Origin of the sequence: Novosphingobium sp., assembly GCF_019748365.1 — a bacterium.
Classification (GTDB): Bacteria; Pseudomonadota; Alphaproteobacteria; order Sphingomonadales; family Sphingomonadaceae; genus Novosphingobium.
On sequence record NZ_JAIEPN010000146.1, the window covers coordinates 1 to 50,651 of the forward strand.

At 66.2% G+C, this 50,651-nt stretch carries 47 protein-coding genes, 1 tRNA gene and 3 pseudogenes; 22 read left to right on the plus strand and 29 right to left on the minus strand.

All coding sequences use genetic code 11. The features are described from left to right. A pseudogene (locus K5Q19_RS16340) lies at positions 1-374 on the plus strand (hypothetical protein); the annotation flags it as partial. Here K5Q19_RS16340 and K5Q19_RS16345 read toward each other — a convergent pair. Next, the gene (locus tag K5Q19_RS16345; protein WP_292947403.1) at positions 371-832 is read right to left on the minus strand and encodes a thermonuclease family protein; all 462 of its coding nucleotides are present in this window, start codon (positions 830-832) and stop codon (positions 371-373) included. The pseudogene K5Q19_RS16340 and the gene K5Q19_RS16345 sit on opposite strands and share 4 nt — an antisense overlap. Before the next feature lie 170 nt (positions 833-1,002). On the opposite strand from K5Q19_RS16345, the gene K5Q19_RS16350 reads away from it, so the two are divergent. Beyond that, positions 1,003-1,344, plus strand: a complete 342-nt coding sequence (locus K5Q19_RS16350) for a hypothetical protein (RefSeq protein ID WP_292947405.1) — start codon at positions 1,003-1,005, stop codon at positions 1,342-1,344. A 1-nt stretch (position 1,345) separates the two neighbouring features. Here K5Q19_RS16350 and K5Q19_RS16355 read toward each other — a convergent pair whose 3' ends face one another. The 4 genes from K5Q19_RS16355 to gluQRS all read right to left on the minus strand — a co-directional run bounded on the left by K5Q19_RS16355 (position 1,346) and on the right by gluQRS (position 3,997). Next, on the minus strand, positions 1,346-2,215 hold the full coding sequence (locus tag K5Q19_RS16355; protein ID WP_292947407.1) for a 3-hydroxyacyl-CoA dehydrogenase NAD-binding domain-containing protein: 870 nt from the start codon (positions 2,213-2,215) through the stop codon (positions 1,346-1,348). Between the two features lie 85 nt (positions 2,216-2,300). Continuing rightward, positions 2,301-2,876: a cob(I)yrinic acid a,c-diamide adenosyltransferase gene (locus K5Q19_RS16360; protein WP_292947409.1), complete on the minus strand. Its 576-nt coding sequence runs from the start codon at positions 2,874-2,876 to the stop codon at positions 2,301-2,303. Between the two features lie 18 nt (positions 2,877-2,894). Beyond that, positions 2,895-3,131, minus strand: a complete 237-nt coding sequence (locus K5Q19_RS16365; RefSeq protein ID WP_292947411.1) for an HIG1 domain-containing protein — start codon at positions 3,129-3,131, stop codon at positions 2,895-2,897. Continuing rightward, positions 3,128-3,997: a tRNA glutamyl-Q(34) synthetase GluQRS gene (gene gluQRS, locus K5Q19_RS16370; RefSeq protein ID WP_292947413.1), complete on the minus strand. Its 870-nt coding sequence runs from the start codon at positions 3,995-3,997 to the stop codon at positions 3,128-3,130. Before gluQRS ends, K5Q19_RS16365 begins: the two co-directional genes overlap by 4 nt. 538 nt (positions 3,998-4,535) lie before the next feature. Here gluQRS and guaA point away from each other — a divergent pair. Then, a complete protein-coding gene (guaA, locus tag K5Q19_RS16375; RefSeq protein ID WP_292947416.1) occupies positions 4,536-6,095 on the plus strand; it encodes a glutamine-hydrolyzing GMP synthase in 1,560 nt (519 codons plus the stop codon). Positions 6,096-6,107: 12 nt separating this feature from the next. Here the strand turns inward: guaA and K5Q19_RS16380 are convergent, their stop codons facing one another. Further along, the gene (locus tag K5Q19_RS16380; RefSeq protein ID WP_292947419.1) at positions 6,108-7,475 is read right to left on the minus strand and encodes a hypothetical protein; all 1,368 of its coding nucleotides are present in this window, start codon (positions 7,473-7,475) and stop codon (positions 6,108-6,110) included. Between the two features lie 93 nt (positions 7,476-7,568). On the opposite strand from K5Q19_RS16380, the gene K5Q19_RS16385 reads away from it, so the two are divergent. Next, positions 7,569-7,964 (plus strand): MerR family DNA-binding protein, encoded by a 396-nt coding sequence (locus K5Q19_RS16385; RefSeq protein WP_292947421.1) that lies wholly within the window; start codon positions 7,569-7,571, stop codon positions 7,962-7,964. A gap of 54 nt (positions 7,965-8,018) precedes the next feature. On the opposite strand, the gene K5Q19_RS16390 is transcribed toward K5Q19_RS16385, so the two are convergent. Beyond that, complete coding sequence (locus K5Q19_RS16390) at positions 8,019-8,915, minus strand: LysR family transcriptional regulator (RefSeq protein ID WP_292947424.1); 897 nt, start codon at positions 8,913-8,915, stop codon at positions 8,019-8,021. Positions 8,916-9,024: 109 nt separating this feature from the next. On the opposite strand from K5Q19_RS16390, the gene K5Q19_RS16395 reads away from it, so the two are divergent. The 3 genes from K5Q19_RS16395 to K5Q19_RS16405 are packed head-to-tail and all read left to right on the plus strand — an operon-like array spanning position 9,025 to position 13,885. Then, a complete protein-coding gene (locus K5Q19_RS16395; protein ID WP_292947426.1) occupies positions 9,025-10,602 on the plus strand; it encodes a proton-conducting transporter membrane subunit in 1,578 nt (525 codons plus the stop codon). Between the two features lie 31 nt (positions 10,603-10,633). After that, the gene (locus tag K5Q19_RS16400) at positions 10,634-13,039 is read left to right on the plus strand and encodes a DUF2309 domain-containing protein (protein WP_292947429.1); all 2,406 of its coding nucleotides are present in this window, start codon (positions 10,634-10,636) and stop codon (positions 13,037-13,039) included. 3 nt (positions 13,040-13,042) lie between these two features. Then, positions 13,043-13,885 (plus strand): DUF6671 family protein, encoded by an 843-nt coding sequence (locus K5Q19_RS16405; protein WP_292947432.1) that lies wholly within the window; start codon positions 13,043-13,045, stop codon positions 13,883-13,885. A gap of 22 nt (positions 13,886-13,907) precedes the next feature. Here the strand turns inward: K5Q19_RS16405 and K5Q19_RS16410 are convergent, their stop codons facing one another. The 7 genes from K5Q19_RS16410 to K5Q19_RS16440 all read right to left on the minus strand — a co-directional run bounded on the left by K5Q19_RS16410 (position 13,908) and on the right by K5Q19_RS16440 (position 21,897). Next, positions 13,908-15,527 (minus strand): FAD-binding oxidoreductase, encoded by a 1,620-nt coding sequence (locus K5Q19_RS16410; protein WP_292947435.1) that lies wholly within the window; start codon positions 15,525-15,527, stop codon positions 13,908-13,910. Further along, positions 15,524-15,856 carry a cytochrome c gene (locus tag K5Q19_RS16415; RefSeq protein ID WP_292947438.1) on the minus strand — a complete coding sequence of 111 codons (333 nt, stop codon included), beginning with the start codon at positions 15,854-15,856 and terminating at the stop codon, positions 15,524-15,526. Before K5Q19_RS16415 ends, K5Q19_RS16410 begins: the two co-directional genes overlap by 4 nt. 106 nt (positions 15,857-15,962) lie before the next feature. Next, a complete protein-coding gene (locus K5Q19_RS16420) occupies positions 15,963-16,595 on the minus strand; it encodes a TetR/AcrR family transcriptional regulator (protein WP_292947441.1) in 633 nt (210 codons plus the stop codon). 116 nt (positions 16,596-16,711) lie between these two features. Further along, positions 16,712-17,548: a class III extradiol ring-cleavage dioxygenase gene (locus tag K5Q19_RS16425; protein WP_292947444.1), complete on the minus strand. Its 837-nt coding sequence runs from the start codon at positions 17,546-17,548 to the stop codon at positions 16,712-16,714. A 76-nt stretch (positions 17,549-17,624) separates the two neighbouring features. Then, a complete protein-coding gene (locus K5Q19_RS16430; RefSeq protein WP_292947447.1) occupies positions 17,625-19,145 on the minus strand; it encodes a cryptochrome/photolyase family protein in 1,521 nt (506 codons plus the stop codon). Then, positions 19,142-20,668 carry a deoxyribodipyrimidine photo-lyase gene (locus K5Q19_RS16435; RefSeq protein WP_292947450.1) on the minus strand — a complete coding sequence of 509 codons (1,527 nt, stop codon included), beginning with the start codon at positions 20,666-20,668 and terminating at the stop codon, positions 19,142-19,144. Before K5Q19_RS16435 ends, K5Q19_RS16430 begins: the two co-directional genes overlap by 4 nt. Continuing rightward, complete coding sequence (locus K5Q19_RS16440; protein WP_292947453.1) at positions 20,665-21,897, minus strand: FAD-binding domain-containing protein; 1,233 nt, start codon at positions 21,895-21,897, stop codon at positions 20,665-20,667. The genes K5Q19_RS16435 and K5Q19_RS16440 overlap by 4 nt, the downstream gene beginning before the upstream one ends. 247 nt (positions 21,898-22,144) lie before the next feature. Here K5Q19_RS16440 and K5Q19_RS16445 point away from each other — a divergent pair, with 247 nt between their 5' ends. The 3 genes and pseudogenes from K5Q19_RS16445 to K5Q19_RS16455 all read left to right on the plus strand — a co-directional run. Then, entirely contained in the window at positions 22,145-22,852 is a 708-nt protein-coding gene (locus tag K5Q19_RS16445) for a hypothetical protein (RefSeq protein ID WP_292947456.1), read from the plus strand. A gap of 280 nt (positions 22,853-23,132) precedes the next feature. After that, a pseudogene (locus K5Q19_RS16450) lies at positions 23,133-24,698 on the plus strand (glycosyltransferase); the annotation flags it as partial. Beyond that, a pseudogene (locus tag K5Q19_RS16455) lies at positions 24,667-25,029 on the plus strand (glycosyltransferase family 2 protein); the annotation flags it as partial. The pseudogenes K5Q19_RS16450 and K5Q19_RS16455, both read left to right, overlap by 32 nt. Positions 25,030-25,490: 461 nt before the next feature. On the opposite strand, the gene K5Q19_RS16460 reads toward K5Q19_RS16455, so the two are convergent. Both K5Q19_RS16460 and K5Q19_RS16465 read right to left on the minus strand, forming a co-directional pair. Continuing rightward, complete coding sequence (locus K5Q19_RS16460) at positions 25,491-26,108, minus strand: hypothetical protein (RefSeq protein ID WP_292947459.1); 618 nt, start codon at positions 26,106-26,108, stop codon at positions 25,491-25,493. 8 nt (positions 26,109-26,116) lie between these two features. Then, positions 26,117-26,668 carry a response regulator transcription factor gene (locus tag K5Q19_RS16465; protein ID WP_292947462.1) on the minus strand — a complete coding sequence of 184 codons (552 nt, stop codon included), beginning with the start codon at positions 26,666-26,668 and terminating at the stop codon, positions 26,117-26,119. Positions 26,669-27,009: 341 nt separating this feature from the next. Here K5Q19_RS16465 and K5Q19_RS16470 point away from each other — a divergent pair, with 341 nt between their 5' ends. Next, the gene (locus tag K5Q19_RS16470) at positions 27,010-30,174 is read left to right on the plus strand and encodes an autotransporter domain-containing protein (RefSeq protein ID WP_292947466.1); all 3,165 of its coding nucleotides are present in this window, start codon (positions 27,010-27,012) and stop codon (positions 30,172-30,174) included. Between the two features lie 60 nt (positions 30,175-30,234). Here K5Q19_RS16470 and K5Q19_RS16475 read toward each other — a convergent pair whose 3' ends face one another. Beyond that, entirely contained in the window at positions 30,235-31,380 is a 1,146-nt protein-coding gene (locus K5Q19_RS16475) for an aminotransferase class I/II-fold pyridoxal phosphate-dependent enzyme (RefSeq protein ID WP_292947469.1), read from the minus strand. A gap of 140 nt (positions 31,381-31,520) precedes the next feature. Between K5Q19_RS16475 and K5Q19_RS16480 the strand changes: the two genes are divergently transcribed. Beyond that, on the plus strand, positions 31,521-32,042 hold the full coding sequence (locus K5Q19_RS16480; RefSeq protein WP_292947472.1) for a hypothetical protein: 522 nt from the start codon (positions 31,521-31,523) through the stop codon (positions 32,040-32,042). A gap of 47 nt (positions 32,043-32,089) precedes the next feature. Here the strand turns inward: K5Q19_RS16480 and K5Q19_RS16485 are convergent, their stop codons facing one another. From K5Q19_RS16485 to K5Q19_RS16510, 6 genes are all read right to left on the minus strand, one after another. Next, the gene (locus K5Q19_RS16485; RefSeq protein WP_292947474.1) at positions 32,090-32,767 is read right to left on the minus strand and encodes a hypothetical protein; all 678 of its coding nucleotides are present in this window, start codon (positions 32,765-32,767) and stop codon (positions 32,090-32,092) included. Beyond that, complete coding sequence (locus K5Q19_RS16490; protein WP_292947477.1) at positions 32,758-33,381, minus strand: TadE/TadG family type IV pilus assembly protein; 624 nt, start codon at positions 33,379-33,381, stop codon at positions 32,758-32,760. Before K5Q19_RS16490 ends, K5Q19_RS16485 begins: the two co-directional genes overlap by 10 nt. Beyond that, the gene (locus tag K5Q19_RS16495) at positions 33,381-35,378 is read right to left on the minus strand and encodes a Tad domain-containing protein (protein ID WP_292947480.1); all 1,998 of its coding nucleotides are present in this window, start codon (positions 35,376-35,378) and stop codon (positions 33,381-33,383) included. The genes K5Q19_RS16490 and K5Q19_RS16495 overlap by 1 nt, the downstream gene beginning before the upstream one ends. A 557-nt stretch (positions 35,379-35,935) precedes the next feature. Beyond that, positions 35,936-36,115 carry a hypothetical protein gene (locus tag K5Q19_RS16500; RefSeq protein ID WP_292947483.1) on the minus strand — a complete coding sequence of 60 codons (180 nt, stop codon included), beginning with the start codon at positions 36,113-36,115 and terminating at the stop codon, positions 35,936-35,938. Between the two features lie 311 nt (positions 36,116-36,426). Then, complete coding sequence (locus tag K5Q19_RS16505) at positions 36,427-37,650, minus strand: integrase arm-type DNA-binding domain-containing protein (protein WP_292947486.1); 1,224 nt, start codon at positions 37,648-37,650, stop codon at positions 36,427-36,429. Between the two features lie 197 nt (positions 37,651-37,847). Then, positions 37,848-37,921, minus strand: a tRNA-Gly gene (locus K5Q19_RS16510). Positions 37,922-38,071: 150 nt separating this feature from the next. Between K5Q19_RS16510 and K5Q19_RS16515 the strand changes: the two genes are divergently transcribed. Beyond that, the gene (locus tag K5Q19_RS16515) at positions 38,072-40,201 is read left to right on the plus strand and encodes an acetate--CoA ligase family protein (protein ID WP_292947489.1); all 2,130 of its coding nucleotides are present in this window, start codon (positions 38,072-38,074) and stop codon (positions 40,199-40,201) included. Between the two features lie 7 nt (positions 40,202-40,208). On the opposite strand, the gene K5Q19_RS16520 is transcribed toward K5Q19_RS16515, so the two are convergent. From K5Q19_RS16520 to K5Q19_RS16535, 4 genes are all read right to left on the minus strand, one after another. After that, positions 40,209-41,006 carry a GDSL-type esterase/lipase family protein gene (locus tag K5Q19_RS16520; protein WP_292947492.1) on the minus strand — a complete coding sequence of 266 codons (798 nt, stop codon included), beginning with the start codon at positions 41,004-41,006 and terminating at the stop codon, positions 40,209-40,211. Next, positions 41,006-42,235, minus strand: coding sequence for an aminotransferase class I/II-fold pyridoxal phosphate-dependent enzyme (locus K5Q19_RS16525; protein ID WP_292947495.1), 1,230 nt, complete (start codon positions 42,233-42,235; stop codon positions 41,006-41,008). Before K5Q19_RS16525 ends, K5Q19_RS16520 begins: the two co-directional genes overlap by 1 nt. Positions 42,236-42,239: 4 nt before the next feature. Then, on the minus strand, positions 42,240-42,479 hold the full coding sequence (locus K5Q19_RS16530) for an acyl carrier protein (RefSeq protein ID WP_292947498.1): 240 nt from the start codon (positions 42,477-42,479) through the stop codon (positions 42,240-42,242). Positions 42,480-42,587: 108 nt separating this feature from the next. Continuing rightward, positions 42,588-42,950: a response regulator gene (locus K5Q19_RS16535; RefSeq protein WP_292947499.1), complete on the minus strand. Its 363-nt coding sequence runs from the start codon at positions 42,948-42,950 to the stop codon at positions 42,588-42,590. Between K5Q19_RS16535 and K5Q19_RS16540 the strand changes: the two genes are divergently transcribed. From K5Q19_RS16540 to K5Q19_RS16560, 5 genes are read left to right on the plus strand one after another with little or no spacing between them, the layout of a single operon-like run. Further along, a complete protein-coding gene (locus K5Q19_RS16540) occupies positions 42,944-43,291 on the plus strand; it encodes a DUF3572 domain-containing protein (RefSeq protein WP_365759932.1) in 348 nt (115 codons plus the stop codon). The genes K5Q19_RS16535 and K5Q19_RS16540 overlap by 7 nt on opposite strands. Continuing rightward, the gene (locus K5Q19_RS16545; RefSeq protein WP_292947500.1) at positions 43,291-43,926 is read left to right on the plus strand and encodes an HAD family hydrolase; all 636 of its coding nucleotides are present in this window, start codon (positions 43,291-43,293) and stop codon (positions 43,924-43,926) included. Before K5Q19_RS16540 ends, K5Q19_RS16545 begins: the two co-directional genes overlap by 1 nt. Then, a complete protein-coding gene (locus K5Q19_RS16550) occupies positions 43,919-44,383 on the plus strand; it encodes a RidA family protein (protein ID WP_292947502.1) in 465 nt (154 codons plus the stop codon). The genes K5Q19_RS16545 and K5Q19_RS16550 overlap by 8 nt, the downstream gene beginning before the upstream one ends. After that, complete coding sequence (locus tag K5Q19_RS16555; RefSeq protein ID WP_292947505.1) at positions 44,355-45,146, plus strand: glycerophosphodiester phosphodiesterase family protein; 792 nt, start codon at positions 44,355-44,357, stop codon at positions 45,144-45,146. Before K5Q19_RS16550 ends, K5Q19_RS16555 begins: the two co-directional genes overlap by 29 nt. After that, complete coding sequence (locus tag K5Q19_RS16560; protein ID WP_292947508.1) at positions 45,143-46,273, plus strand: GNAT family N-acetyltransferase; 1,131 nt, start codon at positions 45,143-45,145, stop codon at positions 46,271-46,273. Before K5Q19_RS16555 ends, K5Q19_RS16560 begins: the two co-directional genes overlap by 4 nt. A gap of 92 nt (positions 46,274-46,365) precedes the next feature. Here the strand turns inward: K5Q19_RS16560 and K5Q19_RS16565 are convergent, their stop codons facing one another. Further along, complete coding sequence (locus K5Q19_RS16565) at positions 46,366-46,716, minus strand: hypothetical protein (RefSeq protein ID WP_292947510.1); 351 nt, start codon at positions 46,714-46,716, stop codon at positions 46,366-46,368. 260 nt (positions 46,717-46,976) lie between these two features. Between K5Q19_RS16565 and dksA the strand changes: the two genes are divergently transcribed. From dksA to K5Q19_RS16580, 3 genes are all read left to right on the plus strand, one after another. Beyond that, positions 46,977-47,435, plus strand: coding sequence for an RNA polymerase-binding protein DksA (gene dksA, locus K5Q19_RS16570; RefSeq protein WP_292947513.1), 459 nt, complete (start codon positions 46,977-46,979; stop codon positions 47,433-47,435). Between the two features lie 211 nt (positions 47,436-47,646). Then, positions 47,647-48,009: a PilZ domain-containing protein gene (locus K5Q19_RS16575; protein WP_292947515.1), complete on the plus strand. Its 363-nt coding sequence runs from the start codon at positions 47,647-47,649 to the stop codon at positions 48,007-48,009. 112 nt (positions 48,010-48,121) lie between these two features. Further along, entirely contained in the window at positions 48,122-49,591 is a 1,470-nt protein-coding gene (locus K5Q19_RS16580) for an ABC transporter substrate-binding protein (protein WP_292947518.1), read from the plus strand. Positions 49,592-49,600: 9 nt separating this feature from the next. Here the strand turns inward: K5Q19_RS16580 and K5Q19_RS16585 are convergent, their stop codons facing one another. Continuing rightward, positions 49,601-49,777, minus strand: a complete 177-nt coding sequence (locus K5Q19_RS16585) for a DUF1674 domain-containing protein (RefSeq protein ID WP_292947521.1) — start codon at positions 49,775-49,777, stop codon at positions 49,601-49,603. Between the two features lie 71 nt (positions 49,778-49,848). Here K5Q19_RS16585 and K5Q19_RS16590 point away from each other — a divergent pair. Continuing rightward, positions 49,849-50,651, plus strand: an 803-nt coding sequence (locus K5Q19_RS16590) for a transcription antitermination factor NusB (RefSeq protein ID WP_365759940.1), incomplete at its 3' end; no start/stop codon positions are given.

The window sequence follows — 50,651 nt, forward strand, 5'->3', positions numbered from 1 at the left end:
ACGAATTCTTCGCACGCCGCTTCGTCATGCTCCGCGATGCCTACCGCGCCGATCCGGTCGCGCACGAGATGTACGTCGAACTCGGCAACGAGTATTTCGAGCAGGTGCGCAGCTACGTCGATCTGGCGGATCACTACCTCAGCATGATCATCGCCGAGGCAATGGGCGAAGGCTTCTTCCCCGGGCTCGAGATCGACATGACGCTGAGCCTGATCAACCAGATGGTCTCGCCCTATTGCAACATCGGCGTGATGGGCATGCTGATGGACCGGCTTACCGAAGAGAAGCTCGCGCGGATCATCGATGCTGCGTTCGACGGCCTTTCGGCACAGGACCGCGGTGCGATGGGTGTCAGCGGCCTCAGAGCGGCCTAGGCCGCGCACCAGTCTCCGCGGCGGCCATGCCAGTGTTCGGCAAGGCCCTCGCGCTGCAGAACTTCACCCAGGCTGCGCCCGCCGCGCAGCACCACGCGCAAGGCCCGGCCATAGCGATCGGTCTCGCGCCCTTCGACCGCCAGCGTAAACGGCCCTGCATTGAGCAGGTCGGTCAACCGCCGCGTTGCCGTCTCCGCCAGCTGCGCCTCGTAAGCGCAGGACGGGTGGCCGAGTTCGGGCGCGTTGATATCGGCGATGCGGATCTTGAGGCCGCGATACCAGAACGTATCCCCATCGACGACACAGGTGATGCGCGCCGCCCCCTCGCACCGGGCGAAGGTGGCCGCCTCGCGGTCGCGGGGGACAATGCCAGCCGCACTCGATAGCGGCAGGGCGAGGGATAGTCCTGCGATCTCGGTGAGCAAGAGCAGGGAACGGGCGGTGAAATGCGTGATCATCGCGCATGGATGATCCACTTTCACTCTTTGTTCCAGTCTGACAAATACCTACAGAACAATAACTTAGGACGACGACCTAAGTGATTTAAGTCCGGTATGGACTGATTTGGGCTTCCTTAACCATGCCGACCGCAAGCTTGCCCGAGCGCATCCAACCGGACCCCCCGATCGTGTACGAACTGCTCTTCCGCAGCCGCTGGTATGCCCTTGCATGGGCGCTGTTCATGGCGGCCAGCGCGGTGATGTTCAGTACCACCGGTGCGGGAGCATGGCTGACCTCGGCAGAGCCCAACCCGCAGGCGAGCGCGCAGGCGCGAGAGAGCGCGTTCCATTCGTGGGCAGAAGACGACAAGCGAAGCACCGGGAATGAAGGCTTCGATCCTTCAAGTCCCGACCACGTCCGCGACGGACAGGCCCCGCGCGATGCGATCAGCGGACCGGAGCGTCGCACGGTGCCGTTCAGCGAGGAAGAGGCTGAAGGCAACATGGCCGACGCTTCGGCCAGCCGGTAAGTCACCGCGTGGGGACGGGCGCCTCGCCGCTGTAGTCATAGAAGCCGCGGCCCGACTTGCGGCCCAGCCAGCCGGCTTCGACATACTTCTGCAGCAGCGGCGCCGGGCGGTACTTCGGGTCCCCGGTTGAAGCGAGGTAGATCTTCATGATCTCGAGCAGGGTATCGAGCCCGATGAAGTCCGCGAGTTCGAGCGGGCCCATCGGGTGGTTGAGCCCGAGCTTTACGCCCTTGTCGATATCCTGGATCGAACCCGTGCCCGAGCCGAGCACGAAGGCCGCCTCGTTGATGAAGGGCACGAAGATGCGGTTGACGATGAAGCCCGGCTCATCCTGCGAAAGCACAATTTCCTTGCCGATATCGGCAACGAAGCCGCGCACCGCCTCGATCGTGGCGACCGAGGTGGCAAGGCCGGGGATCACCTCGACCAGCTTCATCAGCGGCACCGGGTTGAAGAAGTGGATGCCGATGAAGCGCTGCGCATCGGGCGAGGAGACCGCCATGCGGGTGATCGGGATTGATGAGGTGTTGGTCGCCATGATCGCGCTCGGCGCGAGGTGCTTGCCGGCAGCCTCGAAGATCTTGTGCTTGATGTCCTCGCGCTCGGTCGCCGCCTCGATCACGAGATCGGCCTCACCGAGGCGGGCATAATCGCCAACGGGGGTGATGCGCGAAACGGTAGCGATGGCGTCCTCGGCGGGGATCTTGCCGCGCTCGGCAAGCTTCATCAGCCCCTTTTCGATCTTCGCGCGCGCGGATTCAGCTACGGCGAGCGAGATATCGGAGAGCAGAACCGTCTTGCCCGATGCGGCCGCGACCTGGGCGATGCCCGAACCCATCTGTCCAGCGCCGATGACTGCGATTGTCTGCATGATGTGTACCCCGCGTTATTGCACTTTGGCGCGCTGCCTAGTGAGGTTTGGCGCGCGGGGGAAGCAGCCAAATTGAGAGGGTGGCCTAGCGTGAACCGCCCGGGACCCAGAGCGGGTCTTTGCCGGCATTGATGGCGCGGGCGAGGACAAAGAAATAGTCCGACACGCGGTTGAGATAGGCAAGCGCCGCAGGGTTCACCGGCTCCGATGCGGCGAGCGCGGTGGCCGCACGCTCGGCACGGCGGGCGATTGCGCGCGCGAGGTGGATGCGGGCAGCGCCTTCGCTTCCGCCGGGAAGGATGAAGCTGGTCAGCGGCGGAAGCTGCGCATTGAGCGCGTCGATTTCCGCCTCGATCCGTGCGGGCTGGGCCGGTACGACTCGCAGGACCATTTCGGAAGGCGTGAAATCGGCGCCGCCGATATCGCCAAGCGGCGTCGCCAGATCGGCGCCAAGATCGAACAGGTCGTTCTGGATGCGGTGCAGCGCCGCGGCGCGATCCGCCTCGAGCGCGATCGCGGCAAAACCGACTACGCTGTTGAGCTCGTCGACCTCGCCGATCGCTTCCATGCGCAGATCGTGCTTGGCACGGCGCGATCCGTCGACGAGGCCCGTCGTGCCGTCATCGCCGGTGCGCGTGTAAATCTTGTTGAGTTTGACCACGAGGCTGGCTGATGCGGCTCAGCGGCCGCCCTGGGTGAACAGCAGCAGCACCGCCACGACAGCAACCGCAAGGCCCTGATACTTGATGCGGTTGAACATCATCTTGTTCTGCAACAGCTGCATCTCTGTCGCGCGAGTGCCGTCGCCCTCAAGCTCTGCCTTGGTGCTGTTGAGAAAAGCGCCGATGCCGCGCAGGAGCGACCATACGGTAAGCCCCATCAGGATGAGGATCACGGGGACGAGGAGCATTGTCATGGCGCTAGGTCTAGGCCGTCATGAAGCGAAATACCACTGTCAATGCGGCCAGTGTCATTCCGGGCAGCGCGCAAGGCTTCGGCAAGCGCCAGACCGTCCTCCCCGGCGCGGCGACGGTCCGCCAGCGCAGGCGCGTCGCGGCGCTTGGCAAGCTTGCGGCCATCGGGCCCGACCAGCAGCGGATGGTGGTGCCAGCGCGGTTCGGGCAGGCCGAGCAGGACTTGGAGCAGGCGGTGGATATGCGTCGCGGCGAAGAGATCAGCGCCGCGCGTGACAACGGTGACGCCGTCCTCGGCATCATCGAGAGTTGCGGCAAGGTGATAGCTGGCGGGCGCATCGCGGCGCCAGATCACGACATCGCCCAGCATCGCGGGCCGCGCGCTCTGCGGACCGCGGCGCTCGTCGAACCAGGTCAGCGGCCCGGCGAGTTCCGCCGCCTGCTCGACATCGAGCCGCCAGACCGGATCGTGTGCGGACACGGGCGGATTACGCAGGCAGGTGCCGGGATAGATCGGGCCATCAGGCCCGTGCAATGTGGCGGCGGCGGCCACTTCGGCGCGGGTGCAGCGGCAGGGATAGAGAAGCCCCATCGCGCGGAGGTTGTTGGCCGCCTCGCGGTAGCGATCGATGCGGGTCGATTGCGGGGGGACTTCTTCGAAGGCGAGGCCGAGCCATGTCAGGTCGGCGCGGAATTCACCGGCCAGTTCAGGTCGACTACGGGCACCGTCGATATCCTCGATCCGGAGCAGGAAGCGGCCGCCATCTTGCACGGCGCGGTCATGCGCGATTATCGCAGCATAGGCATGGCCCAGATGCAGCGGGCCATTGGGGCTGGGGGCAAAACGGGTAGTGGCAGCGGCGCTCATGCGGACGGACCATAGCCATCCGGCCCCAAAACAAAAACGGCTGCCTTAAAGGGTAAGGCAGCCGTTTCGTTTGGGAAGCCCGCGCTGCGGGTTGCCGTTCACCGGGCCAGGCTCAGACGAGCGTGGCGCCGAAGAACATGCTGCTGATGCCAGCAGCCAGAACCAGCGAGACGATCGCCGAAGTGTAGTTACGCATAATGTCCTCCTGTTTTGGGCTCTTTCAGGGGACTCTCCCATTCGCGAAGCGCCGGCAGGGTGGTGGATTGCACAGAGCGTTCGGAACGAGGGCGCAAATAGGCATTCCACGCCGTGCTGCAAGTGCGAACAAGGCAAGTACGATTGCATTTCATGCAATCAATTTTGATCTGCTACTGATATACTGAAAATACAGGATTTTTCGGGTTATTACCCTTTGGTGAAGCATTAATATTTCAATGACAAAACATTTTCTAAACCGCATGCACGTCACGCAATCGCAACATCCGGCTTTTTTCGCGGCTCGCTGGACAGCGGATACGGACCCCATTATCCGCCTGCCATGAGCATTCAGCCTTCAGAATCGATCCTCATTGTCGATTTCGGCAGCCAGGTCACCCAGCTGATCGCGCGCCGCGTGCGCGAAGCCGGGGTCTACTCCGAAATCGCCCCCTTCACCCAGGCCGAGGCCGCCTTCCACCGGATGAAGCCCAAGGGCATCATCCTGTCGGGCTCCCCGGCCAGCGTCCCTGCCGAAGGCAGTCCCCGCGCCCCGCAGGTGCTGTTCGACAGCGGCCTGCCCATCCTCGGCATCTGCTACGGCCAGCAGGTGATGAGCCACCAGCTTGGCGGCACCGTCGAGCCCGGCGATTCTGGCGAGTTCGGGCGCACCTTCCTTACCGTGACCGAGCCTTGCGTGCTGTTCGACGGCCTGTGGGCCGTGGGCGAGCGCCATCAGGTGTGGATGAGCCACGAGGACAAGGTCACGCAGTTCGCGCCGGGCTTCCGCACCGTCGCGATGTCGGACGGGGCGCACTTCGCGGTCGTCGCCAACGACAAGAAGCGGTACTACGGCACCCAGTTCCACCCCGAGGTGGTCCACACCCCCGACGGCGGCAAGCTGATCGCCAACTTCGTGCGCCACGTCTGCGGCTGCACCGGTGACTGGACGATGGCCGAGTTCCGCAAGACCAAGATAGCCGAGATCCGCGAACAGGTGGGTGACAGCCGCGTGATCTGCGGGCTTTCGGGCGGTGTCGATTCGGCGGTGGCCGCAGTGCTGATCCATGAGGCGATCGGAGATCAGCTCACCTGCGTCTTCGTCGATCACGGCCTGATGCGCATGGGCGAGGCCGAGCAGGTCGTCAGCCTGTTCCGCGGGCATTACAACATCCCGCTCGTCCACAAGGACGTCTCCGCGCTGTTCCTCGGTGGCCTTGCCGGCGTGACGGACCCCGAAGCCAAGCGCAAGTTCATCGGCAAGACCTTCATCGACGTGTTCGAGGCCGAAGCCAAGCAGGTCGGCGGCGCAGACTTCCTTGCGCAGGGGACACTTTATCCCGACGTGATCGAGAGCGTCTCGTTCACCGGCGGTCCTTCGGTCACGATCAAGAGCCATCACAACGTGGGCGGCCTGCCCGAGCGGATGAACATGAAGCTCGTCGAGCCCTTGCGCGAGCTGTTCAAGGACGAAGTGCGCGCGCTGGGCCGAGAGCTCGGCCTGCCGGACGTCTTCGTCGGCCGCCATCCCTTCCCCGGCCCCGGCCTTGCCATCCGCATTCCCGGCGAAGTGACGCGCGAGCGGTGCGATATCCTGCGCAAGGCCGATGCGATCTACCTTGAGGAGATCCGCAACGCCGGGCTCTACGATGCGATCTGGCAGGCCTTCGCGGTGCTGCTGCCGGTCAAGACCGTGGGCGTGATGGGCGATTTCCGCACCTATGACAGCGTCTGCGCGCTGCGCGCCGTCACCTCGACCGACGGCATGACCGCCGACATCTACCCCTTCGATGCCGGGTTCCTCAGCCGCGTGGCAACGCGCATTGTCAACGAGGTCAAGGGCATCAACCGCGTGGTCTATGACTACACCTCGAAGCCGCCCGGCACGATCGAATGGGAGTGAGCTGGCAGCGCGCTAGCCGGTGATCCTGAGGCGCATGAAGAGCATGAAGCTTGTCGGGCTTGCGCCGTAGGCGGGCTTGATCGCGTCTGGCAGCGCGTACTTGCTGACCAGCCCGCCCAGATCGAATGCGACTTTGCCGATCGGCACGGAGTGATAGCCGCCAAGGCTGAACTTGCTGACGTTGAAGACCTGCCCCGCCAGCGGATTGCCGCTGTCCTCGTCGCCGAACAGCTCGTCCTTGTCGACATTCTCGGCCCGGCCAAACACCGTCCAGCGGCCCAGTTGCAGCGCGCTGTCGAGCAGGAAGGCATCGGCGGGATGGGCGTGATCGCCGCCGAGATGCGTGTTGCGGCCCCAGGCCAGCGAAGACTGCCAGTTGCGCTTCGGGCCGAGCGCGCGGTTCCAGGTGATCGAGGCGGTGGTGCGGCGAACGTCCTCGTCCGGGTGGAGGCCCTCGGGGCTCTTGAGGAAGCCGTGGCTGACCTGCACCGAAAGGTTGCGTGTGGGATTCCAGCTCGCCCGCACCGACCAGCTGTCGAAGCGTGGCTGCTCGAAATCCCAGCGCTCGGCATCGGGCTCGCGCCCGGTGAACACCGAGCCTTCGAGCTTGACCCCGCGATAGACGAGGCCTGCGGTCGCGACGCCGAAGGTCACGTGCGTGCTATCGAGCCAGTGGTGTGAGATCGGCGCCTCCGGGTTCGCCATGCCGGGGAAGCGGTGCATGAAGGTGGCGGGTCCAAGCGCGGGTTCACCCGGCAGGCCGAAGTAGACGAAGCCCGAAAGCCCCTCGGTGATCGGATGGCTGTAGGTGGCCGATAGCTCCATGAAGGCATCGTGCGGGTGCTGCCGGTCGATCAGCTTGGTCACGCCGTCGGCGCTTTCGCCGCTCGCCAGCAGCAGCGGATAGCCGCGCTTGCCCATCAGCGGATCGAGGCTGACCATGCCGCGCAAGGTGAGCGTACCTCCACCGAGCGGACGCTGCGCACTGCCCATCAGCATCGAGGTCGAGAAGGTCTTGCTATCGCCGCGCGGCCCGCCCTGGTTGTCGTGGATCAGCGTGGCGAAGCCGTGGACCATGGTGGACCAGCCGCCGAGCCGGCCCATGATCGCCCACATCGGCGCAGTATCGGGCTGCCACGCAGTGCCCGAGGCATCGCGCATCATGCTGTAGGGCCCGAGCGCGCCGACAAAGCCTTTCATGTCCATGCCGTGCATGGTGTGCCCCATGGCCGCATGATCCATTGGTGCTGCGGGCGCGGCTGGCGCATCTCCAGCGGGCTCGGCCATCTGGTGCATGGAGTGATCCATGCCGGGCATCGACTGCGCCGTGGCGGCAAATGGCATGGCCAGCGCCGTCGCGGCGAAAAAGGTCCTGATCATCGGGGTTCCTGAAAGAGGCTGCAACCTTGTGGTTCATCGAACCCCGGCCCATATAGCCTCCGTACCATAGTACGGAGTCAACCCCTACCTGTGATGACCATCGCAAAGCTTGCCAGCGAAGGCGGCGTGGGCGTGGAAACGGTGCGCTACTACCAGCGCCGCGGCCTGATGCCGGAGCCCGCGCGGCCTTCCGGCGCGAGTGCGAGCGGGCGCGTGCGCCGCTACGGTTCGGACGATGTGCGCCGCCTGCGCTTCATCAAGGCGGCGCAGGGCGCAGGCTTCACGCTCGAGGAAATCGGCCAGCTGCTCTCGCTCGATGCGACGGAGGACCGCGCTCGGGCGCGCGAACTGGCGCGTGCGCGGGTCGGCGCGCTCGATGAGAAGATCCGCGAGCTGCAAGCCGCGCGCGATGCCTTGAGCCGGCTGGCGCAGGTCTGCGAGCAAGGTGCGACGCGGCTCTGCCCGATCCTGACCGCGTTCGAACCCTGAGCCTGGTTGCAAACTGCGCCGCCGGGACGGCCACCGGACCGCTATCCATCCTTGTCAGGCATGGTCGAACCGGTCGCGCATCGCCCGGTCAATCAGCTGGCGCACCACCGGATTGGGGAAGCGCCGCTCGATCGTGACGGCGAGGAATGTCTCGGCAATGCCCGGCAAAGCCTCGGCCTCGACAAGGGTGCCATCGGCAAGCTCGTCACGCACCGCAATCGGAGGAAGCACGCCGAGCGCATGGCCTTCGCGCACGATCAGACGCATCATCGCCATGTCGTCCACCTCGGCCGCGATCTGCGGGCGCAGGCCGAGCCGGTCCACAAGCGCATCGAAGCCAAGGCGCATGCCGCTGCCCGCAGCAGGCAGGACGACCGGGTGCGCGCGCAGCAGATCAGCAACCGCGCGCGTACCGCCCAGCAGCGCGGGCGCACCGACGAGGCTCACCGGCTGTTCGGACAAACGGTGAACGATGAAGGGAGTGAGCGCATCGCTCGCGGGAGCCTGATCGGTGAGGATCACATCGAGCCCCAGCGACTGCAGTGCGCCAAGCAGCTCACCCTGGCTGCCCGAGCGCAGCACGACCTCGATATCGGTACGCGGGAGCAAAGGTTCGACGAAGCTGATCTGGAAGTTGCGCGAAAGCGTGGCGAGCGCGCCGATGCGCACCGCCTGCCGCGCATTGCCGGTTTCCTTGAGCGTGCCGAGCAGTTCCTCGCCCGTTGCGAAGATCGCCTCGGCATGATCGAGCGTGATGCGGCCCGCCTCGGTCAGATGCAGCGCCCGCCCGCGCCGCTCGAACAGGGCATGGCCCAGCCGGTCCTCCAGCTTGCGGATCTGCACCGAGAGCGCGGACTGCGAAACGTTCAGCCGCTCGGCAGTGCGCGAGAGGTTGCCATCCTGCGCGACAGCCCAGAAATAGCGGAGGTGGTTGTAGTTGAGTTCGGCCATATCGTTCACTTAAACAGAACGATATCGGCTAAACAATGAATTTTTTGCTGAGCGGTGCATCCGCTAGGAGCATGGCAACTTCGAAAGCCCCTCCTGCGGAGCGCCGATCATGCCCCTCTCCTTTCTGGTCCTTGCCCCACCTGCCCTGTTGCTGATCGCCGCCGCGCTCGGTTTCGCTCAGCCCGGGCGCATCACGCGCAGCCCGCTGGCCCTGATCGAACTGCTCGCGCTGATCGCCGTAGCGATGGCCGGGGGCACGATGGCCGCGCTCGCCATCGGCGGTGCCACCACCCTCACCCTCGCCGCTGCAAGCCCCGCGCTGCCGCTGCTGGCCTTCCGGCTCGATCTCATCAGCGCGACGATGCTGCTCCTCGTCAGCTTCGTCGGCTGGATCGTGGTGCGCTATGCCCGGGTCTACCTCGATGGCGAGACGCGCCACGGCGTGTTCATGGCCTGGCTGAGTGCGACGCTCGCGATGGTCATGCTGCTGGTAACGGCGGGTTCGCTCGTCCAGCTGCTCGGCGCCTGGATCGCCACCAGCCTTGCCCTCCACAAGCTGCTGCTGTTCTATCCCGAACGGGTCGCCGCCCAGCGCGCCGCGCGCAAGAAGTTCGTGACAGCGCGCTCTGGTGATGCCGCCCTCCTCGGTGCCGCGCTGCTCCTGTTCAAGGCATATGGCACGACCGATCTGCCCGCGATCCTCGCCGCTGCGCATGCCGGCATGGGTGGCTACGCCGCCATGGCCGCCGCAGGTCTGCTCGCCATCGCGGCGCTGCTGAAGTCCGCGCAGTTCCCGCTGCACGGCTGGCTGACCGAAGTGATGGAAGCGCCGACCCCGGTTTCCGCGCTGCTCCATGCCGGTGTGATCAATGCGGGCGGGTTCCTGCTCATCCGCTTCGCCGATGTCATGCTGCTCGCCCCCGGCGTGCTGGCGGTGCTGGTCATGATCGGCGGCTTCACCGCGCTGTTCGGCGGGCTCGTCATGCTCACCCAGCCCGCGATCAAGACCTCGCTCGCCTGGTCGACCGTCGGACAGATGGGCTTCATGATCATGCAGTGCGGCCTTGCGCTGTTCCCGCTCGCGCTGCTGCACATCGTGCTGCACTCGCTCTACAAGGCGCATGCCTTCCTCGCCTCGGGCGGTGCGGTGGAGCAGATCGCGGCGGCGCGGCGGCCGGGTCCGGTCGCCATCCCGCGCCCCGCTGCGGTCGGCCGGGCGTTCTTGGCGGCCCTCGCCATCTACACCCTGATGAGCTTCGCCTTCGACGCGCTGCCGGGCTTCCACCACAAGTCGCCGCAGGCGGTCGCGCTCGGCGCCATCCTGATTTTCGGCGTCGCCTATCTCTTCGCCCAGGGCCTTGCGGACAGCGCCCCCCGCGCCCTCACCCGCAAGATGGCGGTCTATGCCGTCGCTGCCTCGATCGGCTACTTTACGCTCCATGGCCTTGCACTCTGGCTCACGGCAGGCACGCTGCCCGCCACCCCCGCACCGGGTCCGCTCGAATGGACGCTGATGGTGCTCGCGGTGCTGAGCTTCGGCCTCGTCGCGGTGGCGCAGTCGATGTTCCCGCTCTGGGCCTATCACCCGGCGGCGGCGGGCCTGCGCGTCCACCTCTCCAACGGCCTCTACGCCAATGCCCTGTTCGACCGGATGCTCGGCGGCTGGACCCTCAAGCGGTCTGCCTGATCACAGCCCCTCTTCTCCCGAAGGATCTCCCATGCTCATGATCCCCACCGACAACAGCCAGACGCTCGCCCAGCTCAAGGTTGCCGCCGATGCCGCCGCGCGGGCCATCCCGCCGGTCTGGCCGCTGGCTTCGAGCGTCGCGGTCAATCCCTACCTCGGCCAGACCGGCCTGACGCTGGCCGAGACCGCCGCGCTGATGGCCCGCGTCTCGGGCACCCCCGTCACCATGCCGCGCCAGTGGTACCGCGACCGAATTGCCAGCGGCGCGATCACGCAAGGCGACCTTGCCGCCGCGCTCGCCGCCTCGCCCCACGCGGGCAAGCCCGGCTCGCTGGCCGCACTGCAGGCCGCGCTGGCGCACGATCCTGCCTCGATCAAGGCCGTGCCGACTGTGGCCGATCTCGCCGCCAAGGCGACCGGCATCGACTGGCCGGGGATCATCGCCGAACGCCTCGGTGCCTGGGCAGGCGGCTACTTCGACAAGGGCCAGGCGCTGTGGGCCGCGCCGCGCGGCAAGGGCGCCTATGCCGCATGGCAGGCGGTCGCTTCGCACGATCTGACACCCGAAATCGCGGGCCTCACCGGTTTCGGCAGCATGGTCGCCGATGCGCCCGAACGCGCCGCCGAAGCGCTCGCCAGCGCGGTTGCGGCTCTGCAGCTGCCGTCTGCTGCACTCGAAACCTACTTCCACAGCTTGCTCGTCACGCTGGGCGGCTGGGCCCATGTCGCACGCTATGAACTATGGCAGGCCGAGCTTGCCGGCCAGAGTGACGAGACGATCACCGACTTCCTGACGATCCGGCTGATCTGGGAGCAGGCGCTGCTGACCCGCTATGGCACCGAGATCGGCAAGAGCTGGCTGGCGACGATTGCTGTACACGAGGAGCCCGTCGAGCCCAGTGCCGACCAGATCATCGACGCGATCCTGCAGGAAGCCGCCGAACGCGCTGGGCAGACCGCGCTTGCCAAGACGCTGACGCAGCAGGTCATTTTCGAACGCCAGGCGCCGGTGCTGCAGGCCGCCTTCTGCATCGACGTGCGCTCCGAAGTGTTCCGCCGCGCGCTGGAATCGCTGGATCGGCGCATCCAGACGCTGGGCTTTGCGGGCTTCTTCGGCCTCACCGCCTCGCACCAGCGCTACGCCTCGGACGTTGCCGAGCACCGCCTGCCGGTGCTTCTCAATGCCGGCCTCACCAGCCGCACCGGCAGCGAAGGCGCGACCGATGTCCGCCACAATGCCCGCGCTGCGCGCGCCTGGGGCCGGTTCAAGCTGGCCGCAGTTTCCTCGTTCGCCTTCGTCGAGGCGGCGGGCCCGATCTATATCGGCAAGCTGGTCAAGGACGCGCTCGGCCTCAAGGCCAACAAGCCGCCACGCGATCCCAAGCCCTTTGCCGATCCCGCGCCCGATACGGCGACACGCGTGGGCATGGCCGCATCGATCCTCGGCGCGATGTCGCTGACGAGCGAGTTCGCGCCGCTGGTGCTGCTCGCGGGCCACGGCGCCAACGTGGTGAACAACCCGCATGCCAGCGGCCTGCACTGCGGCGCCTGCGGTGGCTATTCGGGCGAAGTCAACGCGCGGCTGCTGGCCGGGCTGCTCAATGATCCCGAAGTGCGTGCGGGGCTCATCGACAAGGGCATCGTGATCCCGCAGTCCACGCTGTTCGTGGCCGCACTGCATGACACGACCACCGACGCGGTGACGCTCTACACCGAAGACCAGCCGATTGACGCCCACAGCGATGCCATCGCGCAGGCCGAGCAATGGCTGGCGGCGGCGGCGGTGCTGACCCGCAGCGAACGTGCGCTGCGCCTGCCGCGCGCCACCGGCGACGCCAGCGTGATCAAGCGCAGCCGCGACTGGTCGGAAACGCGCGCGGAATGGGCATTGGCGGGCTGCAAGGCCTTCATCGCCGCGCCGCGCATGCGCACCGCCGGCCGCAGCCTCGAAGGCCGCGCGTTCCTGCATGACTATGTGTGGCGGCGCGACGAGGGCTTCGGCGTGCTCGAGCTGATCATGACCGCGCCGGTCGTCGTCGCGAGCTGGATCAGCTTGCAGTACTATGGCTCGAGTGTGGCGCCCGAGCTGTTCGGCGGCGGCAACAAGCTGCTGCATAACGTGGTCGGCGGGATCGGCGTGATCGAAGGCAATGGCGGGCCGCTGCGTGCGGGGCTCCCGTGGCAGTCGGTCCACGACGGGCACAAACTGATGCACGAGCCGCTGCGGCTTTCGGTGTGCATCGAAGCCCCGCGCGAGGCGATGAGCGCGGTGCTCGAGAAGCACGCCGGGGTGCGCGCGCTGTTCGACAACAAGTGGCTGCACCTCTTCGCCATCGACGACGAGGGCAAGCTCGCCTGGCGCTATGCCGGCGATCTCCAGTGGGAAGCCGCGAGCGAAGCGGCCCCAGCGGCAGCGGCGACGGAAATGGCGATCTGAGCCATGAACGGCGCGCGGGCCGTGCTCGCGACAATGCACGGCAAGGAGCGGGCGATTGCCCCCCTTGCCGCGCACTTCCTCGGTCTGGATCTGCGGGTAGCCGAGGGGCTTGATACCGACCTGTTCGGCACGTTCAGCCGCGAGATCGAGCGAGCGGGAACGCCGCGCGACGCGGCGCGCGCAAAGATTGCTGCGGCCTTCAGACTGCATCCGGATGCGCGCGTCGGGATCGCGAGCGAGGGCAGTTTCGGCCCGCATCCGCAGGTGCCGTTTGCCCCGCTGAACCGCGAGCTGGTGGTGCTGATCGACCGCGAGAGCAGGCTGGAACTTACCGGCCACCATGCGACGATGGACACCAATTTCGCAAATGCCCTGGTAACGGACCCGGGGGCGGCGCTCGCTTTTGCGGCCAAGGCCGGGTTTCCCACGCACGGCGTGATCGTGATGGGCGTGCTGGATGGTGCGCCCGCACCGCAACTGGCACTGTTCAAGTCCGTCGAGAGCGAAGCCGACCTTCTCGCGGTGATCGAGCGGACCATTGCGCTGACCGGCGCTGCGCACATCGAAACCGACATGCGCGCGCACCGCAATCCGCGCCGGATGCGCGCGATCAGGCGGGCGATGATCGACCTTGTGCGCCGGTCGCGCAGCCTGTGCCCGGACTGCGCCCGGCCCGGCTTCGCGATCACCGGGCGCGCCCATGGCCTGCCCTGTGCGTGGTGCGCGAGCCCGACCCATCTGACCCGCGCCGAAGTCTGGACTTGCGAGGGCTGCGGCCACAGCGAGGAGCGCGCGGTGGCCGCAGCAAGCGCCGATCCGATGCACTGCGAGGAATGCAACCCCTAGGGCCTGAACCCGCGCCGTGCTTTCAGGCGATCCCCTGCTTGCCCGGCGAGAGGATATGGTTCGGATCGAGCGCCTGCTTGAGCCGCGCGTTGAGCGCCCGGTTCGCCTCGCCATATTGCTGCGCGACGAGGTCCATCGTGTTGACCCCGGTGCGATAGCTCGCCCAACCGCGCGCGCCGAAGCGGGTGATCATCTCGCGGATGCAGTCGTCCGCCTTTTTCTCCTCGGCCGGATCTTCCTTGTCATACTGGATGAAGATCAGGTGGTGCAGCTCGCGCCCGCCGATGGCGTAGGCGACCGAATAGTCGAACCCGTAACGCCCGAGGATTTCCTTCGCGAGCTCGGTCTGCTGCTGCGTTTCGATACCCTTTGCCGGGGCGACTGGCGCGAAGCACACCATGCCGCCGCCGCGCCAGCGCATGATGCCCTTTTCCTCCAGCGTCAGCTGGCCGCTCATCAGGTTCTTGTGGTGTTCGAACCACAAGTTGCCGCCCATTTCCTTCTCGGTCAGGACTTCGCCGCCCGAGGCCTCGAACGCGCGGCGCACGATGGGTTCGATCGCGGCGATGATCTCGTCGGTACCGTAGAGCGCGAAATAGGTGTTCCACATGCCGAGGCCGTGCTTCCTCGCGAAACTGCGCACGACCTCTTCGGGAATGCTCTCGGGCTTGTCCCACAGCTCCTCGCGGCGGTGGAACATCGCGATCTGGTAGGCCGCGCCCATCATCAGCACCACGTTGGGAATGAGGTTGCTCATGCGGAACGGGCGCATCGCATCGACGATCTTCGCCACGTCGCCCATTGCGTTGTGACGCACCATGAAGGGCTTGAACGCCGGCGGCTTGGGCATGAGCCAGAAGCCCAGCTTGGTGACGACACCGAAGTTCGATTGCGTGAAGATCCCGTCGACATAGGGCCCGTAGCCCCATTTGAACGCCTGCCAGGTGGTCGAATTCTGCACGCTGCCCATGCCGGTGCGCACCAGCGTACCATCGGCCAGCACCACTTCCATGCCGCATTGCATGAAGAAGTGATCGCCATAAGGCGTATAGCCCACCCCGCGCTCCAGCGTGTTGCCCACCGGCGAGACGATGGGGCCGACGGTCGGCACATCCAGCCAGAACGGCAGGTTGTTCGCCTCGAGGTAATCGTGGAGGTCCTGGTAGGTCACCCCCGGCTCGACCAGCGCGGTGCCGAGTTCGGCATCGATGTGGATGATCCGGTTCATCCGCTTGAGATCAAGGATCATCTGCCCACTGCTGGCGGGCGTGGCGCAGCCATAGCCCATATTCTTGCCAGTCGAGACAGTCCAGAGCGGGAGCTTGTAGTGGTTGGCGATCTTGAGGATCGCCTGCACTTCCTCGACCGTTCCCGGCGCAACCGCACCTGATGGCACGTGCTCATGCCGGGGATCCGGCGTCGAGCTTTTGGCATAGGGCAGCGTGCTCTCGGGGTCGGCAAAGACCCAGTCCGCCCCTACCACCGCGCGCAGTTCGGCAACGGCTGCGGCAAAGACGCCTTTGTCGAGATGCGCCGGCAGCTGGCGCGGACCATCGAGGGGCGAGGCGAACGCGCTGGAACCCATCAGTGCGGCCCCCACGGCCCCGGTCCGGATCAAGTCGCGGCGTGTTACCCCGGTCATTGGTCATGCTCCTTGGGATCGGCCTTCGAGGCCTTGAGCCACAGCGCGAGGGCCTTGAGCTCGGCATTGCTGATCTCGGTCGGACGGAACGCAGGCATCGCGCGCTGGCCGCGCCGGACGATCGCTTGCGTCATCTCCGCCGGAATGGCTCGCCCGCGGATCACCGGCGCCACATGCTGGCCATGGCAATAGCCGCAAGTCTTCGCATAGACCGCTTCGGGCGGGCGCGGCGGGGGAGCCGGGGTTTCGGCAGAAACCGGCGCCCCAGACACTACGCCAAGGGCAAACAGCGCCCCCGCCAGACGCACGCTTCCTGCTCTCCCATGCATCGCTCATCTCCCGCCGGAATGCTGGTGCGCCCGATGCGTCGGGCGCCCATCTGCAATCCGACAATCTGTCAGACTGGCATCGGGATATATTCAATCTTACAAACCGTCAAATTGATTGTGCGGGCGGCAAGGGCACCAGTTCCGGCAGGGGGCGCCGGGCAATCTCTCCCGCATCCCCGGGCGGCACGCCCAGTCCCACGAGGATCATCGCCACCACCGCTTCTGGATAGTCCGCCCCGCGCTCCTCGCGCAGCATGGTCGAGATGGCGGCGATGGTGGTGCCAAGGATCGCATCCCGCCCCAGCGCAGGGTCGGTGATCGAGAGCTGCCCCGCCGCGATCGCATGGGCGACGGTCTGCTCGGCCTCCCGGAAAGTCTCGGCACCGAAGATGATGCCGTTTGCACTAAGGTTGATCATCGAGCGACCCCACCCGGAAACCTTGCGCACGCGGTCGAGATAGAGCCGGATCGCCACCGAAATGCGCTCGCGCGGATCGGGCAGCGCCTGGATCGAATGGCTTACCGCAGTGAGGAAATCATGTGTGACTTCATACGTGACGGCCTCGCGCAGCTCGGCCATTCCGGAAAAATGCTCATAGAAGGTCGCGCGCGTGATCCCGGCACGCTGCGAAACGTCTTCGATCCGCGAGTAGAGGCCCTGTTCCTCCCCAAACAGCTCGAAGGCCGCCGCGATGACCTTGGCGCGCGTCCTGGCGCGCCTCTGCCTGCCCAGCTCCAACCTGCGCGACTTGTCTGACCTGCCGTCTGCCACATGCCACCTGGATTGCGTTGTGGAATGCCATAGACCAAACCGGCCGTCTGCCAAATCCGAATGGGCGGCGACCTGAAATCGCCCTAGGCCGCGAGCTTGTCGAAGCCGGTCGGAGTCACGTCCGCGCCGAAGCGATAGGCCGAAGCGGTGATGCCGCCGCGCAGGCCGCTTTCGGAATAGATGCAAACGCCCGGGTCTTCGCCCGCCGCGCCGACTGCGACCATCAGCGGAATCAGGTGATCCTCGCGCGGGTGAGTCACCCGGGCATAGGGAGCCTGATCCCAGTGCAGCATGGCGGCAGCGCGGGCCGCGGGGTCGAGATCGAGCAGGCTGTGGCGCAGCCAGCCGTCGAACTGGCGCGAAGGCTCGGCGGCGCGGGCGTCGAACATGCGCAGGTTATGGTACGAAAGCCCCGAGCCCATGATCACCACGCCCTCGTCGCGCAGCGGGGCCAGCGCGCGGCCGAGGGCCAGATGCGCGGCGGGATCGTAGCCGATCTTCATCGAGAGGCTGACGACGGGCAGGTCCGCCTCGGGACGGATCGGCTGCATCATCGAGAACGTGCCATGATCGAACCCGCGCGCAGGGTCATCGCCCATAGTGATGCCGGCGGCGGCAGCCAGTTCCCGCACCCGCGCCGCGAGCGCCGGATCGCCGGGCGCAGGATAGCTGATGTGGTAGGTATGTTCGGGAAAGCCGTAGTAATCGTAGACCATGCCCGGCTGCGCGGCGCTGGAGACGGTGAACTCGGGCTCTTCCCAATGGCCGGATACGGCGAGCACCGCGCGGGGCGGTTCGGGCAACTGCGCAGGCAGCGCCTTCAGCGAAGCCTCGAGCCAGGCAAAGCCTTCACGAAACGGACCATCGAGCCACGGCCAGGGGCCGCCGCCATGCGAGAGGAAGAACACGGGCTGTTTCATGCGACCAATCTAGGGCGGTCACGGCCTTGGCAAAAGCCGGAAGATTTCAGCGCTGACGTTCGAAATGATCGAACGGTCAGAGCTTCGCCAGTACGGCCCTAGCGCTTTCCGCGATCCGCGCCTTCTCGGCATCAGCGAACTTGTCGTAGGTCCGCACCATCTGCGCCATGCGCGGATTGCCGGCGATCTTCTCGCGGTGGCGGGCGATGAAATCCCAATAGAGCGGATTGAACGGGCAGGCATTCGGCCCCGTCCGCTGCTTCACGTCAAAGCGGCACGAGCCGCAGTAGTTCGACATGCGGTTGATATAGGCCCCGCTCGCCGCATAGGGCTTCGAGGCAAGCAGACCGCCATCGGCGAACTGGCTCATGCCCACGGTGTTGGGGAGCTCCACCCATTCATAGGCATCGGCGTAGACGCTGAGATACCATTCGTGGAGCGCATGCGGATCGATCCCGGCGAGCAGTGCGAAAGTGCCCGTCACCATCAGGCGCTGGATATGGTGCGCATAGGCGTGCTGGCGCGTCTGGGTGACCGCGGCGCGCACGCAGGCCATGTCGGTCTCGGCGGTCCAGTAGAAATCGGGCAGTGGGCGGGTGTGCTCAAGGAAGTTGCGCTGGGCATAACCGGGCGCGGTCAGCCAGTAGATCCCGCGCACATATTCGCGCCAGCCGATGATCTGGCGGATGAAGCCTTCGGCGGCATTGAGCGGCACCCGGCCCGCGCGCCATTCGGCTTCAACCGTGCGGCACACTTCCAGCGGATCAAGCAGCCCGCAGTTGAGATATTGCGCGATGACGGCGTGATAGAGGAACGGTTCGCCCTCCAGCATCGCGTCCTGATAATCGCCGAAGCGCGGCAGCGCGCGCAGCACGAAGGCGCCAAAGGTGGCCTCGGCATCGGCACGGGTGACCGCGAACTGGAAGGGTTCGAGATCGCCGAAGTGGTTGCCGAAGCGTGCCTCCACCAGCGCCAGCACCTCTGCCGTGATGGCATCAGGTGCAAAGACCGGCGGGCGGGGCATGAACAGATCGGGCGCGGCAGCCTTGCGGTTGTCCGCGTCGTAGTTCCATTCCCCCCCGGCGGGCTTGTCGCCCTCCATGAGGAGACCGGTGCGGCGGCGCATCTCGCGGTAGAAGTATTCCATGCGCAGCGCCTTGCGACCTTCCGCCCAGTCCCGGAACACCGGCAGCGGGCAGACAAAGCGCGTATCGGGGAGCACATCGACCGGCAGGCCCAGCGCGGCTTCCCAGCCTGCGAACATCTGCGCGACGCGCCATTCGCCGGCTTCGGTGACCACGATGCGTTCGGGCCGGTGCGCCGCAACCGCACGGGCGACTTCGCCGGTGAAGCTGCCGGTATTGCCAGGGGCGTCGAGCTTCACATATTCGACCGTCCAGCCGTCTGCGCGCAGTTCCTCTGCGAAATGGCGCATGGCGCTCAGAAGGAAGGCGATCTTCTTCTTGTGGTGGCGCACATAGGTCGCCTCCTCGTGGACCTCGACCATCAGCACGCGGTCGCGCGCCTTGTCCGCCGTCTGCAGCGAGGACAGCAAGGGGCTCAGCTGATCGCCCAGCACGAGGATCAGCTTGCTCACAGATCGAGCGCCAGTTGCGTGGTCACCGCGCGGCGGCGGGATTTCCGGCCGGTCATCGGCATCCCGGCCTTGCGGCTGCCGTGCTTCTCGGCGATCCGGCTTGCGGTCACGCGGTGCCCGGCGCCCTTGCGCACCCCATGCAGCGCCTCGCGCGCAGCGGCAGCGGCCTTGACGTGATCGACGATGGGCGGCGGATAGGCGAGACTTGCCGCGCCGTCCCACGTCCACGGCTCGTGGATCAGCGCCGTGGGCACATCGGCCAGCTCGGGCACCCAGCGGCGCACGAATACGCCTTTCGGGTCCTGATCGTGGCCCTGCTTGACCGGATTGTAGACGCGCATCGTGTTGATCCCCGTGGTGCCAGATTGCATCTGGACCTGGCTCCAGTGGATGCCCGGCTCATAATCGACGAACTGGCGTGCCAGATGCAGACCCGTCGCGCGCCACGGCAGCCAGAGCTGATAGCTCGCGAACGAGACCAGCATCGCCCGCATGCGGAAATTGAGCCAGCCATGGGCATCCAGCGCACGCAGGCAGGCATCGACGAAAGGATAACCGGTGCGCCCCGCTCCCCACGCCGCCAGCCGCTCGGGATCGGGCACATTCGGGCGCAGGCCGTTGTAGGCGGGGTGCAGGTTCTCGAACTCGATGCGCGATTCGTCCTCCAGCTTCTGCATGAAGTGGCAGTGCCAGTGCTGGCGCCCGGTGAACGAGATCATTGAAGCGCGCCAGCTGCGCGCGGCTGCACTCTCCTCGCCGCGCAGACCCTTGAGGCGGGTCTGGCTGGCCTGTGCCACTTCGCGCATGGAAAGCGTGCCCCAGGTGAGATGCGATGAGAGGCGCGAGCTCGCATCGAAGGCCGTCACCGGACTCGACATCTGCCAGCGATAATCGCGCCCGCGCCGCTCCAGAAAGCTGGCCAGCGTCGCAAGGCCAGCCGCGCGTCCGCCGCTCTGGCGGTGGGGGCAAGGATCGGGCGCAAGGCCGAGATCAGCGGCGGTGGGGATGCGCGCCGGCCAATCGCTGCCCAGCGGCTCAAGCGCGGCGGGCGGCGGGGTGAGCGGTTCGGCCATGCGGCGATCCCAGCCGCGCGCCCAGCCGTGGCGCGTCTTGAGGCGGCGGATCACGCCCGTCTGCGGCAGCTCATGCCACACCACGCCCGCCGCGCGCGCCCATACCGCCACGGCCTTGTCGCGGGCGTAAGTCCAGCCGTTGCCGGTCTCCTCGTGGCTCCACAGCGCGGCGATCCCGTGGCGCTCGTGGATGCGGCCCAGGACTGCAACAGCATCGCCGCGCACCACGCAGAGCGGCTGACCGAGGCGCCCAAGCGCGGCCTGCAGTTCGGCGAGGCTTTCGGCGGCAAACGCCCATTGCCGGGCCGAAGCGTCGTCCTGCGCCCACAGGCCTGGCTCGGCGATATAGAGCGGCAGCACCGGCCCCTGCGCTGCGGCAAGGGCGAGCGGGCGGTGATCGGCGATGCGCAAGTCGCGCTTGAACCAGACGACCTGCAGCGGCCGCTTCACAGCATCCCCTCGGCGCGCAAGTGCCCTTCGATCTCGGCGTCGAAGGCAAAGAAGCCGCGCCGCGCATGGGGCCAGAGACCGGCATCCCAGCGCCGCCGGACGGGGCGCAGCGCAATACCTTCGGCGGCAAGCGCGGGCTCCAGCCGGGCGAGCGCATCGGCGACCGGGCCGACCGGCGCGAAAGGAGTCAGCACCTGCCGCGCGCCCGCCGCCTGCGCCGCAGCAATTACCGTTTCGGCATCAAGCCTGTCGGCCAGCGTGGAGCCGCACCGGAAGTGCGCCTCGGCACGCGTGGCGGCATCGGCCACGGCCTCGCCCGCAAAGCGCCGTGCCGCGTCGCCCCAGAGAAGCGCAGGATCGCAGACCGCAAGCACGCCCGCCACCGGCGCGCCGGCTGCAAACAGCGATTCGGAATGAAGATCCTCGTGGTGCACCAGCAGCAGGCTAGGTGCAGCCGGATCAGACGCGGCGAGCGGCAAGAGCGTGCCCGCCGCGCCGACCGGCGCTTCGGTGAGCGCCGCCGCTTCTTGCGCCAGCCCGCGCGGCGCGAAGCGGCCTTCGGTGTAGCGCGCGATGTTGTCCGCGCGGGCGAGGTAGGTCTTGCCCGCCGTCTGCAGCCCCGCGACCCAGCGCCACGAAAGCGTGTTGCTCGCCGCATCGGCATCGATCAGGTGCCGCAGGAAGAAATCGGCGCCGAGCGTCCACGGCAGGCGCAGCGTGAAGATCCAGATCGAGGCAAACCACATCCGCGCGTGGTTGTGGAGGTAGCCGGTCTCCACGAGTTCGCGCGCCCAGGCATCGAAGCAATCGATCCCGGTGCGCCCTTCCTCAGCCGCCAGCAGATCGGCACTGCCCGCCATGGCATCGCGCGCGCCATCGCGTTCGGCGAGGAAGCGCTGCCAGACCACCGGGCGCAGTTCGAGCCAGCCCTTCCAGTAGGTGCGCCAGCACACTTCCTGAATGAACTTTCCAGCCGCGTTGAAGCTGTGGCGCCCCAACACTTCGGCCACGACATCCTGCTCGGTAACCAGCCGGTAGCGCACCGCCGGCGATAGCCGAGAGACCGCCGCCGGCCGGCCAGGCCCCGGATCGGTGTTGCGATTCGACGCATAGGAAGCGCCGGCGCGGGGCACAAACTGGCGCAAGTGATCGAGGGCAGCGCGTCGGTTGGGAGCAGGGACCATGGCCAAGCCCTTGGCCTTGCAGACCTCCGCGGCCCAGATGGTCATGCGGGCAAGCCCGCAGGCGCCGACTTTCCCAAAATGGCCAAAGCGTAATGTTCTGCTCACACCGGCGAAGGGCGCGCAGCCCTAGAACGGCTCTCGACGATGGGCGCCTGTCACGGGAATCGTGACGTGACGGTCCCCTGTTCCGATGTCCGGTCCGGCGTCCATCGTCACCCTGCCGGTTACCGCAAAACCAGCCCGTGCGAGAGCCATGTCTCCAGCGCGCGCCTTGTCGTCTCCGGCGACAGCATTGGGGGAATTGCCCCTTGCCTCGTCCGATTTTCTTCGATCCCACCGGCCGCCGCCGGCCGCAAAGCTCCCGCTGGGCTTCGAGCGGCAGGCGCCCTTTCCGCTCAAGACCCAGGTAAGCCGCATTTCGCAGCGGATCTCCCGGAATCTGGACCAGCTGTTCGGTCGCCACACTGCAATGGCCGCGCATGGCGGCGGGCAGGCGCTCAGCGTCGGCTTCTACACCTCGTGGACGGATGGCAGCGCGGAGACGCTGCGGCGCCATATCGACCAGCTCGACTGGGTCGCGCCAACGCTGTTCTCGCTGGGCCAGAACGGCAATCTCGTCGTCACTGACGATGCGCCGATGCGCCGGGTACTGGTCTCGGCCCTGCACCACCCGCTGGTCGTTCCCGTGCTGCAGAACGCCGCGAACGCCAATTGGGACGGCGCGGGCGCGACCACCGTGATGGCAAGCCCCGCCCGCCGCGCGGCCCTCGTCAACCAGATCGACGCCGCGCTCGACAAGTCAGGCGATGGCGGCGTGATGATCGACTTCGAGAACCTGCCGAAGCCGGGCGTCGCCGCGCTGCGCGGTTTCGTGGCCGATCTCCATGCCCGGCTAGCGCCCAAGCACCGCGTCGTGGCCGTGACGATGCCCCTCGGCGATGCGGACTGGTCGGCCAAGCGCCTCGCCGAAGTCGCCGACAAGGTCGTGCTCATGGCCTAGGACGAGCACTGGCAGGGCGGCGAGCCCGGACCGATCGCGTCCAACGGCTGGTTTGCCAGCCATCTGGCGGACCAGCGCAAGGGGCTGGCCGCGGGCAAGGTCATCGTCGCGCTCGGCAACTATGGCTACGACTAGCATGGCGGCCACGCCGATGTGGGACAAGACCAGCGGCAACGCCGGCTTCGGTTATCTTGATGACGAGGACAGCAACGCGGCGACCGCGCCCGAGCGCCATCAGGTGTGGATGCTGGATGCCGCCGCCAGCTGGAACCAGATGCAGATGCTGAGGCACCTCGGCGTCGGCTCGGTCGCCTTGTGGCGGCTGGGCTCGGAAGACCCGGGCTTCTGGGACGTGCTCAATGCCTGGCGCGATCCGCATGGCCATGTGCCGGACCTCGGCCGGATCAGGCAGGCCAACAATGTCGACGTTGAAGGCAATGGCGAGATTCTGCGCATCGTCGCGACGCCGCAGGAAGGCTCGCGCCAGATCCAATATACCGCCGCGCAGCAGGGTCGGCCTGCCCTGATCGATGACGAGCGCTACGGCACTCTGCCGACACCCTATGTCGTGCGCCGCACCGGGGACCGCCCGAAGCTGGTCGCGCTCACGTTCGATGATGGCCCGGACCCGAAGTACACGCCCGAAGTGCTTTCGGTGCTCGAGCGCTATCACGTGCCGGCCACCTTCTTCATCATCGGTGAAAACGGCGTGGCCGGGCGCAGCCTGCTGCAGCGCATGGTCGCCGATGGGGACGAGATCGGCAACCACAGCTATACCCACCCGAACATGGCCGAGGATTCGGCGACCGGCGTGAAGCTGGAACTGAATGCCACGCAGCGACTGATCGAGGCCTATACCGGCCGCTCCACCCGCCTGTTCCGCGCGCCCTATTTCGGTGACGCCGAGCCGACCACTTCGGACGAGCTCTGGCCGGCGCTGATCGCGCAGAAGGAAGGCTACACCGTGGTGGGGTTGCACGCCGATCCGGGCGACTGGATGAAGCGCAGCGCCGACGAGATCGTGGCCCGCACGGTGGACGCGGTCGAGCACGCCACGCCGGACCGCAGCGCCAACGTGATCCTGCTGCACGATGGCGGCGGCAACCGCGAGCAGACCGTGCTGGCGCTGCCGCGCATCATCGAGCGGCTGGAGGCCGACGGCTACCGCTTCGTGCCCGCCTCGACACTCGCCGGCCTCAAGCGCGACGACGTGATGCCGCAGGTCAAGGGCTGGGACCTTGCCGCGGTGCGCGTCGATGTCGCCATCTTCTCGTTCCTGGCGCTGCTGCTCGCGGCGCTCAACTGGAGCTTCTTCTTCGCCATCGCGCTCGGCGTAATCCGTGCGCTGGGGCTCACCGGCCTCGCGCTTGTGCCCGACCGGCGCAAGGTCCCCGCGCTGGCGGGCGGCTATCAGCCCCTCGTGAGCGTGATCATTCCCGCCTACAACGAGGAGCGCGTGATCGAGAGCTCGATCCACCGCATCCTCGCCAGCGACTATCCGCACATGGAAGTGATCGTGGCGGACGACGGCTCGAAGGACCGCACCAGCGCCATTGTCGAGGCTGCCTTCGGGAACCACCCGCAAGTGCGGCTGATGACGATGGTCAACGGCGGCAAGGCTTCCGCGCTCAACCGGGCATTGGAGGTGGCGAAGGGCGAAATCGTCGTCGCGCTCGATGCCGATACGCAGTTCGAGCCGCAGACGATCGCACGGCTGGTGCGCTGGTTCGAGAACGGACGCGTCGGGGCGGTGGCGGGCAATGCCAAGGTCGGCAACCGGGTCAATCTCGTCACGCGCTGGCAGGCGGTGGAATATGTCACCGCACAGAACATCGAGCGCCGTGCGCTCACCCGCTTCGGCGCGATCATGGTTGTGCCCGGCGCTGTCGGCGCATGGCGGCGCGCGGCGGCGCGCGGCCCTCAACGATGTCGGCGGCTATCCGGAAGACACCTTGGCCGAGGATCAGGACCTCACCATCGCAATTCAGCGCAAGGGCTGGAAGGTGTGCTACGACGAGGACGCGGTCGCCTGGACCGAAGCGCCCGAAACGCTGGCCGCGCTTTCCAAGCAGCGCTTCCGCTGGGCTTTCGGCACGCTGCAGTGCCTGTGGAAGCACCGCTCGGTGCTGTGGAAACGCAAGCCCGCCGGTCTTTCTTTTGTCGGCATGCCGCAGGCCTGGCTGTTCCAGATTCTCTTCGCGCTGATCTCGCCGATGATCGATCTGGCGCTCGCCGTCTCGATCGTCGGCACTGCGGTCAGGATCATGCAGCACGACTGGGCGCAGACGCAGACCGACGTGCTGCGCATGGGGCTTTACTGGGCCGTGTTCACCGCGATCGACCTTGTCTGCGGCTGGGTCGCCTACCGGCTCGACGTACGCGAACGCCGCTTCCCGCCGATCCTGCTGCTGAGCCAGCGCTTTGTCTATCGCCAGCTGATGTACGGCGTGGTGATCCGCGCAGTCGGCGCGGCGCTGCAGGGTCTCGGCATCGGCTGGGGCAAGCTGGAGCGGACGGACCGCGTATCCGCAGGGCAGGTATCAGGCGGGCCGGCGCAGGGTGGCAACCAGACCATTGCCGCCAGAGGCAGGATCGCCGAGCATGAACTGGCCGCCATGGAGCCGCGCCACCGCGGCGGTCACCGGTTCAAGCCGCGCTTCGAGCCGCACATCGGACTGCTCCGCGAGTGGATCGTAAAGCTCGACCAGATCCTCCGCCACCGCTGCCAGATCGAGCAGGCGGCGGCGGTTTCGGCGATCAGGTGCGTGCGGCGGCTGATGACAAAGCCCACAACCACCGCGCTCAGCAATGCCATCAGAACGGCCACCGCGATCGTCAATTCCACGGTCGAGGCAAAGGCAGCATCGATGCGCCGCTCGGTCAGGCTGACCACGCCGACGACCAGCCGCTCACCACCGGGTAGCTGGCCGGCCAGCGCGAGCCCCTCGCTCGGCGGCTGATCCGGACCGCGTCGCACCACGACAGGCTGCGGCCGGTTCGCGGGAGCAAGGGCCGGCACCCGAACCAGATTGCTCAGCACCGGCGGGCCCTTGCCGATCAGCGCGATAAACACTGCAGGGTCGGCAGCGCTGCCGCGGCGGGCCGAGATGAATCCCGCCAGTTCCTCGCGTCCGCCGTCGTAACAGGGGGCCAGCAGATCGTCGCGCAACTCGGCGACTTGCCGTTCGCGATCAAGCCGCACCATCGTCGGCGAAAGACCGCGGCGGGCGGTGCGGCGGACTGCAGACAGCGCCATCGGCCCGATCAGTCTGACGCGAGCCGGTAACCCGCCCCGTGAACGGTGTGGAACAGGGCCTGCTCCTCACCATCATCAATCTTGCGGGTGCCGCAGCGCACCTGCCGGGTCAGCCGGTCAAGCTCCAGATCGGCGCACCGCAGCGTGGTTTCCTGCGCTTGCCTGCCCCCGCCCGCAGCGCGGCGCAGCAAGGCCTGGATGCGGGCGAGTAACTCGGCGAAGGAAAACGGCTTGCCCAGATAGTCGTCCGCACCGGCGGTCAGACCGGCGATCCGGTCATCTGTGCTGGCGAGCGCTGAAAGCATGATCACCGGCGTCGCCATTTCGGACGCGCGCATGGCCTTGAGCAGCGCAAGTCCGTCCATGCCCGGCAGCATCCGGTCGAGCACGACGAGATCGAACTCGCTGTCCGTCGCCAGAAACAGCCCGTCTCGGCCATTTTCGGCGCGATCGACGGTGAAACCTTCCTCGGCAAGCCCCGACATGATGTAGTCCGCGATCTGGGGATCGTCCTCGACGAGCAGAATGCGTCCTGCCGCTGCACCATTTCCATGTTGCAACAAAAACGAAGGCTTGGCTGCGCACCATGGACATCGCAACATCACCTCGCAAGTGCTTTACCTTGCACGCCGGAGCGTCCCTCCCCGCTTGCGTTGGGCCCGATCTGAACGCTGGCTTTACCACGGCGAATTGTTGCTGAAATTTTCCGCTAAGGCATGGCGCAGAATCGCGTTAAGACGCGCGCAAATCGCACCGGACAAGCTGCCCGGGAGGGAAGGGTACGGGCGATTTTGCACTGATCAATGCCGGCAGGCGATGACGCGGCTCGCCGGACGAAGTACCACACGGGTTCAGTTTGCCGCTGAAGCGACTGTTCCCCATGCCGGATAATGAGATACCGATGGACAGCAAAGCCCCGATCACCCGCACCATGAAGAAAGCGGCACGCCTCCTTGCCACGGCCGCACCTGCTGCCTTGATGGCAGGCGTGAGCCCTGCATTTGCCGACACCACCGTCAGCACTGCAACCACCACGCCGCTGCTGACCTCGGGCGCCGGCGCAGTGACGGTCGCCAGCGGCGGCACGATCAAGCTCGACAACGGTACGGCCGTGACGGTCGACGCGTCGAAGGACGTGACGGTCCAGTCCGGCGGCACGCTCGACATGGGCGCGGGTGACGGCGCCGCGGGCGTCGTCGCACAGGCCGGGACGACCTCGAACATCTCGAACGCCGGCACGATCCAGGTGCTGGAAACCTTCACCCCGCCCGATGCCGATGGCAACGGCATCCCGGAAGGCCCGATCGCGCAGGCGACGGGCCGCTATGGCATCCGCGTTGCCCCCGGCGGTACGTTCACCGGCGCCATCTCGAACACCGGCACGATCACTGTCGACGGCCTCAATTCAGCCGGCATCGCGGTGGATTCGACAATGACCGGCTCGGTCACCAACACCGGCACGATCAGGGTCAGGGGCGACAATTCGGTCGGCATTCGCACCGGAGCGGTTTCCGGCAATGTGGCAGCGGGCGGCACCATCGGAGTGGTCGGCAGCGGCACGCAGGCGCTGGTTGTGAACGGCGACGTCGGCGGCCTCGTCAAGATCAACGGTGCGCTTTCGCAGTCGGCAAGCTACACGGCTGATAGCGGCGCGACGCAGACCCTGCCGCGCAGCGCGCTGTCCACCGGCAAGGCTGCGGTCGAGATCAACGGCAACGTGGCCGGCGGCGTGATCGTGACGACCGCCTCGGGCAGCGGCACGACCGCGGAGACCACCGGCACGATCGCGTCCGTGGGCAATTCCCCGGCGCTCCAGATCGGCGGCACCCGCGATATCACCATCGGCGGCGGCACCACCACCGCCGGCACCTATTCGCTCGGCATCGATGGCAGCGTGAGCTCCGCCGCCACCTTCAGCTCGACCAATGCCGCGGCGGTGGTGATCGGCGGCAAGGGCGGCAACGTGACCCTGACCAGAGGCATTGCCGTGAACGGCAGCGTGACCGCGACCACGATTGACGCCGGTGCGGTCGGCATCCTCATCAATTCGGGTTCAACGGCCGACACGCTGTACAACAACGGCACGATCAGCGCCGTGATCAGCCAGCCGGGCATCGGCTCATCAGCGGCGATCAGGGATCTTTCGGGCACGCTGACCACGATCAACAACAACAAGACAATCTCGGTCACCGGCTCGAGCGAGGACCAGCTGGCCGCGATCGACGTGTCCGCCAACACCTCGGGCGTGACGATCAGACAGTACCTCAACAGCACCGATGCCGCATCGCAGACCACCGACAAGGCGGCTACCGGCTATGATCCCGATACCGCCAAGGTCTACACCTCGATCAAGGGCAACATCTACACCGGCAGCGGCAACGATACGCTCGATATCGGTTCGGGCACGGTTACCGGCAACAGCTTCCTGGGTGGCGGCAACGATGCGGTGAAGCTGGCCGACGATGCCAAGTACATCGGCAACATCGATTTCGGCACCGGCACCAGCTCGCTGGCGATGACCGGGAACTCGCGCTTCACCGGCACGCTGATCCTGAACGATCAGATCGGCACGCTGACCCTTGCCGACAACGCCATCTACCGCGGCACCGTCACGGGTGGATCGCAGCTGGCAGTCACCGTGAACGGCGGCACCTTTGGCGCGAACTCGGCGGTCACAACGACAGTCCAGTCGCTCAACGTGGGCGCGAACGGCACGCTCGGTGTCTACATCGACGGCGCCACCGGCACGTCATCCAAGCTCGTGGCGAGCACGGCGAGCTTCGCCAGCGGTGCCAAGATCTCGGCCCGCGTCACGTCGCTCGCCAAGGCGGAAGGCACCTATACCGTGCTGAGCGCGGGCACGCTGACGGGCGGCGCCAATGTCGCCAGCTCGGCGCTCAACCTGCCGGTGCTGTTCAAGGGCACCGTCGCCGCGGTGGGCAATGATGTGACGCTGACCATCGCGCGCAAGTCGGCCAGCGAAATCGGGCTCAACGTTCCGCAGTCGCAGGCCTACAACGCGATCCTTGCCAACGCCGCGAAGGACACGCTGCTCCAGTCAAGCCTTCTGCAGGCGGCAGACACTGCCACGCTGCAGACGCAGTTCAACCAGATGCTGCCGGACTATGCCGGCGGCACGCTCGATCTGCTGACGCGCGGCACGCGCCTTGCGGCACGCCGGATCGACGATGATTCGAGCTGGTTCACCATCAGCGGCGCCGGGGCCTGGATCGAGCCGATCTTCTTCCGGGGCAAGAAGACGGCCGGCGACACGCAGGGCTACAGCAACAGCGGCGGCGGTCTTTCGCTCGGGTTCGAGAAGGCGTTCGGCTTCGGCCACATCGGCGGCTCTTTCACCTACTTCACCGGCAATTCGACCACCGATGCCACGCAGAAGGTCAAGGTCAGCGACATCGAGCTCGCGGCGTTCTGGCGCCTCGCCTCGGGTCCGTTCTACGCCTATGCCCGCGTCGGCTATGGCCGCCCCTCGTTCACCTCGACCCGCACCTTCACCGGCACGGTTGACAGCCAGCAGTTCGGCTACAGCGCCAGCGGCAGGTGGAAGGGCACGCTGATCACCGGCACGGGCGGCGTTTCCTACGCGGTTCCGATCGGCGATCACTTCAAGCTGAAGCCGCGCGCCACGTTCGAATACTTCCGCCTGAAGGAAAACGGCTACACCGAAACCGGCAACGCCCCGCTGGCGCTGACCCTTGCGGGCCGCACCAGCACGGTCGCCAATGCCAACACCACGCTGGTCGCCAGCTGGAGCTCGGCGCCGGGCGACTACGAGAACCGCCCCTTCACTGTCGAGGTCGAAGGCGGTCGGCGCAGCCGGATTTCGGGCGAGGTCGGCAATACCATCGCCACATTCAACCGCGGCGCGACCAGCGGCGGCGACACTTTCACGCTTACCGGGCAGCAACTGCCCTCGGCGTGGGTTGGCGAAGTCAGCCTGATCCAGGGCGGGCTGGACTACACGTGGAAGATCAGCGGCGGCTACGAAAAGCTGGAAGGTGGCGGCACCGGCTATTCGGCCCGCGCTTCGCTCGCCATCGCGCTCTGATCATCTGAACACAATCGAGGAGGGGGCGGTCTGCGGACTGCCCCCTTTTTCGTTTCCGGCTTAGACCTGCACCAGCACCGCTTGTGCCTGAAACCACGGGACCATCCGCCCGATGGCTTCCTCCACCAGCGGGGTGGAAACGGCAAAGCTGAAGCGCACGAAGCGATGCCCATCGACCGGATCGAAATCGATCCCCGGTGCGGTGGCGACGCCGGTTTCCTCCAGCAGGCGGATGCAGAAGGCCATCGAATCCTGCGTCAGGTGGCCGACATCGGCATAGACGTAGAACGCGCCATCGGGCGGGGCGATCCGCGCGAGACCCATGGCCGGGAGCGCCGCCAGCAAAAGATCCCGATTGCGCGCATAAGTGCGGACATGGCCATCAAGCTCATCGCCGCAATCGAGCGCGACGAGGCCGGCGTGCTGGCTGAGCGAGGGCGGGGTGAGGAACAGGTTGCCCATCCGTGCGCGGGCCTGATCGACGAGCCCCGGCGGCACGACCAGCCAGCCGAGCCGCCAGCCAGGCATGCTGAAATACTTGGAAAAACTGTTCACCACGATCGCCTCGCGGTCAAACGGCAGCATCGAGCTGGCAGGGGCGCCATACGTGATGCCCTGATAGATTTCGTCCGAGACGATGCGGATCCCGCGCGCCAGGCAGACTTTGGCGATTGCGGCCATTTCCCCGGGCGCGATCACCGTCCCGGTCGGGTTGGCGGGGCTCGCGATGATCACGCCATCGGGCGCGGAATCGAGCGCTTCGAGCGCGGCGGCAGTGATCTGGTAGCCCACTTCCGGGCCGCAGGGCAGCTCGACCGGCTCGATATGCAGCGCCCGCAGCGTGTTGCGATAGGCGACATAGCCCGGCCGCGCGATGGCCACGCGCGCGCCGGGGCCGAACCGCAGAGACAGCGCGATGACAAGCGCCGGCGAAGCACCGCAGGTCAGCACGATCTGATCCGGCGAGACCGAAACGCCGGTGGTCTCCTCGACATGGCGCGCCAGCCGGGCGAGCAGTTCGGTGCTTTCCCAATAGCCCTTGTCGTCCTCGTCCAGCACGGCGCGGGCGCGGGCCAGCGCGGCAGCCGGCGCGCCGGTCGAAGGCTGGCCATATTCCATGCGGATGACCGAGCGGCCCTCGGCCATGAGGCGCTGGGCGATGGCGGAAATGGTGATGGCGTGAAAGGGTTCGAGCAGTGCGGTCATGCCGGCTCATCTAGCACCGGGTGCGAGGCGGCGCAAAGGCACCCCACAGGCACTGCAGTTGACAAGGCCAGGCGCAAGGGCGAGCCTTCCGATCAGATCCGGGCGGATTGCCGCACCGGACACCGCGGGAGAGCCACATCATGTCCACACCAGCCGGCGCGGCTGCGCCGCATCGGATGCCCTTGGGGCAGGCCGCGATCGTTACATTGGGCGTGATCGTCGTGATCGCCGGTTTCATCGCGCTGGGCGCTTGGCTGCATGTCACGCCGCTTTATGCCGGCTTCCTGCTGCTATGGGCGTGGTCGGCGCTCCACGAACTCTCGCTGAAGGCGCTGCCCGGCGCGCTGATCGGGGCCCTTGTCGGCGCCAGCCTCAGTTTCATGCTGCAGACGGGGGCGATGATGCACAGCCCGCAACTGATCGTGCTGGCGCTGCTGCTGATGATCGGGGCGGTATTTCTGGTCGTGGCCGGCCGCGCCGCGCTGTTCTGCAATCAGAGCACGATGCTGTTCATCACCGTGCTCAACGCGCCGGTGATCCAGGCGGGCGAGGATTTCCGCCAGGTGATCGTGGCCATCGCGCTCGGCGCGGTGTGGTTCGGCGCGGTTGCCTGGGTGATCAGCCGGTTCGTGCCCGCACCTGCGGCTCCAGCCGCCACTTAGAGCACTTTCCGACCAATCTGGCTCACCGTGATTGGTCGGAAAGTGCTCTAGCAACGCGCGACGGTCTGTGCAGGCGAGGGATTGTAGATCTGGGTCAGATCACGGTCGTCACGCACATAGAGCGCGGCTTCCTTGCGGATCACCTTCGAAGGCAGCACGCTGCCAAGGAAGAACGGCTTGTAGTCATAAGCGACCTCGACGAACATGATCGCGGTTCCGGCATCGGCGGTCATCTTCGTGGTCGTGAAGCCCATGCCCGCGAACGAGGTGCCCGTCGCCCCGGTGCCCTGAACTCCATAGCGCGAGGCCCAGGTGTTCTTGCCCCAGCAGCGCTGCCAGGCGATCCACTGGCCGCCCGAACCGTTGACCTGAAGACTGGACAGGATCACGCGGCCGCGCGCCGGGATCTGCAGGTCTTCGGCCTGAAGGGCGGCGGCGCGAAACACCTGATTCACATCGAATTCGCGGAACTGCGGTGCACCGTTGACCTGCGTCTGCTTCGCGCGGCTGGCGTTGTCGGCAACGGTAATGGCCAGCTGGTTGAGCCGCACGTGGATCAGCGCAAGGTTCACCACCTCGACGCCCGTCAGCGTCAATCCCATCAGGAACGGCATGGCAAGGCCAAGCTCGACCGCGCTCACCGCGGCTGTGCTGCGTGCGAGGCGTGCGAAGAAGTGCCACACGGGCCTGCGCACCGCAGGGGCAGCCGGGCTGATCATGGACATACAGAGGTTCCCGTGCGGGTTGCCTGGGTCGCAAAGGGCTGGTTCATCAGGATCGTCGTCTGCGGGACAGTCTGATATTCGGGCAGGCCGAACATCTTCGCGAAGCCGAACCACTGCTTGTAGGTAACGGTGACCGTATAGACGACGACATCATTCGCGCCGCCGAGGCCGGTCTGGCCCATGTCGGAATCCCAGGTGCGATTGCCGTTCATGTCGACAAAGCATTCGGTCGAATCGTACCTGCCGTTGGCGTTTGTGTCGGTGAAGTCCTCGGGCATCCCCACCGAAGTGAACTGGGCATAGTTCTTTCGCGTGAACGTGATGTTCGCGGTCGGCATGACATATCTGATCGATTGCGCCACGAGCGAATCGAGCGTGGTCGTGCTGGTTTGCCCGCTCTGCAGCGAGGATTTGCGCGCCGCTGCGTTGATCGACCCGGTGAGCACGGTGCGGACATAATAGCCTTGCGCAACCTGCAACGAGCCGAACACCACGAGGAACAGGATCGGCGCGGTCAGACCGAACTCCACCGCGCTGACCCCGCGCCGGTCGCGCAACAACGAACGGCAGCGGCGGCGCCCGCGCAGGGCAAGGTGCGGGAGACGGACGCCCATCACTTGTTGATCCGCAGGTCGGCCACCTGGCCGGCGATGAACTTGAAGGTGTTGTTGAGCGCGGTCGTATCACTGGCGTAGTAGGCGCGGCCAGCTGTGGCGCAGCTGGTCATCTGCGTAGTGAGCGAGGTTCCGAAGCCGATCAGCCAGACGGTGTAGCCAAGGTTTTTGGCCTTGGTGCAGGCCGCGAGGAAGCGGTTGTTGTGATAGTTCCGCAACGTGCTGTTGTTGGTGCCGGAAGGCGCCACGCGGTTGTCGTAGATTTCCTCGCCATAGGCGCTGTAGCTGTCGATCGATGGCGCCATGTCACCGTCGGTCATGAAAATGATGTGGCGGCTGACCGAGGGATACTTGACCGGATCGGCGTTGACGTTCGACTGGAAGATGCCGTTCGGGCTGGCAAGCCGGGCGCCCCAGATCATGCCGATATCGTGGTAAGTGCTGCCGGCCGCCACAAGCGTCTGGACATAGTTGTCAAGCCAGGTCGGCACCACGTTCGGATCGCTCGTATCGACTTCGGTAAAGAGCATCGCGCTCGGCGGGCACTGCGAGCCTTCACGGCCGATGCCGGTGCCGGAAAGCGACGTTACGGTGCGCGGACCAGTGTTCGTGCCGCGGTACCATACCAGGTCGTTCTCGTATATCTTCCAGCGGGTGTCGTCGCCCGTTGGCGCGGAATCGACGTCGAGGTCGGTTGCGCCGCTTGGCACCGGGTTCATCGCCAGATTCTGGACCGTCTTTCGCTCTTCGATGCAGCCGTCCCACCTTGTGTTGGTGGTGGTGAGACCGGTCACGCCCGGGGTCCCGTTCAGGGCGGCCAGCGAGGGCATGTCGTAAGTGCCTTGGTTGGGAACCGTCGCGTTCGATGCAATGTTGGTCACAACAGATACGTCCGACATGCCCTTGAAGGCCCGTACATCGACTGTCGCGGCCTGGAAGGTCCAGTTGGTGAACTGATAGCGCAGCTCGTAGTTTGTGGTCGTCGCCGTGGAAACGTTGCGGACGCAGGTGCCTCTAGCATTGTTGCCGTTGCCCGAGGTCCTCGTCCAGGAGTTGACCGAATAGGTCGTGTAGGTGGTGTCAGCCGGCGGCGGTCCGCCGGCGACAATGACCGGGTTGTTCCCAGCGGACGGATAGTTGTTGGCCCCGTAGCTGTTGCACTGCGAGTTCGTGATGGTCGAACCGAATGTCTCGGTCGAGTTGGTCGCCGGGCCGGTTGTGCCCACGTATACCGGGGTGTTGAAGTTCGCGAGCGCCGTCTGAAACGGCTGTGTGTCCGCAAAGTAGCTCGTCGGCATCTGGCCGGCGGCAATGATACCGCCCATGTTGACCGTTGCCGTGTAGGGCACGAAGCCGAAGCGGATACGCGTATTGGTCTTGTCGACGACCGACGACGCGACAGTCTTGTAGAAATCGAGGATCGCCTGGCGCAGGGCGACGATCTTGGAGCCGGCGCCGCTGTTGACGTTCACACCTGCCGGGGTCCACGCCATCGAGCCGGTGGTATCAAGCACGAACATTACGTCCGCACTCGCCATCTGGAGCTCGGCGCTGCACGCCACGGTGAGCGTGATGCTCTTGAACCCGAAGATACCCATGATCACCGTGGGCATCTGGGTCGATGCAGTGCCGCTGACGGCGCCGGTGCCGCTGAACTCTGTGTTGAAGGTCACATTCTGGGAATTGGTGGCCAGCGGATTGAAGTTGAAGTTGAACATCTTGTTCGCCTTCGCCGTCTCCGATGTCCCGTATGTGCCCGAAGTCGCCATAGCCTTGCGGCCCGCGAGAACGCCAGCGTCGCACGCGTTTTGCAGGCTGGTCTTGGTCATGTAGGCGCGAGCCATGTCGGTCCCGCTGCCGACAAGGCTGACGAGCAGGATGATCGTGGCAAGGGCAATGCCCATCGTCGTGCCCGCCGTATCGCGCAGCAGGCTTGCGATCAGGACGCGCATGGAAGCGTGGATCTGGCCTCCCGTTGCTTTCGACCGACGCGGCATGTGGCGACATTCCTCCAACAGACAGACCGGGCCCGGCCCGGGGGTCTTTCGCGCTGAGCGCAGCACCGCCGCGAAAGACGGATTGCGGGCACGAGATTGACCCAAGTTCCGTCCATGCGATCAAATCGCCTTCCAAATCGTAAATTTGCCGAAAAGTTTGCTGCGGGAGGATTACGCAGGATGCGCTGGTCCCGCAGGATCGATGGTAAATGCGGTGGTAGCCCTCGCCTCGGGAACGGGACTGTCGACGGGCGAAGCATGGGCAGAACAGGCATCACGGGCGCAGCGCAAGGACAGGAAACGGCCTGAGGTGCGCTTTTGAACAAGGCTCTGCGGCGAAGCCCGAAGGATCCCTTCTGCAGCATTTGCCAGAAATTGAAATCAACCCAACAATTCTCGCCGATGCGGTGATCGCGGGGATGAATTGCGAAGTATTGCGCGCAAGCAGCCCGGCACTGCTACCGCGGGAATCGAAGATTCCGAGCTTTCCAGATAACCAAATAAACCTACGACTCCTGACCGCAATGGAGATATTTTGCCCGCCCCGGGGAGAGGCGCTACGAGCGGCTCGGCATGCAGTGGTATGTCCGCAATTCGGGGCCGGACAAGACCCGCAATCGACCGGCGGCATGATGCTCATCGGACTCACGGTCGATGCCAACAACGTCGTCACCGCTGGGCTCTCCGGCAATTCCGCCTTCCTCGCCGAAGAGACGCTGACCGATCAGGATATCCATTCCCATGCGCTGGGCGGTGCGCTCTCATGGCGAGCCGCAGAGTATCTGCAGATCGAGGCCCAAGGCCGCTTCAATCGCAGCACGTTCTGGCGCGAGCATCCGACGTTTCTGTTCCAGCCACCGATGCAATCCGCGCCAGCCGGTAATCACCACCAATCGCGACCTGGGCGATCCTGGGCTCGGCTGGCCGTGGTCGCGGCCCAACATCCAGAACAACGCGGACCGACAGCGCGCGGATCGACGCGGTGCTGGCTGAACCTGAAGATCGGCGGCGCCTGCGATCTGGCGCAGCGGATGATCTACTCCTTCGACTACAGCCCGGCCTGGCAGCTTGCGGTCTGCGGGGCGAACTGCGCCGGGATTTCCGGCAGCGTGCCAACCGCCGCGCTCGCGGCCTTTCTGCGGCGCGCGCCGATCGGCGATATCGGCGAGTGGGTGTCCTTTTCACCATGGGCTAGCGCTCGCTCGATTGCATCGGACGACCGCCTGCCTGATTCGTTGAGGAGCGTGCTGGCCATGGAACGGAAGCCGTGGCTCGTCATTTCCTCGCTCCTGTAGCCGAGGCGTCTGAGACTGCTGTTGAGCGTGTTCTCGCTCATTGGTCGTGCTCTCGAACGGACGGAGGGGAAGACATAGCCCTTGGGCCCAGTCACCGGTCGCAGGTCCTCAAGCATCGCGATTACCTGCTGCGATAGTGGCACATGGTGCGCTCGGCGCATCTTCATCTTCTCGGCGGGGATGGTCCACACCTTCTCCTCGAAGTCGATCTCGCTCCACATCGCATGACGAAGTTCGCCGGGGCGGACGAACACATTGGCGGCGAGCAGCAGCGCCTGCTTCGTAATCCCGAAACCGTCATAGCCATCAATCGCGCGCAGCAGCTCACCGACCTTCTCGGGCTCAACAATGGCACCGTAGTGCGTCACCTTCGGGGTGAGCAGCGCGCCGCGCAGATCCCGCGTCGGGTCCGAGGGAATGCGTGCCGTCGCGACAGCGTAGCGGAACACTGAGCCCGCAAGTTGCAGCGTGCGTCTTGCGCTCTCTAGCTTGCCTCTCCGCTCAATCCTGCGAACAGCTTCGAGCACGTCGATCGGCGCAATGTCCGTGATCGGCAGCTTGCCAATCGATCCATCAAGCAGGCTGAGCAGATACTCGCACCGCGCGGCCGTCGCAGTCGCCCAGGCGCCGGCGCCGTCACGCTTGCGCTTCGAGCAATACTCCTCGGCCACAGTCGTGAAGGTGCAGCCTGCGACCACTTCGGCATGCTGGCGTGCCTTCACTTTCTCGCGCGAAGGATCGAGCCCCGCATGCAACTGCTCGCGCGCCTTGTCCCGGCGGCGGCGCGCCTCGCTCAGGCTGATCTCAGGGTAGGGGCCAATCGCGAGCTTCTTTTCTTTGCCCAGCAGGCGATACTTCATCCGCCAGAGTTTGCTGCCGTTCGGCTGGACCTGAAGATTGAGCCCGCCGCTGTCGCCCATCTTGTACGGTTTGGCCCTCGGCTTGGCATTGCGAACCGCAGCGTCTGAAAGCGGCATTGCGTCACGTCCCTCGATCCGGAACCCCCAACTTGGGGGCCTTCCAACTTGACGCCGGGGGCCTTGTCTTCGCCGAGGCCCCCAAATGGGCTGGAAGCAGGCAGAAAACGATGGTGCTCAGCGACCCGATGAACGCAAAAATACCGCTGATTTCTGTGGGTTTCAACGATGTCAGTGGATGCCGGTGGACGGAAAGTTGGAGCGGGTAGCGGGAATCGAACCCGCATAGCCAGCTTGGAAGGCTGGAGCTTTACCACTAAGCTATACCCGCAGTGTCCCTGCCTCTGCCACGCCTCGCGCCTCTCCGTCAACCGTTGGCCTGCTGCCCGTCGTGGCACTCGCTGCCCTTGATGCTGTGCGCCTTGCCCTGCCTCGCCCTAGCCGCTATTGTTATATTTCATAACCTATTTCGGAGAGTGAAGTGCCCGACAATTCCGCATCCGCCCCTGTCCTTCCGGCGCTTGAGCGGCTGCTGCGGCCGCGCTCGGTCGCGGTGGTCGGCGCTTCAGACAAGCCCGGCGCGCTTGGTACGACCTTGCTGTCCAATCTCGATGCCAACGGCTTTTCCGGCGCGGTCTATCCGATCAATCCCAAGCGCGAGACGCTGGGCGGGCGCACTTGCCTGCCAGCCATCGAGGTACTGCCTGAAGGCGTCGACGCCGCTGTCCTTGCGATTCCCCGTGCCGGCGTGCTCGATGCGGTGCGGGCGCTTGCGGCGCGCAAGGTCGGCGGTGTGGTGATCTTTGCTGCGGGTTTCGCCGAGGGCGGGCCGGAAGGTCTTGCCGAGCAGCGCGAGATCGCACGCATCGCCCACGAAGCCGGCATGGTCGTGGAGGGCCCCAATTGCCTTGGCCTCGTCAACTATGTGAACCGAATCCCGCTGACCTTTGTCGAAACCGACGCAAGGCCCCCCGCTGGAAAGCGCGCGATCGGCGTCGTCTCGCAATCGGGGGCGATGGCCGCCGTGCTCGGCACCGTGCTCCTCGCGCGCGATTGCGGCGTGTCCTACTCGGTCTCCACCGGCAACGAGGCGGCGAGCGGCGTCGAGGACTATGTCGACTGGCTGATCGACCAGCCCGACACCCACGTCATCGCGATGATTGTCGAGCAGTTCAGGAAGCCCGAGCGCTTCCTCGCCGCGGCCACCCGCGCGGCGGCAGCGGGCAAGCCGATCGTCCTGCTCCATCCCGGCACATCCAGCGCCGCGCGCGAATCCGCCGCGACCCACACCGGCGCCATGGCGGGCGACTATGCGCTGATGCGCGCCAAGGTCACCCGCGCCGGGGTGATCATGGCCGAAACGCTGGAAGAACTGGGCGATATCGCCGAAATCGCGCTGCGTTGCCCCGCGCTGCCTTCGGGCGATACGGCGGTGCTTGGCGAATCCGGCGCGTTCAAGGCGCTCACGCTCGATCTGGCGGAATCGCTCGGGCTGCCGCTGGCGCCGCTGCATGATGCGGATTCGCCTGCCCTGCGTGCCGCGCTGCCGCCTTTCGTGCCGGTCAGCAACCCGCTCGATATCACCGCGCAGGGCCTCTCCGAACCGGCGATCTACACGCGTTGCCTGGAAGCGCTGCTCGATGATCCGCGCGTCGGCACGGTGCTCGCGGGCATCATCCAGGCCGAAGCGGTGACCTGTGCGATCAAGTTCCCGCCGATCCTCGCTGCCGCGACCGCCCGGCCGCTCACCAAGCCGCTGATCTTTGCGGGCCTCGATGAAGGCGCTGCCGTTCCGTCGGAGCGCATAGCCTCGCTTCGTGCGGCGGGTATCCCGTGGTTCCCCACCACCGAGCGCGCATTGCGTGCGATCACCCGCCTGACGCAGTTTGCGGCGCGTGATACCACCCGGAACGCGGAAAGCCCGCTCCCCGTGCCCGGCCTCGCGGCAGAGTTTGGCGTGATCCCTGAATACAAGGCCAAGGCCCTGCTCGGCCCCCTCGGCATTCCTTTCCCGGCGGGCCAGTTCGCCGCCAGCGCCGATGCCGCGGTCGCCGCTGCCGAGGCGCTCGGCTATCCCGTCGCTATGAAGGCGCAGGCCGCTGCGCTCAGCCACAAGAGCGATGCCGGCGGCGTGATCCTGAACCTTGCCGATGGCGCTGCCGTGCGCGCCGCGTGGGACAAGATGCACGCCAGCGTCGCAGCCTATTCCGCCGCGATCCGGCTTGACGGCGTGCTGATCGAGGCGATGGGTGCGCGCGGGGTGGAAATGATCGTCGGCGCGAAGAACGATCCCGAATGGGGGCCGGTCCTGCTCGCCGGCTTCGGCGGCGTCACTGCCGAAATTCTCGGCGACGTGCGCCTGCTCGCGGCGGACATGACGTCGGAAGCGGTCGAAGCCGAACTGATGAAGCTCAAGAGTGCGGCGATCCTTTCGGGCTATCGCGGTGCGCCGTCGCTCGATGTCCCCGCGCTCGCGCAGCTGATCGTCACGCTCGGCCGCGTGCTGCGCGCCGAACCCTCGATCCGCGAGGTTGATCTCAACCCTGTGATCCTGCACCCCAAGGGCCAGGGCGTCGTCGCGCTCGATGCGCTGATGCTGGTGGAAGGCTGAGCTGCTTTCAGCGCTGCGGCGTCGCCATCTTCTCGGCCTCGGCAATTGCAGCCTTGGCGATCGGCTCCATCACCGCGTAGCCCTTGGCGTTGGGATGGATGCCGTCTGGCGCAATGTCGGGGTTCATGCCGCCTTCGGCATTGACCAGCGCGCCATGGTAATCGGCGTAGACCGCGCCCCGTGCCCGCGCGAGAGCGCGCAGCCAGGCGTTGAGCGCGACAACCTGCTTCGCCGTCTCCAGCTTGGGCTTCCACGGGATTCTGGCAGCGGGCAGGATGCTCCCCAGCACCACGCCGATGCCGTTGGCCTTGGCGATGTCCACCATCGCCATGACATGGTTCTCGAACCGTTCGGCGCTGGTCGGGCCGGTGTTGCCGCCCAGATCATTGGTGCCGATCATGATGTGCACGACGCGCGGGCGCAGCCGCACCACGTCCTGATAGAACCGCACGAGGATCTGCGGGCTGGTCTGTCCGCCGATCCCGCGGCCAACCGCGCCGCCGGCAAACAGCACAGGCGCCAGCGGCACCCAGCCTTCGGTGATCGAATCGCCGATGAACACGACGCGCGGTGGCGCTGCGAGCTGCTTGTCAGCCTCGGCATAGCGGCATTCCCACGCCCAATCGTTCTTGAGCACATAGGGATGGCCGAACCACAACCCTCTCTGATCGGGGCAGGGCTTGTCCAGCATGCCGTCCCCCGGGGCCTCGACCGGAGGGGAAGGCGGGGGAAAGCTCGGCGCCGGCGCCGTCTGGGCAAGCACCGGGCCGGCCCAGAGCGCAGCGGCGAGCAGCCCCCACCGCATCAGATGATCCCCACGGCCTTGCCGGCGCGCTCGAACATGCCGGTGATGATCGCCACCTGCTCGGCGCTATGCTCGGCGCAGAGCGAGCAGCGCAGCAGCGTCATTCCCGCCGGCGTCGCCGGCGGGCGGGCAAGGTTCACGTAGAGCCCCTCGCGCAGCAGCGCTTCCCACATCATCGCGCCGCGCTCGAGGTCGGGCATGATCACCGCGATGATCGCGCTCTGCGGCTCCGCCGTCCCCAGCTTGAAACCCAGATCGGTCAGCGCCTTGTGCAGCGTGCGCGAGTTTTCCCACAAGTGCGCGCGCTTGTTCCCGGCATGCATCAGCTTGCGGATCGAGGTCGCCGCGGTCGCCACCACGCTCGGCGGCAGGCTGGCGGTGAACACGTAAGGGCGGCAGACGAGGCGCATGATCTCGAACTTCGGGTGGTTCGAAACGCAGAAGCCGCCGACCGTGCCGACCGACTTGGAGAACGTGCCGATCACGAAATCGACATCGTCCAGCACGCCCTGGTCCTCGGCCACGCCGCGCCCGTTCGGCCCGATGAAGCCCATCGAATGCGCTTCATCCACCAGCACCATCGCACCGTTTTCCTTGGCGATGCGGATCATCTCTTTCAGCGGCGCGATATCGCCCAGCATCGAATAGACGCCCTCGAGCACGACGAGCTTGCCCGCGCCTTCGGGAATGCGCTTGAGGCGCTTTTCCATCGCCTCGATATCGTTGTGCTTGAACGGCACGACTTCGGCATCGCCCATCTTGCAGCCGTCCCAGATCGAGGCGTGGCTGTCGATGTCGAGCACGATGTAATCGCCCTTGCCCGCGATCGTGCTGATGATGCCGAGGTTCGCCTGGTATCCGGTCGAGAACACCATGGCATGGTCCATGCCGTAGAATTCCTTGAGCGCATCCTCCACCGCGCGGTGGCCGGCATAAGTGCCGTTGAGCACGCGGCTGCCGGTGGTACCGCTGCCGAAGTCATCGAGCGCCTGCTTGCCCGCCTCGATCACGTCGGGGTCGAAGGTCATGCCCATGTAATTGTAGGTGCCGAGCAGGATCGTCTCGCGTCCGCTGCAGATCGCCGTGGTGGGCGAAAGCACTTTCTCCATCACGAGGCTGAACGGATCGGTCACGCCCGTCGCCAGCAGCGAACGGCGCGTCTCGATCATCGGATCGAACTTCGAAAAGAGGTCCGTCTGCGCGGCCTCCGGCTTGGTCATGTCGTTCATGCGTTCAGCCCTGCAGTTTGGTCACGGCATCGATCAGCTGACCGTAGGTTTCGATCTCGGCCTGCTGGTTCATGCTGATGATGATGTCGAACTCGTCCTCGATCGCGGCCACGAAATCCATGACCGTGAGGCTGTCCCACTCCAGATCGCCGGCGAACGAGGTGGTCTCGTCGATCGCGAGGCCGTTCTTGTTGAACGGCTCGATCACTTCGGCAATGCGGGCGGCGGTGGCGGCGCGATCCATTTGTATCATTCTCCAACTGTGAGGGCGCCTTTGCCCCAAGAATAAGGCTGAAAAGCGGCCAGCAGCCATGCTTGTCAAGCGCGGCGCCCCTGCAGGCTGGGGAGAGCCCTAGACCAGCGCGCGCACCGCCGTCATGAACGGTCCGATCGAAACCGGCTTGGCGAGATAGCCTTCCGCGCCCGCCTCGCGGATGCGTTCCTCGTCGCCCTTGCCGGCATAGGCGGTCACCGCCAGCACCGGGATCAGCCTGAGGCCGGGATCACCCTTCAGGGCTTCGATCAGCTCCAGCCCCGAGATATTGGGCAGCTGGATATCCATGATGATCAGGTTCGGCACGAATTCCCTTGCACGGACAAGCACATCGCGCCCATCGCCAAGCGGCTCGACGGCAAAGCCGCCCGCTTTCAGCACGTCGCAGAACAGCTTTCGGTTGAGGTCGTTGTCCTCGACAACCAGTATTCTTTTTGCCACTGAGCCCCGATATCCTCATACCCGCTTGGCTGCTTGCCTACTCACCCCGGAAGGCCCTGACAATCGCCCGCGCATCTGCCTCCCCCCCAGATTTCGGCATCGATCCTGCCGCTGCCGCGCTGCAGGCACTCGGCTGGGTGCTGGGCGATGCACCGCGCGCCGAACGGTTCCTTTCGCTCACCGGGCTCACGCCTGACGAACTGCGCGCAGGGCTCGGCGATCCGGCCGTGCAGGGTGCGGTGCTCGAGTTCCTGTGCGGGCATGAGGCGGATCTGATTGCGGCAGCAGAGGCGCTGGGCATGGCCCCGGCCGATCTGGCTGCTGCCCGGGAGAAATTGTGATGAGTAAGCCGCTGGTGATCAGCGATTGCGATGAAGTGCTGCTGCACATGATCGCGCCCTATCGGGATTGGCTGGGCGAACAGCACGGCATCGATTTCGTGATGGAAGACAGCGATTTCAGCAAGGCCATGCGCTATGCCGGAACGGGCGATCCCGTCCCCGGCCCTGAAATCTGGCGCCTGCTCGGCCTGTTCTTCGATACCGAGATGCACCGCCAGCAAGCCATCTCCGGCGCGGTCGAAGGGATCAATGCGCTCGCGCAGCATGCCGATGTGGTCATCCTGACCAACCTCAACGACGAGCGCCGCAATGCCCGCGCCCGCCAGTTGCAGGACATCGGCATCCATGCACGGGTCTTCACCAATCAGGGGCCGAAGGGGCCCGCGCTCAAGGCCATTCTCGATGAATACCAGCCCAGCCGCGCGGTCTTCATCGATGATCTGCCGCAGCACCACGGCTCGGTCATGGAAGTGGCCCCTCATGTCAGCCGCCTGCATCTGTGCGGTGAACCAATGATCGCGCGCCACATCGATTGCGCGCATGTCAAGGGCCACGCCCATGCCCGTATCGACCAGTGGGAGCACGCGCTGCCCTGGCTTATGGACAGAATACACGGAGTGAACGACGATGAGTGACACCGCCGCCAAGCTCGCTGAACTCGGCATCACCCTGCCCGTGCCCGCCGCGCCGGTGGCGGCCTATGTCCCTACGGTCGAGGCCGGCGGCTTTCTCTATGTCTCGGGGCAGGTCTCGTTCGTCGATGGCGCGCTGGTCAAGGGCAAGCTCGGCGCCGACCTTACGGTCGAGCAGGGCTTTGCCGCCGCGCAGGGCTGCGGGCTCATGCTGCTCGCCCAGGCCCAGGCCGCGCTCGGCTCGCTCGACCGGATCGCCCGCGTCGTGAAGCTCGGCGCGTTCGTCGCCTGCACGCCCGATTTCACCGACCAGCCCAAGGTCGCCAACGGCGCCTCGGAACTCATGGTCGCGGTGTTCGGCGATGCCGGCAAGCACAGCCGCAGCGCCGTCGGCGTGCCTTCGCTCCCCCTCGGCTGCGCAGTGGAAATCGATGCTGTATTTGCTCTCCATCCTGCTTGATCGCCTGCTGGCACCGCCCCCGCAGGCCAGCAAGGTGGCCTGGCTCAAGGGCGTGACTTATGCGCACCGCGGCCTCCACGGCCCCGGCCTGCCGGAAAACGCGCTCTCTGCCTTTGCCGCCGCGATCGAGGCGGGCTTTGGCATCGAATGCGATGTCCAGCGCAGCAGCGACGGGCAGGCCATGGTCTTCCACGATTGGGAGCTCGACCGCCTGACGGCCGAGACCGGCCTCGTGATCGAACGCAGCGCGGCGAAGCTGGCGCAGATCCGCATCATCGGCAACGATCAGGACATGATCCCCACCTTGCGCGATCTGCTCGATCTCGTCGCGGGCCGCGTGCCGCTGCTGATTGAGGTGAAGACCCGGCCTTCCACCCGCATCCCCGCGATCTGTCTTGCCGTGCGCCGCATGCTTGAAGGCTATCGCGGACCGGTCGCCGTCATGAGCTTCGATCCGCGCGTCTCGCGCTGGTTCGCGCGCCATTCCAGCCATATCGTGCGCGGCCTTGTCATGAGCGAGGAGGGCAGCCGCACGCTTTTCGCGCGCACCCGCCGCCATATGATGCTGTGGCGCGCCCAGCCCGATTTCCTCGCCTACGATATCACCGACATGCCCAGCCGCTTTGCCGGGGCCCAGCGCCGGCGGGGCTTCCCTGTGCTCACGTGGACGGTCAACACGCCCGATCTGATGGACCGCGCCCTCAAGCACGGCGATGGCCCGATTGCGGAAGGGGCGGGCATTTCGAAAGCCGCCCGTTCGTGAGCATCACCGCGCGCGTCCATCACGCTGTCGGCGAGATTCCCGCCGATGAGTGGGACGCGCTTGCGGGAACCGGCAATCCCTTCACCAGCCACACTTTCCTCACACTGCTCGAGGAATCGGGCAGCGTCGGTGGGCGCAGCGGGTGGTCGCCACTTCCGCTGGTGATCGAGGATGCCGCAGGCGTCGCCGCTGCCGCTCTGCCCGCCTATCTGAAGGGCCACAGCCAGGGCGAATATGTCTTCGATCACAGCTGGGCCGATGCCTGGCACCGTGCCGGCGGGCAGTACTACCCCAAGCTCCAGATCAGCGTGCCCTTCACCCCGGCCACCGGCCCGCGCCTGCTGACGGGCGAGCACCCGGCGCTCGGCGTCCCCCTTCTGCGCGTCGCCGAGCAGATCTGCGAGCAGAACAGGCTTTCCTCCGCCCACGCCACGTTCATCGAACCGGCGCAGCTGCCGCTGTTCGAGGAAGCCGGCTGGCTGCTGCGCACCGATACGCAGTTCCACTGGGACAACGAAGGCTACGCCAGCTTCGATGATTTCCTCGCCCAGCTTTCCTCCGAAAAGCGCAAGAACCTGCGCAAGGAACGCGCCAAGGCGCAGGACGGCGTGGAGATCCGCCAGCTCACCGGCGATGCCATTCGCCCGGAGCACTGGGATGCGTTCTGGGTGTTCTACCAGGATACCGGCGCGCGCAAATGGGGCCATCCCTACCTCACGCGCGAGGCGTTCGACCTGATGGGCGAGCGGATGGCGGACCGCATCCTGCTGGTCATGGCCTTCCTTGGCGAGCGGCCGGTTGCGGGCGCGCTCAATTTCATCGGGTCGGAAGCGCTCTACGGGCGCTACTGGGGGGCTATCGTCGACAAGCCCTTCCTGCATTTCGAGCTGTGCTACTATCAGGCCATCGACGCCGCGATCGCGCTCGGCCTCGGGCGGGTGGAGGCCGGTGCGCAAGGCCAGCACAAGCTGGCGCGCGGCTACAAACCGGTGCCGACTTGGTCGGCGCACTACATCACCGATCCCGGCTTCCGCAGCGCCGTCGCGGATTTCCTCGAACGCGAACGCCGCGGCGTGGCGCAGGAACAGTTGTGGCTGGGCGAAAGGACGCCGTTCAGGAAGAGCTGAGGTTATTCAGGTCCTGCCTGTTTTTGCGGATGGCATGAAAGGTTAGAAAGACCCCCACCGGAGGCGGTGGTGGAGGGGTATCGGCCTGAACCTCAAGCCGCGCGGTTGTCGGCCCGAACCATGCGCAGCCATTCGCGGGCGCGGCGCTGGGCTTCGGCGATCTCGCGTGCGGTCATGTCGTCGGATACTTCGGCGCGGCAGGTCGCCGCTTCCTCGTGCCCACCGACCGCGGCCAGGTTGAACCACTTGTGCGCCTCGATCAGGTCGCATGGCGCGCCATGGCTGCCGGTCGAATAGGCGACGCCAAGGTCGAACAGCGCGTCCATGTCGCCCGCTGCCGCAGCAGCAAGGCAGGTCGCGACGAGTGTGTCGGTGGCGGCGCTGTCAACCGCGCCGGTCGAAGCTTCGGTTTCGGAAACCAGCTTGATCCAAGTCTGTGCCATAAACGTTTCCCCTGTCCCCCCGAACCGTGAAGTCGCTTGGCCGGGCAGGGACAAAGTCAACAATCTTGGTCAACAATTGGTTAACGCCGCAAAAAACTGCTTATCTGCTGGGGTTGGGTACAACTTGGCGTTGCCCCTTAGGAAAACCTTGTGCGGATTCCGCCACTTGCCTATAGGCCCGCCAAACCGGGAGCCACGAGCGTCCTACCGCGGGCGTCGCGGCGGCCGGGGGTCGCAAGAGCAGTAGCTTGGAGGGCCGGATGGCTGGGGTTTTGAGTGACGAGATCGACGTTCTGGCCAAAGCGCGTCGGGCCATGCCCGGCGATTATCTCCCTTCGGATGATGAACCCTATATGGGTGAGGCGCAGCAGGACTATTTCCGCCGCCTGCTGCTCGAATGGAAGAAGTCGATCCTTTCGGCCTCGGCCGGCACGCTTTCCGCGCTGCAGGATGGCCCGATCCGCGAACCAGACCTCAACGATCGCGCTTCGAGCGAGACCGAATGGGGCATCGAACTGCGCACCCGTGATCGCCAGCGCAAGCTGATTGCCAAGATCGACGCTGCCATGCGCCGGATCGATGAAGGCGAATATGGTTATTGTGAAGTCACGGGCGAACCGATCGGACTGGGCCGTCTGATCGCCCGTCCGATCGCCACGATGACCGTCGAGGCGCAGGAAGCCCACGAGCGGCGCGAGAAAATCTCTCGCGATATGTAGGATTGGCGGCGCGAAACGCTTTGGCCGGAGAGTGTCCCGCTCCGGCACAGCCTAAGCAAAGCCACGTTAACGCGGCGCCGATTTAAGATTTCGTTAGCCAGCCTCGCTTAGCAATCCGCCAGAAAGTTTTGCGACTTTCCTCGTGGCGTTCAGTGCGGATCCTCGCGCTGATCGTGGGGGCCTCCTTTGGCAGATGAGACGGAAACCGGGCGTGACTGAACTCGATCATCGGCAGGTAGGGCGCGACAGCCTGTTTCTCATGGCGGACGTGCGTCTGGCCGGGGCGGGCGACGAGCACCGCGTCAAGGTCCGCAACCTTTCGGGCGGCGGCATGATGGCGGAAGGCCACGTCAAGGTAACCCGCGGCGCCAAGCTGGAGATCAATCTGCGCAACATCGGCTGGGTCGAAGGCGTCGTTGCCTGGATTCAGGAAAACCGCTTCGGCATCGCTTTCATTGAAGATATCGATCCCAAGCTCGCGCGCGAACCGATCGTGACGAAGAGCGACGAGACGCCGCGCTTCGTCAAGCCGGTGCTCGCGATGGTTGATCCGACCCGCTTGCGCAAGATCTGAGCAAACGCGAAAATTTCTGATGATTCTCGCGGTCATGCGGCCCTTCCGGCGCTGACCGAGGCAGCCTTGCGTGCTAGCACGGCCCACAATGGTGCGTGCTTCCCGCCTTTCCATGGCTGCCGCCCTGGCCCTTGCCGCGCTCGGTGCCTTGGTGCTGGGCGTCTCGGCGTGCGGCCGCCGCAGCGAGGGGCCGCTTCCCATCGCGCTCATCGGTGATCGCAGCGCGCTCGATACCAGCAGCCTGCGCCTGTCGCCCGCCGGACGCACCATCCGCGGCGCGACGGTGGAGGGGCTGGTCGCTTTCGACGCCGAGGGCCACGTCATCCCCGCGCTTGCCGATCGCTGGATCATCACCGATGATGGGCAGAGCTACATCTTCCGCCTGCGCGATGGCATCTGGCCAGGCGGCGCGCGCATCACCGCCGAAACCGCCGCCTCCGCCCTCCGCAAGGCGCTCGCCCAGCTCAAGGGCACGGCGCTGGGGCTCGATCTTGCCGCCATCGAGCAAGTCCGTGTCATGGCTGACCGGGTGATCGAGATCGATCTCGTCGCCCCCGTCCCCGATCTCCTCACGCTGCTGGCCCAGCCCGAACTCGGCCTGCCTTATGCCCGGCGCGGCTCCGGCCCGATGGGTCTCGCCCTGCGCGGCACCGGGGCCGACTTGTCCCTGATCCCGCCGGACAAACGCGGCCTTGCGCCCGAGGAAGGCTTCTCCAGCCGTGCGCGCACACTCGTCGTCGAACTCCTGCCCGCAAAGAAGGCTGTCGACCGCTTCAACGATGGTGCCGCCGATCTCGTTCTCGGCGGGCGGATCGATTCGCTTCCGCTGACCGAGCAGACCGGGCTCGCCCGCGGCAACATCCAGCTCGATCCGGTCATCGGCATGTTCGGCCTCCTTGTCGAAAGCGAGGACGGCTTCCTCGCCGATGCGCCCAACCGCGAGGCGCTGGCGCTGGCGATTGATCGCGATGCCATCATTGCCGCGTTCAACATTTCCGGCTGGCGGCCCACCACCCGCGTTGTCTCCGCCGGGGTTGCAGGCGATCCCGGCACTGTCGGCGAGCGCTGGATCGGCGTGGCGTTCGAGCAGCGCCGCGCCCTCGCGGCCGAGCGGGTCACGCGCTACATGGCCAGCGGCAAGTCTGCTCCCCTGCTGCGGATCGCCGCACCGAACGGGCCTGGCACGCGCCGGGTGATCGATCTGATTGCGACCGATCTCAAGGCCATCGGCGTGATCGTGGTCCAGGTCGCGGAAGACAAGCCCGCCGACTTGCGCCTGATCGATACCACCGCACGCTATGGCCGCGCCTCATGGTTCCTCAACCAGCTCGCCTGTTCCGTGCACAAGCCCGCCTGCAACGCTGCAGGCGATGCCTTGCTCGCCGAGGCCCGGCAGACCGCCGACATGCGCGAACGCGCGCGCCTGCTGGGTGAGGCGGAAGCGGAAATGACCGCTGCCAATGCCTATATCCCGCTCGCGCGCCCGCTGCGCTGGTCGCTCGTCCGCTCCGGCGTCACCGGCTTCGCGCTCAATCCCTGGGGTTGGCACCCGCTCCCGCCATTGGCGACGCTTCCGAAGTAGGCGCCGCGATCAGAAGTCGATCGCGATCCCGTTCTTTTCCCAATCGCCAAAGCGCGTGGGATCGAGCCCGTCGGGATCGTCGCGCTGCTCGGCCGGGGCGGGCGCGGGGGCAGGGTCGTTGGTCCAGTGCGCGGGCCGGGTGAAGCTTGCGGGGCGTGTTGTCGCGCGGGTGATCGGCTTGTCCATGCCACCTGTCTGCCGGGGTCCACGTGCAAGCGCAATTGCCAAGATGGGCACCACGCGCGATAGGCTGGCCAATGGCCCGTACTCCCCAGATCGCCGAAGAGGATATTCCCGGCGTCCCCGCCCGCCGCGCCGCGCTGCGCCTGCTCGATGCCGTGCTGCGCCGGGGCGATCCGCTTGACCAGGCTGCACCGCCCATCCTGCGCGCGATCGAGCGCGGTGATGACCGCGCCCTCGCGCTGGCCATCGCGCAGGAAGCGCTGCGCTGGCTGCCCGATCTTGACCGGCTGATCGATGGCGCCACCCGCCAGATCCTCCCTGAAGACGCCAAGGCGCGCACGGTGCTGCGCCTCATGCTCGCGCAGGCCTTTCGCCTCGGCTTGCCGCCGCACGCGGTCATCGCCACTGGCTTGCCGCTGCTCGTGGGCGGTCCGCGCCGGCTCGCCCATGGTGTGTTCTCCGCCCTGCTGCGCGGCGATGGCCTGCCGCCCACGCCCACGCTTCCTGCCGCCACGCTGGCACGCTGGACCAGCGCCTGGCCCGCTCGTGTCGAGGCCATCGCCGCCGGTCTTGCCGTCCCGCCCCCGCTCGATCTCAGCTTGCGCGACGCGGCCCGCACCGCCGAATGGGCGGAGCGCCTCGGCGGTGTGTCGCTCGCCCCCGGCCACGTCCGCCTCGCGCGCGGCGGGCTGATCGAAAGCCTCGAAGGCTTCGATGAAGGGGCATGGTGGGTGCAGGATCTCGCTGCCTCGATCCCTGCGCGCCTGCTCGGCCCGGGCGAGGGGCGCCGTGTCCTTGATCTCTGCGCCGCGCCCGGCGGCAAGACGATGCAGCTTGCCGCCGCCGGCTGGCAGGTCACCGCGCTCGACAAGTCCGC

Bases quoted from the DNA above. Each gene is read 5' to 3' on its own strand.
- K5Q19_RS16490 (WP_292947477.1), bottom strand. From the start codon at position 33,381: ATGGGCGTCCGTCTCCCGCACCTTGCCCTGCGCGGGCGCCGCCGCTGC.
- K5Q19_RS16550 (WP_292947502.1), top strand. From the start codon at position 43,919: ATGAGTGACACCGCCGCCAAGCTCGCTGAACTCGGCATCACCCTGCCC.
- K5Q19_RS16405 (WP_292947432.1), top strand. From the start codon at position 13,043: ATGAACGGCGCGCGGGCCGTGCTCGCGACAATGCACGGCAAGGAGCGG.
- K5Q19_RS16580 (WP_292947518.1), top strand. From the start codon at position 48,122: ATGGCTGCCGCCCTGGCCCTTGCCGCGCTCGGTGCCTTGGTGCTGGGC.
- K5Q19_RS16500 (WP_292947483.1), bottom strand. From the start codon at position 36,115: ATGGATATCCTGATCGGTCAGCGTCTCTTCGGCGAGGAAGGCGGAATT.
- guaA (WP_292947416.1), top strand. From the start codon at position 4,536: ATGAGCATTCAGCCTTCAGAATCGATCCTCATTGTCGATTTCGGCAGC.
- K5Q19_RS16345 (WP_292947403.1), bottom strand. From the start codon at position 832: ATGATCACGCATTTCACCGCCCGTTCCCTGCTCTTGCTCACCGAGATC.
- gluQRS (WP_292947413.1), bottom strand. From the start codon at position 3,997: ATGAGCGCCGCTGCCACTACCCGTTTTGCCCCCAGCCCCAATGGCCCG.
- K5Q19_RS16530 (WP_292947498.1), bottom strand. From the start codon at position 42,479: ATGGATCGCGCCGCCACCGCCGCCCGCATTGCCGAAGTGATCGAGCCG.
- K5Q19_RS16395 (WP_292947426.1), top strand. From the start codon at position 9,025: ATGCCCCTCTCCTTTCTGGTCCTTGCCCCACCTGCCCTGTTGCTGATC.
- K5Q19_RS16485 (WP_292947474.1), bottom strand. From the start codon at position 32,767: ATGTCCATGATCAGCCCGGCTGCCCCTGCGGTGCGCAGGCCCGTGTGG.
- K5Q19_RS16525 (WP_292947495.1), bottom strand. From the start codon at position 42,235: ATGAACGACATGACCAAGCCGGAGGCCGCGCAGACGGACCTCTTTTCG.
- K5Q19_RS16470 (WP_292947466.1), top strand. From the start codon at position 27,010: ATGGACAGCAAAGCCCCGATCACCCGCACCATGAAGAAAGCGGCACGC.
- K5Q19_RS16410 (WP_292947435.1), bottom strand. From the start codon at position 15,527: ATGACCGGGGTAACACGCCGCGACTTGATCCGGACCGGGGCCGTGGGG.
- K5Q19_RS16480 (WP_292947472.1), top strand. From the start codon at position 31,521: ATGTCCACACCAGCCGGCGCGGCTGCGCCGCATCGGATGCCCTTGGGG.
- K5Q19_RS16565 (WP_292947510.1), bottom strand. From the start codon at position 46,716: ATGGCACAGACTTGGATCAAGCTGGTTTCCGAAACCGAAGCTTCGACC.
- dksA (WP_292947513.1), top strand. From the start codon at position 46,977: ATGGCTGGGGTTTTGAGTGACGAGATCGACGTTCTGGCCAAAGCGCGT.
- K5Q19_RS16460 (WP_292947459.1), bottom strand. From the start codon at position 26,108: ATGGCGCTGTCTGCAGTCCGCCGCACCGCCCGCCGCGGTCTTTCGCCG.
- K5Q19_RS16585 (WP_292947521.1), bottom strand. From the start codon at position 49,777: ATGGACAAGCCGATCACCCGCGCGACAACACGCCCCGCAAGCTTCACC.
- K5Q19_RS16365 (WP_292947411.1), bottom strand. From the start codon at position 3,131: ATGACAATGCTCCTCGTCCCCGTGATCCTCATCCTGATGGGGCTTACC.
- K5Q19_RS16545 (WP_292947500.1), top strand. From the start codon at position 43,291: ATGAGTAAGCCGCTGGTGATCAGCGATTGCGATGAAGTGCTGCTGCAC.
- K5Q19_RS16425 (WP_292947444.1), bottom strand. From the start codon at position 17,548: ATGAAACAGCCCGTGTTCTTCCTCTCGCATGGCGGCGGCCCCTGGCCG.
- K5Q19_RS16380 (WP_292947419.1), bottom strand. From the start codon at position 7,475: ATGATCAGGACCTTTTTCGCCGCGACGGCGCTGGCCATGCCATTTGCC.
- K5Q19_RS16355 (WP_292947407.1), bottom strand. From the start codon at position 2,215: ATGCAGACAATCGCAGTCATCGGCGCTGGACAGATGGGTTCGGGCATC.
- K5Q19_RS16505 (WP_292947486.1), bottom strand. From the start codon at position 37,650: ATGCCGCTTTCAGACGCTGCGGTTCGCAATGCCAAGCCGAGGGCCAAA.
- K5Q19_RS16400 (WP_292947429.1), top strand. From the start codon at position 10,634: ATGCTCATGATCCCCACCGACAACAGCCAGACGCTCGCCCAGCTCAAG.
- K5Q19_RS16415 (WP_292947438.1), bottom strand. From the start codon at position 15,856: ATGCATGGGAGAGCAGGAAGCGTGCGTCTGGCGGGGGCGCTGTTTGCC.
- K5Q19_RS16555 (WP_292947505.1), top strand. From the start codon at position 44,355: ATGCTGTATTTGCTCTCCATCCTGCTTGATCGCCTGCTGGCACCGCCC.
- K5Q19_RS16390 (WP_292947424.1), bottom strand. From the start codon at position 8,915: ATGGCCGAACTCAACTACAACCACCTCCGCTATTTCTGGGCTGTCGCG.
- K5Q19_RS16440 (WP_292947453.1), bottom strand. From the start codon at position 21,897: ATGACCATCTGGGCCGCGGAGGTCTGCAAGGCCAAGGGCTTGGCCATG.
- K5Q19_RS16495 (WP_292947480.1), bottom strand. From the start codon at position 35,378: ATGCCGCGTCGGTCGAAAGCAACGGGAGGCCAGATCCACGCTTCCATG.
- K5Q19_RS16475 (WP_292947469.1), bottom strand. From the start codon at position 31,380: ATGACCGCACTGCTCGAACCCTTTCACGCCATCACCATTTCCGCCATC.
- K5Q19_RS16520 (WP_292947492.1), bottom strand. From the start codon at position 41,006: ATGCGGTGGGGGCTGCTCGCCGCTGCGCTCTGGGCCGGCCCGGTGCTT.
- K5Q19_RS16385 (WP_292947421.1), top strand. From the start codon at position 7,569: ATGACCATCGCAAAGCTTGCCAGCGAAGGCGGCGTGGGCGTGGAAACG.